The organism is Marinobacter sp. V032 (genome assembly GCF_052645435.1).
This window is the reverse complement of the sequence record NZ_JBQXYE010000001.1, coordinates 1-56,903: the sequence shown is the minus strand read 5'-3', so window position 1 is coordinate 56,903 and position 56,903 is coordinate 1. Positions and strand designations below refer to the sequence as shown.

Annotated in this window: 51 protein-coding genes, 1 tRNA gene and 1 rRNA gene (1 of these 53 running past the window's edge); 22 read left to right on the top strand and 31 right to left on the bottom strand. The window is 55.9% G+C overall.

The features are described from left to right. A protein-coding gene (gene rph, locus ACUN9X_RS00265) for a ribonuclease PH (RefSeq protein ID WP_260036706.1) crosses the window boundary here: on the bottom strand, positions 1–12 show its 5' portion. It extends 705 nt beyond the left edge of the window; only the first 12 of its 717 coding nucleotides appear in the window; the start codon lies at positions 10–12; the stop codon falls past the left edge of the window. A gap of 140 nt (positions 13–152) precedes the next feature. On the opposite strand from rph, the gene ACUN9X_RS00260 reads away from it, so the two are divergent. From ACUN9X_RS00260 to ACUN9X_RS00240, 5 genes are all read left to right on the top strand, one after another. Next, on the top strand, positions 153–1,019 hold the full coding sequence (locus ACUN9X_RS00260; RefSeq protein ID WP_445471830.1) for a YicC/YloC family endoribonuclease: 867 nt from the start codon (positions 153–155) through the stop codon (positions 1,017–1,019). A gap of 82 nt (positions 1,020–1,101) precedes the next feature. Next, positions 1,102–1,749, top strand: a complete 648-nt coding sequence (gene gmk, locus ACUN9X_RS00255) for a guanylate kinase (protein WP_445471829.1) — start codon at positions 1,102–1,104, stop codon at positions 1,747–1,749. A 90-nt stretch (positions 1,750–1,839) separates the two neighbouring features. Then, on the top strand, positions 1,840–2,052 hold the full coding sequence (rpoZ, locus tag ACUN9X_RS00250) for a DNA-directed RNA polymerase subunit omega (protein ID WP_260036701.1): 213 nt from the start codon (positions 1,840–1,842) through the stop codon (positions 2,050–2,052). A gap of 229 nt (positions 2,053–2,281) precedes the next feature. Continuing rightward, on the top strand, positions 2,282–4,432 hold the full coding sequence (locus ACUN9X_RS00245) for a RelA/SpoT family protein (protein ID WP_445473156.1): 2,151 nt from the start codon (positions 2,282–2,284) through the stop codon (positions 4,430–4,432). 108 nt (positions 4,433–4,540) lie between these two features. After that, positions 4,541–4,927 (top strand): RidA family protein, encoded by a 387-nt coding sequence (locus ACUN9X_RS00240; RefSeq protein WP_260036700.1) that lies wholly within the window; start codon positions 4,541–4,543, stop codon positions 4,925–4,927. Here ACUN9X_RS00240 and ACUN9X_RS00235 read toward each other — a convergent pair. Continuing rightward, positions 4,920–5,786, bottom strand: coding sequence for an NAD(P)H-binding protein (locus ACUN9X_RS00235; protein ID WP_445471828.1), 867 nt, complete (start codon positions 5,784–5,786; stop codon positions 4,920–4,922). The genes ACUN9X_RS00240 and ACUN9X_RS00235 overlap by 8 nt on opposite strands. Positions 5,787–5,859: 73 nt before the next feature. Between ACUN9X_RS00235 and ACUN9X_RS00230 the strand changes: the two genes are divergently transcribed. The 4 genes from ACUN9X_RS00230 (at position 5,860) to ACUN9X_RS00215 (ending at position 10,863) form a co-directional block, all read left to right on the top strand. Continuing rightward, positions 5,860–6,825, top strand: coding sequence for a hydrogen peroxide-inducible genes activator (locus ACUN9X_RS00230; RefSeq protein WP_260036696.1), 966 nt, complete (start codon positions 5,860–5,862; stop codon positions 6,823–6,825). A 7-nt stretch (positions 6,826–6,832) separates the two neighbouring features. After that, positions 6,833–8,908, top strand: coding sequence for an ATP-dependent DNA helicase RecG (gene recG / locus ACUN9X_RS00225; RefSeq protein ID WP_445471827.1), 2,076 nt, complete (start codon positions 6,833–6,835; stop codon positions 8,906–8,908). A 41-nt stretch (positions 8,909–8,949) separates the two neighbouring features. Then, on the top strand, positions 8,950–10,329 hold the full coding sequence (locus tag ACUN9X_RS00220; RefSeq protein WP_260036692.1) for an HDOD domain-containing protein: 1,380 nt from the start codon (positions 8,950–8,952) through the stop codon (positions 10,327–10,329). 258 nt (positions 10,330–10,587) lie between these two features. After that, positions 10,588–10,863: a hypothetical protein gene (locus tag ACUN9X_RS00215; protein ID WP_260036691.1), complete on the top strand. Its 276-nt coding sequence runs from the start codon at positions 10,588–10,590 to the stop codon at positions 10,861–10,863. Positions 10,864–11,074: 211 nt separating this feature from the next. On the opposite strand, the gene ACUN9X_RS00210 is transcribed toward ACUN9X_RS00215, so the two are convergent. The 7 genes from ACUN9X_RS00210 to rpsU all read right to left on the bottom strand — a co-directional run bounded on the left by ACUN9X_RS00210 (position 11,075) and on the right by rpsU (position 21,236). Beyond that, positions 11,075–11,536: a DUF2489 domain-containing protein gene (locus ACUN9X_RS00210; protein ID WP_260036689.1), complete on the bottom strand. Its 462-nt coding sequence runs from the start codon at positions 11,534–11,536 to the stop codon at positions 11,075–11,077. A 178-nt stretch (positions 11,537–11,714) separates the two neighbouring features. Continuing rightward, positions 11,715–14,990 carry an Ig-like domain-containing protein gene (locus ACUN9X_RS00205; protein ID WP_445471826.1) on the bottom strand — a complete coding sequence of 1,092 codons (3,276 nt, stop codon included), beginning with the start codon at positions 14,988–14,990 and terminating at the stop codon, positions 11,715–11,717. A gap of 16 nt (positions 14,991–15,006) precedes the next feature. Continuing rightward, positions 15,007–16,338: an outer membrane protein transport protein gene (locus ACUN9X_RS00200; protein ID WP_260036685.1), complete on the bottom strand. Its 1,332-nt coding sequence runs from the start codon at positions 16,336–16,338 to the stop codon at positions 15,007–15,009. A 507-nt stretch (positions 16,339–16,845) separates the two neighbouring features. Continuing rightward, a tRNA-Ile gene (locus tag ACUN9X_RS00195) sits at positions 16,846–16,922 on the bottom strand. A 70-nt stretch (positions 16,923–16,992) separates the two neighbouring features. Continuing rightward, positions 16,993–18,828, bottom strand: a complete 1,836-nt coding sequence (gene rpoD, locus ACUN9X_RS00190; RefSeq protein WP_260036683.1) for an RNA polymerase sigma factor RpoD — start codon at positions 18,826–18,828, stop codon at positions 16,993–16,995. A gap of 204 nt (positions 18,829–19,032) precedes the next feature. Further along, positions 19,033–20,763, bottom strand: coding sequence for a DNA primase (gene dnaG, locus ACUN9X_RS00185; RefSeq protein WP_260036681.1), 1,731 nt, complete (start codon positions 20,761–20,763; stop codon positions 19,033–19,035). Positions 20,764–21,020: 257 nt separating this feature from the next. After that, the gene (rpsU, locus tag ACUN9X_RS00180) at positions 21,021–21,236 is read right to left on the bottom strand and encodes a 30S ribosomal protein S21 (protein ID WP_007153483.1); all 216 of its coding nucleotides are present in this window, start codon (positions 21,234–21,236) and stop codon (positions 21,021–21,023) included. Positions 21,237–21,605: 369 nt separating this feature from the next. Between rpsU and tsaD the strand changes: the two genes are divergently transcribed. After that, entirely contained in the window at positions 21,606–22,661 is a 1,056-nt protein-coding gene (tsaD, locus tag ACUN9X_RS00175) for a tRNA (adenosine(37)-N6)-threonylcarbamoyltransferase complex transferase subunit TsaD (protein WP_445471825.1), read from the top strand. A gap of 21 nt (positions 22,662–22,682) precedes the next feature. Here the strand turns inward: tsaD and plsY are convergent, their stop codons facing one another. Further along, entirely contained in the window at positions 22,683–23,267 is a 585-nt protein-coding gene (plsY, locus tag ACUN9X_RS00170; protein WP_445471824.1) for a glycerol-3-phosphate 1-O-acyltransferase PlsY, read from the bottom strand. Between plsY and ACUN9X_RS00165 the strand changes: the two genes are divergently transcribed. Genes ACUN9X_RS00165 through folK (ACUN9X_RS00155) form a run of 3 tightly spaced genes read left to right on the top strand, consistent with a single transcriptional unit; the run spans position 23,266 to position 24,364 of the window. After that, positions 23,266–23,433: a hypothetical protein gene (locus ACUN9X_RS00165; protein WP_260036654.1), complete on the top strand. Its 168-nt coding sequence runs from the start codon at positions 23,266–23,268 to the stop codon at positions 23,431–23,433. The two genes, plsY and ACUN9X_RS00165, sit on opposite strands and share 2 nt — an antisense overlap. Further along, a complete protein-coding gene (gene folB / locus ACUN9X_RS00160) occupies positions 23,430–23,786 on the top strand; it encodes a dihydroneopterin aldolase (RefSeq protein ID WP_260036652.1) in 357 nt (118 codons plus the stop codon). The genes ACUN9X_RS00165 and folB overlap by 4 nt, the downstream gene beginning before the upstream one ends. Then, entirely contained in the window at positions 23,786–24,364 is a 579-nt protein-coding gene (gene folK / locus ACUN9X_RS00155; protein ID WP_445471823.1) for a 2-amino-4-hydroxy-6-hydroxymethyldihydropteridine diphosphokinase, read from the top strand. Before folB ends, folK (ACUN9X_RS00155) begins: the two co-directional genes overlap by 1 nt. 18 nt (positions 24,365–24,382) lie before the next feature. Here folK (ACUN9X_RS00155) and pgi read toward each other — a convergent pair whose 3' ends face one another. The 10 genes from pgi to dksA form a co-directional block, all read right to left on the bottom strand. Then, positions 24,383–26,041, bottom strand: coding sequence for a glucose-6-phosphate isomerase (gene pgi / locus ACUN9X_RS00150; protein ID WP_445471822.1), 1,659 nt, complete (start codon positions 26,039–26,041; stop codon positions 24,383–24,385). A 37-nt stretch (positions 26,042–26,078) separates the two neighbouring features. Continuing rightward, on the bottom strand, positions 26,079–26,927 hold the full coding sequence (gene panC / locus ACUN9X_RS00145; RefSeq protein ID WP_260036649.1) for a pantoate--beta-alanine ligase: 849 nt from the start codon (positions 26,925–26,927) through the stop codon (positions 26,079–26,081). Next, positions 26,924–27,718, bottom strand: a complete 795-nt coding sequence (gene panB / locus ACUN9X_RS00140) for a 3-methyl-2-oxobutanoate hydroxymethyltransferase (RefSeq protein WP_445471821.1) — start codon at positions 27,716–27,718, stop codon at positions 26,924–26,926. Before panB ends, panC begins: the two co-directional genes overlap by 4 nt. A 126-nt stretch (positions 27,719–27,844) precedes the next feature. After that, positions 27,845–28,369: a 2-amino-4-hydroxy-6-hydroxymethyldihydropteridine diphosphokinase gene (gene folK / locus ACUN9X_RS00135; RefSeq protein ID WP_445471820.1), complete on the bottom strand. Its 525-nt coding sequence runs from the start codon at positions 28,367–28,369 to the stop codon at positions 27,845–27,847. 6 nt (positions 28,370–28,375) lie between these two features. Then, the gene (gene pcnB / locus ACUN9X_RS00130) at positions 28,376–29,728 is read right to left on the bottom strand and encodes a polynucleotide adenylyltransferase PcnB (RefSeq protein WP_445471819.1); all 1,353 of its coding nucleotides are present in this window, start codon (positions 29,726–29,728) and stop codon (positions 28,376–28,378) included. Positions 29,729–30,669: 941 nt separating this feature from the next. Beyond that, positions 30,670–32,073: a sigma-54-dependent transcriptional regulator gene (locus tag ACUN9X_RS00125; RefSeq protein ID WP_445471818.1), complete on the bottom strand. Its 1,404-nt coding sequence runs from the start codon at positions 32,071–32,073 to the stop codon at positions 30,670–30,672. A gap of 20 nt (positions 32,074–32,093) precedes the next feature. Next, positions 32,094–35,051 carry an ATP-binding protein gene (locus ACUN9X_RS00120; RefSeq protein ID WP_445471817.1) on the bottom strand — a complete coding sequence of 986 codons (2,958 nt, stop codon included), beginning with the start codon at positions 35,049–35,051 and terminating at the stop codon, positions 32,094–32,096. Then, on the bottom strand, positions 35,041–35,217 hold the full coding sequence (locus ACUN9X_RS00115; protein WP_260036644.1) for a hypothetical protein: 177 nt from the start codon (positions 35,215–35,217) through the stop codon (positions 35,041–35,043). The genes ACUN9X_RS00120 and ACUN9X_RS00115 overlap by 11 nt, the downstream gene beginning before the upstream one ends. Positions 35,218–35,251: 34 nt before the next feature. After that, a complete protein-coding gene (gluQRS, locus tag ACUN9X_RS00110; RefSeq protein WP_445471816.1) occupies positions 35,252–36,172 on the bottom strand; it encodes a tRNA glutamyl-Q(34) synthetase GluQRS in 921 nt (306 codons plus the stop codon). 50 nt (positions 36,173–36,222) lie between these two features. Next, complete coding sequence (gene dksA / locus ACUN9X_RS00105) at positions 36,223–36,663, bottom strand: RNA polymerase-binding protein DksA (RefSeq protein WP_260036642.1); 441 nt, start codon at positions 36,661–36,663, stop codon at positions 36,223–36,225. A gap of 390 nt (positions 36,664–37,053) precedes the next feature. Here dksA and sfsA point away from each other — a divergent pair, with 390 nt between their 5' ends. After that, positions 37,054–37,770 carry a DNA/RNA nuclease SfsA gene (sfsA, locus tag ACUN9X_RS00100; protein ID WP_445471815.1) on the top strand — a complete coding sequence of 239 codons (717 nt, stop codon included), beginning with the start codon at positions 37,054–37,056 and terminating at the stop codon, positions 37,768–37,770. On the opposite strand, the gene ACUN9X_RS00095 is transcribed toward sfsA, so the two are convergent. The 3 genes from ACUN9X_RS00095 to ACUN9X_RS00085 all read right to left on the bottom strand — a co-directional run bounded on the left by ACUN9X_RS00095 (position 37,760) and on the right by ACUN9X_RS00085 (position 40,176). Continuing rightward, positions 37,760–38,095 carry a Rieske (2Fe-2S) protein gene (locus tag ACUN9X_RS00095; protein ID WP_260036638.1) on the bottom strand — a complete coding sequence of 112 codons (336 nt, stop codon included), beginning with the start codon at positions 38,093–38,095 and terminating at the stop codon, positions 37,760–37,762. The two genes, sfsA and ACUN9X_RS00095, sit on opposite strands and share 11 nt — an antisense overlap. An 82-nt stretch (positions 38,096–38,177) precedes the next feature. Beyond that, a complete protein-coding gene (locus tag ACUN9X_RS00090; RefSeq protein ID WP_260036636.1) occupies positions 38,178–38,531 on the bottom strand; it encodes a pentapeptide repeat-containing protein in 354 nt (117 codons plus the stop codon). Positions 38,532–38,616: 85 nt separating this feature from the next. Continuing rightward, positions 38,617–40,176 (bottom strand): bifunctional aminoglycoside phosphotransferase/ATP-binding protein, encoded by a 1,560-nt coding sequence (locus tag ACUN9X_RS00085; RefSeq protein ID WP_445471814.1) that lies wholly within the window; start codon positions 40,174–40,176, stop codon positions 38,617–38,619. Between the two features lie 182 nt (positions 40,177–40,358). Between ACUN9X_RS00085 and mrcB the strand changes: the two genes are divergently transcribed. Beyond that, positions 40,359–42,701, top strand: a complete 2,343-nt coding sequence (gene mrcB, locus ACUN9X_RS00080) for a penicillin-binding protein 1B (RefSeq protein WP_445471813.1) — start codon at positions 40,359–40,361, stop codon at positions 42,699–42,701. Beyond that, complete coding sequence (locus tag ACUN9X_RS00075; protein WP_445471812.1) at positions 42,701–43,252, top strand: tetratricopeptide repeat protein; 552 nt, start codon at positions 42,701–42,703, stop codon at positions 43,250–43,252. The genes mrcB and ACUN9X_RS00075 overlap by 1 nt, the downstream gene beginning before the upstream one ends. 76 nt (positions 43,253–43,328) lie before the next feature. Here ACUN9X_RS00075 and ACUN9X_RS00070 read toward each other — a convergent pair whose 3' ends face one another. The 6 genes from ACUN9X_RS00070 to ACUN9X_RS00045 all read right to left on the bottom strand — a co-directional run bounded on the left by ACUN9X_RS00070 (position 43,329) and on the right by ACUN9X_RS00045 (position 49,324). After that, entirely contained in the window at positions 43,329–44,228 is a 900-nt protein-coding gene (locus ACUN9X_RS00070) for a DUF4382 domain-containing protein (protein ID WP_445471811.1), read from the bottom strand. Between the two features lie 129 nt (positions 44,229–44,357). Then, the gene (gene hemL / locus ACUN9X_RS00065; RefSeq protein WP_445471810.1) at positions 44,358–45,638 is read right to left on the bottom strand and encodes a glutamate-1-semialdehyde 2,1-aminomutase; all 1,281 of its coding nucleotides are present in this window, start codon (positions 45,636–45,638) and stop codon (positions 44,358–44,360) included. Between the two features lie 25 nt (positions 45,639–45,663). Continuing rightward, positions 45,664–46,305, bottom strand: a complete 642-nt coding sequence (gene thiE, locus ACUN9X_RS00060; protein WP_445471809.1) for a thiamine phosphate synthase — start codon at positions 46,303–46,305, stop codon at positions 45,664–45,666. Then, on the bottom strand, positions 46,302–47,099 hold the full coding sequence (gene thiD, locus ACUN9X_RS00055) for a bifunctional hydroxymethylpyrimidine kinase/phosphomethylpyrimidine kinase (protein ID WP_445471808.1): 798 nt from the start codon (positions 47,097–47,099) through the stop codon (positions 46,302–46,304). The genes thiE and thiD overlap by 4 nt, the downstream gene beginning before the upstream one ends. A gap of 15 nt (positions 47,100–47,114) precedes the next feature. After that, entirely contained in the window at positions 47,115–47,537 is a 423-nt protein-coding gene (hemJ, locus tag ACUN9X_RS00050) for a protoporphyrinogen oxidase HemJ (RefSeq protein ID WP_260036624.1), read from the bottom strand. A 5-nt stretch (positions 47,538–47,542) separates the two neighbouring features. Beyond that, a complete protein-coding gene (locus tag ACUN9X_RS00045) occupies positions 47,543–49,324 on the bottom strand; it encodes a chloride channel protein (protein WP_260036623.1) in 1,782 nt (593 codons plus the stop codon). A gap of 147 nt (positions 49,325–49,471) precedes the next feature. Between ACUN9X_RS00045 and argC the strand changes: the two genes are divergently transcribed. The 4 genes from argC (at position 49,472) to erpA (ending at position 52,160) form a co-directional block, all read left to right on the top strand. After that, the gene (gene argC, locus ACUN9X_RS00040) at positions 49,472–50,509 is read left to right on the top strand and encodes an N-acetyl-gamma-glutamyl-phosphate reductase (RefSeq protein ID WP_260036622.1); all 1,038 of its coding nucleotides are present in this window, start codon (positions 49,472–49,474) and stop codon (positions 50,507–50,509) included. Between the two features lie 14 nt (positions 50,510–50,523). Further along, a complete protein-coding gene (locus tag ACUN9X_RS00035) occupies positions 50,524–51,264 on the top strand; it encodes a DUF6776 family protein (protein ID WP_260036620.1) in 741 nt (246 codons plus the stop codon). Between the two features lie 3 nt (positions 51,265–51,267). Further along, entirely contained in the window at positions 51,268–51,738 is a 471-nt protein-coding gene (locus tag ACUN9X_RS00030; RefSeq protein ID WP_445471807.1) for a bactofilin family protein, read from the top strand. Between the two features lie 68 nt (positions 51,739–51,806). After that, complete coding sequence (gene erpA / locus ACUN9X_RS00025) at positions 51,807–52,160, top strand: iron-sulfur cluster insertion protein ErpA (protein ID WP_260036617.1); 354 nt, start codon at positions 51,807–51,809, stop codon at positions 52,158–52,160. Positions 52,161–52,245: 85 nt separating this feature from the next. Here erpA and ACUN9X_RS00020 read toward each other — a convergent pair whose 3' ends face one another. Together ACUN9X_RS00020 and ACUN9X_RS00015 are read right to left on the bottom strand one after the other, a co-directional pair. Further along, positions 52,246–53,346, bottom strand: a complete 1,101-nt coding sequence (locus ACUN9X_RS00020) for an anhydro-N-acetylmuramic acid kinase (RefSeq protein ID WP_445471806.1) — start codon at positions 53,344–53,346, stop codon at positions 52,246–52,248. Further along, positions 53,343–54,800 carry an OapA family protein gene (locus ACUN9X_RS00015; RefSeq protein ID WP_445471805.1) on the bottom strand — a complete coding sequence of 486 codons (1,458 nt, stop codon included), beginning with the start codon at positions 54,798–54,800 and terminating at the stop codon, positions 53,343–53,345. Before ACUN9X_RS00015 ends, ACUN9X_RS00020 begins: the two co-directional genes overlap by 4 nt. A 309-nt stretch (positions 54,801–55,109) precedes the next feature. On the opposite strand from ACUN9X_RS00015, the gene tyrS reads away from it, so the two are divergent. Together tyrS and ACUN9X_RS00005 are read left to right on the top strand one after the other, a co-directional pair. After that, complete coding sequence (gene tyrS / locus ACUN9X_RS00010) at positions 55,110–56,312, top strand: tyrosine--tRNA ligase (RefSeq protein WP_445471804.1); 1,203 nt, start codon at positions 55,110–55,112, stop codon at positions 56,310–56,312. Between the two features lie 476 nt (positions 56,313–56,788). After that, positions 56,789–56,903: ribosomal RNA gene (locus ACUN9X_RS00005) — 16S ribosomal RNA — on the top strand; the annotation flags it as partial.

The window sequence follows — 56,903 nt, the reverse complement described above, 5'->3', positions numbered from 1 at the left end:
ACTGGGTCGCATACGGTTTCCTATCTCGAATGAATGTTTAAAATAGCGCGCCAGTATAGCACGGACGCACAGGATCGGAGCACGCCAGTCGCCCTGCAGGGCTGTCGCCTGTTAAACTATTGCCCACCTTATGATGCCGATGCGGAGTTCCCATGATCAGAAGCATGACTGCCTTTGCCCGAAAAGACCTTGAAGCGGACTGGGGAACGCTGACCTGTGAAATCCGCACGGTGAACCACCGCTACCTTGAAACATCGTTTCGGCTGCCCGAGACATTGCGCGAGCTGGAGAATGATTTTCGTGAGCGGCTGCGTGGGCAGCTGCGCCGGGGGAAAGTCGAAATCGGGATGCGTCTGCAATTGGCTGAGCGCGTGACCGGAGGGCTGAACGTCAATGAGGCCCTGGCTGAAGAGCTCAACAATGCGGCCAATCAGGTCAATCGGATTCTGGATAATCCCGCGCACATCAATGCACTGGATATCCTGCGTTGGCCCGGTGTACTGGAAACCGCTGAGCGGGATCTTGCGCCCGTAAAGGCAGCAGCTCAGTCGCTTTTTGATGAGGCAGTGGCAGAACTGGTCAGTGTGCGGGAACGGGAAGGCGAGCGATTGCGCCCTCTGTTTAATGATCGCCTGACAGAAATTTCCGAATCGGTCGCTGTGGTCAGGAAGCGCATGCCTGAGCTGCTTGAGAAGCAGGCGCAGACGCTGCGTGACCGGTTTGATGCTGCCAAAATTGAGCTGGATTCAGACCGGCTGGCTCAAGAGATGGTGATGGCGGCCCAGAAGGCTGATGTCGCGGAAGAGCTTGATCGACTGGATGCCCATGTGGGCGAAGTGACCGATACCCTCAAGGGCGATGACGCCATCGGTCGCAGGCTTGATTTTCTGATGCAGGAACTCAATCGCGAAGCCAACACCCTGAGCAGCAAATCCATTGATGCTGAAGTCACCCGTGTGGCTGTTAATCTGAAAGTGTTGATCGAACAGATGCGAGAGCAGGTCCAGAACCTGGAGTAATAGTCTGTGAGCACCATGCCGGTGAGCTGGTGTTCGGAGACATTGAGTTAACAGTATTCTAATCGTTGAGGAGACCGGGTTGATGACTCAGCCGGCCGGGAAAGGCACGCTTTATATTGTTTCAGCGCCATCGGGTGCGGGTAAAACCAGTCTTGTGGCAGCGATGCTGGCGCGAGACCCGGCGCTGTGTGTGTCGGTATCCCATACGACCAGGCCGATGCGCCCTGGTGAGCAGGACGGCATTAACTACCATTTCACCGAACGTGACGTGTTTGCGTCGATGATTAACGATAATGCCTTCCTCGAGCATGCGGAGGTTTTCGGGAATTTTTACGGTACCTCTCAACGCTGGGTCGAAGAGACGCTGGAGCAGGGGCGTGATGTTATTCTCGAGATAGACTGGCAGGGCGCTGTCCAGGTGCGTCGTTTGCTGCCGGAGTGTGTGAGCATTTTCATAGTGCCACCATCGCCTGAATCGTTGCGCGAGCGCCTGACCGGAAGAGGGCAGGATGCGCCGGAGGTAATTGAACGACGTTTACGTGAGGCAGCGGATGAATGCAGTCACGCGCTGGAATTTGATTATCTGGTGGTTAACGACCGGTTCGACCAGGCATTGGGAGATCTGTTGTCGATTGTGGTCGCCCAGCGATTGCGAGTAGAGCCTCAGGAAGTGCGCCATGCTGATTTGCTCTCGGCGCTGGTTTCCGGTGGTTTTGCGTATACAAATTGATCATTAGCTTTTATACTTCGCGGTCTGCTCCGGACCGGGTCGGTCCAATCCGAGCTCTCAGTTTACTTATCGATTATAGTCGGGGAAGTTATGGCACGAGTCACCGTTGAAGATTGTCTGGATCACGTAGATAACCGTTTTGAACTGGTTATGTTGGCGACCAAGCGCGCGCGCCAGATTGCGACCAAGGGTCACGAGCCAATGGTTGCTGAAGAAAACGACAAGCCAACGGTTATTGCGCTGCGTGAAATCGCGGAAGGCCTGGTTGATCGCAAGCTGGCCTATGAGCGTGACGAAGAATAAGCGGTATTCTGCTAATCGCTGATTGAAATCTGTGCCTGTGCTCTTATAGTAAGAGGAGCAGGGCAGATAAAAGTCCTGTAAGGGCTACGGAAGACCCGAGTGCGCAAACATTCGGGTTTTTTTGTCGGTGTTTCATTTAACTGTCTCTGGAGGCGTGGTGTCAGCAGAGGCTACGGCACTCTCTAAAACCGGTACATCCCCGTCCGATCCGGCTGATGCCGTTTCGTCGATGACGATCGACCAATTGGCGGACCAGCTCAGTACCTACCTTGATACGCCACGGATTAATCAGGTGCGCAGGGCATACTATTATGCCGAACAGGCCCATGCAGGCCAGATGCGCCGTTCCGGTGAGCATTACATTACGCACCCGCTGGCGGTCGCGCACATTCTTGCAGACATGAAGCTTGACCATCAAAGCCTGATGGCGGCGATGTTGCACGATGTGATCGAAGACACCGGTATTCCAAAAGATGCCCTGGCAGAACAGTTTGGTGAGCCGGTGGCGGATCTGGTCGACGGTGTGAGCAAGCTGACCCAGATTGAGTTCCGCACTCGTGCCGAGGCGCAGGCGGAAAACTTCCAGAAAATGACACTGGCAATGGCCCGTGATATTCGGGTGATTCTGGTCAAGCTGGCTGATCGGCTGCACAACATGCGCACGCTGGGGCACATGTCGTATGAGAAGCGCCAGCGTATAGCGACCGAAACGCTGGACATTTACGCCCCCATTGCTAACCGCCTGGGGATGCACAGTTTGTGTACGGAGCTCGAGGATCTCGGCTTCTCATTTCTTCACCCGATGCGCTCACGTTATATCTCCAAAGCGGTAGAAAAACTGCGGGGCAGTCACCGGGAAATTATCGAAGAGATCCAGGCGCGCGTTGAGGAAAAACTGACAGAGCGAGGCATGCCCGGACGCATTCTGGGCCGAGAGAAGCACCTGAACAGCATCTACAACAAGATGAAGTTCAAGCATAAGTCCTTCCATGAAATCATGGACGTCTACGCCTTCCGCATCATCACTGATTCAACTGACGATTGTTATCGCATTCTGGGCGCTGTGCACAGCCTCTATAAGCCCCTGCCTGGCCGCTTCAAAGATTACATTGCGATGCCCAAGGCGAACGGCTATCAGTCGCTGCATACCACCTTATTCGGCATGCACGTGAATATCGAGATTCAGATCCGCACCGAGGAAATGGAGCAGATCGCCAACAACGGGATTGCAGCACACTGGCTTTATAAGAACGATAACTCCACCGCGATTGAGGTCAGCCAGCGTCGGGTCGATCGCTGGGTTCAGGGGCTCATCGAGATGCGCGAGCGCACAGACGACTCGCTGGAGTTTATCGAACATGTAAAAGTCGATCTGTTCCCGGACGAAATTTATGTTTTCACTCCCAAGGGCAAGATCCTTGAGCTTCCGGGCGGTGCCACGCCGATTGACTTTGCTTACGCCATCCACACTGATATCGGCAACGCCTGCGTGGCCTGCCGGATTAACCGCAATCTGGGTTCACTGAGCCAGCCCTTGCAGAGCGGGCAGACCGTTGAAATCATCACTGCGCCGGGGGCGCGCCCCAATCCTGCATGGCTGAGCTTTGTCGTAACCGGCAAGGCCCGCAGCTCCATTCGTCATGTGTTGAAATACCAGAAGCGAACGGAATCTGTTGAGCTGGGTAAGGCGCTGCTGAAGAAGTCGCTGGTCGGATTTGGCGCCAAGTTGTCCGAAATCAGCGATCAGCAGCGTGAACGTGTGGTCAAGCATAATCAACAGACTGACTTCGATGATCTGCTGGGCGAAATCGGGCTGGGCAACCGGATGGCCTACATTATTGCCCGCCAGCTGACGTCAGACCTCAACGATGATGGCCGTGAGTCGGACAGCGCGTCCGAGACGCCGAATGTGGTCAGCTTGCAGGACAACGGGCGCGGCTCAGTTACCATTCGCGGTACCGAGGGATTACTGGTCCGTTTTGCCAGCTGCTGTAAACCGATCCCCGGCGATCCGGTGGTTGGCGTTATGGAGTCGGGCAACGGCATGGTGATCCATACCGATACCTGCCGTCGACTGCGTGATAAGCACGGTGATCGTTCTGCCCTGACACATCTGAAATGGGCGAAAGATATTACCGACGAATTCTCGGTTGAACTGCGTGTCGAGCTTGAGCGCCAACGCGGTGTGATTGCCGAGATGGCCAGTGCGGTAGCCAAAGCGGACGGGAACATCGAGCGCATTAACGTTGAAGAGCAGAACGCGCGCCTCAGCGTTGTCAGTCTCGTTGTGCACGTCAATGGTCGGCGTCATCTGGCGAGAGTCATGCGACGGGTCCGGAATATTCGGGCCGTTACCCATATCAGTCGCATCCGCTACTGATTCTGACATGCTTTAGTTGACAGGTGGTGCAGGTCGCGGCGACGATCACCGCCTTCATTTTTTGTCCATGCTCCGGCTTGCGTCGGAGCCATCAGGGGTTACGACAATATGACCAACAAATCAGTGATTCAGACTGACAACGCGCCAGCAGCCATTGGAACCTATTCCCAGGCTGTAAAAGCGGGCGATACCGTCTATCTTTCTGGCCAGATTCCGCTTGATCCTGAAACCATGGAAGTGGTTGGCGGCGATATCGCCACCAGCATCCGCCGGGTCTTCGATAACCTGACGGCTGTCTGTGAAGCATCGGGCGGTAAGTTGCAGGACATCGTCAAGCTGAACATTTATCTGACGGATCTGGGCAACTTTGCCACCGTTAATGAAATCATGGCGACCTATTTCCACGAACCCTATCCTGCCCGCGCAGCGATTGGTGTCGCCGCGCTCCCCAAAGGCGTGGGTGTTGAGATGGACGCCGTTATGGTGCTCAGCTGAGGCGCGACTGAATCATTTCGCCATAGCCTTCCCTGTAGCTCGGGTAGCGGAAACGGAATCCGCTCTCGAGCAAGCGCTGGTTACTGATTCGCTTGCTGCCAGCGCGCCTTCCTGAGCGTGCATTTGCCGTCGGTGGCTGACAGCTGATCTGTGACTGGATCCACTGCACAATATCGCCAAGTGTTACCGGCTCACTGTCGCTGGCCAGATAACAGGTCTCCAGTGGCTCCCCTCGTAACGACCTGTTTATCAGGTGCACCGCAGCTGCGGCCGCATCGTCTTCATGCACACGGTTGGTGTAGGGGGAGGGAGCGGCAGGTTTCAGTTCCCCGTTGATTACCGATTCCAGAAAGCGTGTGCGGCCCGGGCCGTATATGCCGCTGAACCGGATAGTCGTCGAAGGCCAGGGTGCCATTGCTGCGCATTGCTCACCTTCCAGAAGACGTTTTCCGCCAAAACGGAGGGGGGCAGTCGGGCTGCTTTCGTCAATCCAGTTGTCGTCATCCTGTTGGTAGACACCTGTGCTTGAAACGAATAACAGTCGGTTCAGTTCCTGTCCCTGCGCCTTCATCGTGTTGATCAGGTTCTCCAGGCCGCTCACGAAAGCTGTTCGGTAACCCTCGTCGTCGTAGCTGTTAGGCGTCAGGCAATAGATCACGGCATCAAGATTGTCAGGCACTACCTGAGCGAGTTGTTCCGGCATTTGCAGGTCGGCAGCCAGTGGCAGCACGCTCTCAGGGAGCCTGTCGGGGTGGCGCTTCAAGCCGTAGACCCTGGCGGTCGTGGCGAGCCCTTTGGCGATTTTGCTGCCCAGTGCGCCGCAACCGGCGACAAGAATGCGTGGTTCACTGATTGCCATAGTCAATATCAATCCTTATTCTGTACATGATTGAGTATCTATCTGCTGTTCCTGTGATTGGCCGGAGTATTTCATGACCCTGACAGAATTGCGTTATATCGTCACGCTGGCTCGCGAGAAACACTTCGGCCGGGCGGCCGAACGGTGCCACGTGAGCCAGCCTACCCTGAGTGTTGCGGTTAAGAAACTGGAAGATGAGCTCGGTATTCCTCTGTTCGAGCGCAGCAAAAGCAGCATTCGAGTGACGGAAACAGGAACCCGTATTATCGAGCAGGCGCAGCGCGTACTTGATCAGGTGGGCGTGATCCGTGATATGGCGCAGAACGGCAAGAACCAGTTGAGTTCGCCGCTCAAAGTCGGGGCCATCTACACCATCGGACCCTACTTGTTCCCCCATTTTCTGCCGGAGTTGCGCCGCGCTGCGCCGGATATGCCGCTGTTCATCGAAGAGAATTATACCGCCGATCTGCGTAAGAAGCTGCGCCAGTCTGAGCTGGACGCCATTATTATTGCCTTGCCGTTTGAAGAGCCTGAGGTAGTAACTCTGCCCCTGTACGACGAACCTTTCGTTGTGCTGTTGCCTGCGGACCATCCGCTTACCAAAGAAGAATCACTGACGGCGGAGCAGCTGGCGAAAGAGCAGTTGCTGCTATTGGGCCCCGGTCATTGTTTCCGCGATCAGGTGCTTGAATCCTGTCCTCCGCTTGAGAATGCCATTGCCACGCGGTCGTCGAAATCGGGGGAGCAACCCTCGCTGGTGACGGAGGGGAGTTCACTGGAAACTATCCGGCACATGGTGGCGTCAGGTCTTGGGGTTACGGTACTGCCGCTATCAGCTGCGACGGCGATGGAATACAAGGATGATGTGCTGGCAGTGCGGCCGTTCAAGGCCCCGGTGCCTTTCCGAACGGTTGCCCTGGCCTGGCGGGTAACCTTCCCAAGGCCGAAAGCGATCGATGTACTGGCCCTTGCCGCCAGTCAGTGTAGGGTGATCGAGAAGACTGACCAGGCATTGCATGCTGTCCCGGCCAGCGCCTGAATAATTCATGGCAGCACTGGCAGACATTAACGTCACAGCCCTCAAGGGCGTGGGGGCTGCGCTGGCAGCCACCATGGGCAAGCTCGGCATTCATTCGCTGCAGGACTTATTGTTCCACCTGCCTCACCGTTACGAAGACCGCACGCGCGTTATCCCGATTGGTAGCCTGCATGTTGGCGACACTGCGGTGGTTGAAGGTGAGGTTGTTAAATCCAGCCTTGTGATGGGGCGCCGCCGGAGCCTGCAGGTGACGCTTCGCGACGATTCCGGCTTTCTTGCTCTACGCTTTTTCCATTTTAATGCCGCCCAGAAAAACCAGTTATCAGAAGGCGCGCGAGTGCGCTGTTTTGGTGAAGTCCGGCCGGGCCGGGCCGGGCCGGAGTTCTATCACCCTGAATATCAGGTGAATCCTGCACCCATGCCGCCGGCCGAGCGTGCCACGCTGACTCCGGTCTACCCTCTTACCGAAGGCATTCAGCAGCCACGAATCCGCAGCCTGTGCCAACAGGCCCTGGGTTATCTTGCGCGTTATCCGGTCAAGGAGTGGTTGCCTGAAGGGTTGCTTGCCGACTTCCAGCTTCCCGGTATCAATGAGGCCTTGCAGATGGTGCACGCCCCGCATGCGGGAGCGCCGGTGCCAGCGCTGCTGGAGGGGCGTCATCCAGCACAACAGCGTCTGGTAATGGAGGAGTTGTTGGCCCACCAGCTCAGCTTGTTGCGGGTAAGGGCCCAGATTCAGTCGCGCCAGGCCATCCCTTTGTTGCCGCAAGGTACTTTGATTGAGCGGTTCCTGGAAGCCCTGCCATTCAGTCTGACGCCTGCCCAGCAGCGAGTGTTAAGTGACGTCCGACAGGATCTCAGTCAGCCGTTGCCCATGCTGCGTCTTGTCCAGGGGGATGTCGGTTCGGGCAAAACCGTGGTGGCGGCGATCGCCGCGTTGCAGGCCATTGCTGCCGGAGCACAGGTGGCCTTGATGGCACCTACTGAAATTCTGGCAGAGCAGCATTTCCTCAACTTTCAGCGCTGGTTCGAGCCTCTGGGTATCGAGCTGGGGTGGCTGTCGGGCAAGGTGAAAGGTAAATCGCGAGAGGCGGTGCTGCACCAGCTTGCGACCGGGACTGCCCGAATGGTGATCGGTACCCATGCGCTATTTCAGGATGATGTTGCCTTTGAGCGGCTGGGCCTTGCAATTATTGATGAGCAGCACCGGTTTGGGGTTCACCAGCGACTGGCGCTACGCGAGAAGGGCGCAGCCGGGGCTCTTGCGCCGCACCAGTTAATCATGACAGCGACACCGATTCCCCGCACCTTGGCCATGAGCGCCTATGCCGACCTTGATACCTCGGTGATTGACGAGTTGCCGCCAGGGCGTAAACCAATTGAGACGATCGCGATACCGGACGCACGTCGGGAAGATGTGATTAATCGGGTTGAAGAGGCATGCCGTTCCGGCCGTCAGGCTTACTGGGTATGTACACTGATAGAAGAATCCGAGGCTTTGCAGTGCCAGGCGGCGGAAGTGACCGCCGAAGAGCTGCAGCAGCGCTTGCCGGGCCTGGCTATTGGTCTGGTACATGGTCGTTTGAAAGCTGCGGAAAAGGCGGAGGTTATGGCGCGGTTCACCCTTGGTGAGCTGGATCTCCTGGTTGCAACCACTGTTATTGAAGTAGGGGTGGATGTGCCCAATGCTTCATTGATCATTATTGAGAACCCGGAACGGTTGGGGCTCGCGCAGTTGCATCAGTTGCGTGGCCGGGTCGGTCGGGGCCATGAGGCCAGTTTTTGTGTGTTGATGTATCATCCGCCGTTGTCGCTCAATGGCAAGGCGCGGCTCCAGGTGCTGCGCGACAGCCAGGACGGATTTGTCATTGCCGAGAAAGACCTTGAAATTCGTGGCCCGGGGGAAGTGCTCGGAACCCGCCAGACAGGTATGATGCAGTTCAGGTTGGCAGATTTCGAGCGAGACAAAGGCTGGATCGGCACTGTCCGCGATGCAGCACCTGCATTGATGTCGGATCAGACCCGCGTTGACGCTCTTATTCGTCGTTGGCTGGGCGAGCGTATTCGCTACGGTGAAGTCTGACCGGTCGCACTTACATGTTTTCAGGAAGGGATTTCAGGGGAATGACCACACAGCTACCGCTTGCACTCATCGATGCGTTGAAGACAGTTTCAGATAGTGAGGGCGTGCCTGCCTATCAAATGCAATCTGAAAGCTCGCCCGAAAATGCGGTACGGATGGTGCCTCTGGAAGATGTCGACGGCAAGCTGCAGGTGATTTGCCGCCAGGTCGACTTGCTTGATGTCACACTTCTGAACAAGCAGCTTGGCCGTGATTTTCGGGCGATCAATCGCCGGGAGCTGCGTCGCCTGACCAGTCGGCTTGAAGTGCAGACGCTACCGGCCCTGCCATCGCTTACGGGGTGGCCTTCACTGGTAGACCCTGCGGTCGACGGACTGAACAGGATCAACCTGTCCTTTCAGTCACAGGGGCCCGTCATTGATATGACGGCTGCCGCCTATCGCGAGTTGACGGGCGATATCCGCCGGTTCACAACGACCACGCCCCAGTCCTCTATTGACGTTAACCTGTCAGAGCCTGAGCTGGATCGTGAGCAGGTCCATGATGCTATCAAACGATTAACCAATCTGCGCATTCGTCAGCGTCTGGAAGATACACTTGAGTTGCCGCCGCTACCCGAAACCGCCCAGCGGATTATCCATCTCCGGGTTAATCCCAATGCTGTCATGAACGACCTTGTGGATGTGGTTGAAAGCGACCCCAGCCTTGCAGCTCAGGTTGTCAGCTGGGCTTCGTCTTCTTTCTATGCCGCTGCAGGGCAGGTCCGCTCTGTGCATGATGCGGTGTCGCGTGTACTTGGCTTTGAAATGGTCATGAACCTGGCAATGGGGCTGTCGCTCGGGCGAGCACTCAAAGCACCTGAAGACGAGCCAGACGGGTATATTGGCTACTGGCAGCAAGCCATTTGGCAAGCTCAGTCTGCGGGTATTCTATCGGCCATGATGCGTCGTGGTGAGCGCCCATCGTTTGGTTTGGCTTATCTCAGCGGGTTGCTGCACAATTTTGGTTATCTGGTGTTAAATCAGGTGTTTCCGCCGCATTTTCGTCTTGTCTGCCGCAACCTTGAAGCCAATAGCGAGCTGGATTCATCGTTAGTCGAGCATCATTTGTTGGGGGTTACCCGTGAACAGTTGGGTGCCCAGTTGATGGAAAACTGGGGTATGCCAGACGAGGTGGTGACTGCCATTCGGCAGCAGAAGAACCCCGATTATTCCGGCACCAATGCGGTTTATGCGCGGCTGCTTTGGCTTGGACGCCAGTTGCTTATCGAGCGCGGGGTAGAGCTGGGCTCAGCTGTGCCTGTGCCTGACGACATGTATCAGTCGCTGGGGCTGGATCCGGCTGCTGTGGCTGAACAGTTTGACGATATGATGGAGAACCGGGATAGCATTTTGGCTATGGCAGGTATGATGCAGTCCTGAGTCTGGAAACTATCCGTTGTTTGATGTGTAAATTATTGTAACTTTTTGGTTGTCCTGATTTATTAAATCTTTACTATTCAAATGGTTACCGGCTATCAATAATTTGACGTGACCGTCATTTTTATCATCGGCCGGCGTTCCCTTCCTTTTCTCCTGTCTTGGACTAAGTTAAATACAGCAATGCCCGAAACTGACCCGTCATAGCAAGGGGTAGCAGTGTCGTATCGGGCTACCACGTTTGATAGCGGGGTAGGTCCAATGGAAAGGTTCATATTCACTTCGGGCAGTATCTTCCACTTGCAGCAACTCGAGTGCCATTTCAGGCGCCGGGGCGGTCGGCACTTTCACCTCGCTGATGACGATGAGCGTCTTGCATTGTTACGCGAAACTTCGCGCTCCCGCGATCAGGTCATCCAGAAGCATTTTCGGCATTTATGGGCCAATCTCGATGCGGACGTCATTGACGCGCTTATGGATGAAGGTGGCGTTGAGCAGCCTGCAAACAGCGAGCAGGTTTTTTTAAGTCGCCATTGAATCCGAATGCAGCAGGGTGCCGTAAACAGATATATAGCATGTGAATAGCGAATGTTTTTCGGTAGTTGGATTTATCGAACTGATTCTGCAATCGCGTGGATGTGCATTATTCCGGGCCAAGTGAGGCGACAAAGGCGCTTGTCCGGGAATGGGAGTACTCAGGTTGTATCTGCAAAAGCGGGTGAACTTGCCGGCCTCAGGGCCGGCTTTTTTATGGCTGGAAATTATAGTGGCGTATGGCGGTAGCCGCGCGCCTTATCGCATCAGAATGCTCTTTTTCCAACGCGAATCGTTGCTCGTCCATCTTCTTCAGAAATTGAGGATCGGTGTCCTGCCTGCTCTGGTGGGTCGGCATGTGGTCGAGGGCGTCGTGCATGTCCTGAAAAACCCGGTAGGGCGTTTGCTGCAGCAACTCCGGTGAGACGTGATCCAGCAATCCCTTGATCCGCAAACAGGCTTCAGAATATTCAACTTGATCCTGCTCAATCGCCATTGCCAAAACTCTGATGCTGTCGATCATGCTGGCGGTACGTTCCTGCTGTAACGCCTGAGTTTTGGCCTGAGCCCTTTGGTGGCGGCGCAACAGTGACACACGATGGCGGATAAACAGCCCTAGCAGCACGATCGTCAGCAGTCCTGCGCTGATCAGTGTCCATTGCAACCATGGGGGCATCGGTCTCTCCTGTCAGGAATTGGCGGCCATTCGACCCGGCTGCACAGGATAAAGCATCTGACGAACTAACCCCAGACGGATGTCTGCCGCGCGTGGCCTGAAAGGCTAGATTTGGTTTGGAACATAAAAAAGGCCAGCGCGAGGCTGGCCTGGAGTACTCTTTGTCCTTCTTATGAAGTTACTCGGTGATCTCCTTGATTGGGTTGGAGATGAAGTTGAGATACGCACCACCGCTTGGTATTTGTAAAGGCAGTTCAATTGTTACAAGACCAATGTCTTCGATGCCCGCAGTGTTTGCCGTGACCATTAGTTCATCACTGTTACCGACCACGTTGGTGTTGCGCTGCTCGATTTGCATTCTGCCATCATCGAAAAAGGTGATGTCTCCTTTTAGTTCAAGAGTGAAGGGGCGGCCATAAAGATCATGCGTCCCTCCGAGCGGAATAACCATCTCCGGCGCATCTAATAGCAGTTCGGCGCGAGTGATGAAGACAGGCTGGCCATCTTCGCCTTCAGTGATAACTCCGGGGATTAAGGAGTTTCTGGCACAACTCTCACCAATGCATGTCGGATCGTCCTTGGCATACCTCATCCTCAGAACCTGTGTGTTGGTCACGGTTTCTTGTTGCAAGGGGATCAGTGATATCAGTTTAATCCTCGTGAATACGCTGATTGAAGAGGTTGTAAGCAGGGTTGGATAGAGATCTATCAAAACACCTTCTACCTCGTCTCCAGGCTGGCCGGGTGTGGGGTCGTAAGTCCCCGGGCCTTTAACTTCAGTGTTGAGACCATAGGTTTGATAGATGAATTTTGCTCTGGGGCATGTGGTGCCTTCGCCAGCCTCGCATCCAACCTGAGCAGGGATTTCTCCGCCGGCAAGCGGGCTTGCTTGTGCTGTACCGCCGATAACACCTAGTTTTGTGGAATTAGCTGAAGGGGCCCAGCCTTCGCTGTCACTGCCGGCATGGGAAAATGGCTCCAGGCAATTTGGGTCCATATTATCAACAACATAACCGCCGTGAGAGTTTATCGTTGTATTGCAGTCAACAATAAAGTTTGAGTTGGTATCGCGGATAGGAAGGTTGCGCAAGGGAGTAAAAACGGTGTTTTTAGCCTCTTCACCCGCAAAATAGATAACGAGATCGTCGGAACCATTATCACCACCGCCGTCATCCAAGCCTTCCAGCAGGTCGGTCTTTAAAGCGAGCCCATTCACACCACATACTGAGTCAGGGGAACCCTGTTTACAGGTGTTTGGATTGGGATCCTGCCGAGATTTCATTGTGTATCGGTAAAAGTCGCCGGTCGACCACGGCTTATCCGGGTAGAAGCGGATGCGTTGGTTGTTTTTCTCCAGGCGCCCCGATACGACTTCGGCTGTCCCGGCAGGCTTGCCGTTTGAATCAGCTGATACCTTTTCGACGATAAAGGTTTCTCCCAAGCGGATAGAGTCAGGATCCATTGACTGGGAAAATACGACGGTGATGGGCCTGTCAGCTGGCATTTTGCTGACCGGCAAGGTGTCTATTGTTGCATCTCTGCCGCCGGAGTATGCATCACCGCTAGCATCAAAACATTGACCAAGAATGCCGGCGTTTAGATCGAGATCGTCAAAATTGGTTTCGCACGGATAGCCAGGATAAGTGGTCAATGCCAGGGGTGGGCGTTGGGTCACAGAACCGTTGTCGATTGGAGGCAGCGCAAACTTCAGGTCCTGTGAAGTCGCCCCGTTACCCGCTATATCCGTCAGTGAATTGGCAATATTAAGCGTGTAATCAACACCGTGCTTCAGGCCGCCTTTGGGGTTGATGGCTACTGTGGTGCCGTCAACTTTGGTGCGCAGGTCTGGCACTTCTGAACCGTCACCAATCAGGGTTAGGCCGCTGGCGACGGTTTCAGGATCAAGCGGTTCGTCAAAATTCAGAACGAGTGGGTCGCCCGGGCGCTGCATGTCCTGGCGCGTGGCGGGAATGGCATCCACGGGGCCGGGCATCCAGCTGACCAGCTTGGGAGCCGTGCGGTCGATTGGGCGCTCGGGAGCGGTGTCCTGCGCACCGGTATCCGCTGACAGTCTGAACGCGATGGTCGAATCGGTATATTCCTGACCCAACAGGTTCGGTTCAACCATGCCAATGGCATCGATAACCAGCTTGCCGTCGCGGACAAGTGCAATACCGCTTAGCTCAACCCTTAGCAGGTCCTGTGACAGAGATGCGTTGGGCTGAGCCTCTTCTGTATTCATCGATACATCCATCCACAAACGCACGTGGCGTGGTGCATCGTCTGCATCGCTGTAGGGGTTCGGATAGAGGTAGCCCGACGCATCGGAGATCATTGTGACCTTGATGGTGCCGGTTTTTTGCTGCTCGCCGGTAGCGGCGTCCAGCACAGGCACACTGCCGTTGACCAGTACATCCAGGCTGGTGCTTTCCAGAACGGTGCCTTTGGGGACCCGCAGCGGCACCGGTGTGTCGCCGGGGAAGTTCGGCGCATACGCCAGCTCGGCATAGAGTGCGCCGGTTTGCTGAGAGGGCCCTGCTTTCCCCTGAAGGACGGAGTTCAGCGTCACGACATTCACGAACTGACCGTTCAGGATCGACTGCTCGGAGAAACCGGAATCCACAGCTTTCTGGTAGAGAACTTCGTTGGGCCCGGTGTTCTGGGGCTGGAATGATTTCTCATACTCGAGGACATCACCTTCCTGATTCATCAGTCCGGCGATGCTCAGGGTGTAGGTCTCATCCGGGTTGAGCTTGTCCTCTCCGCTACCGCAAAGGGCGCGATCGTCCAGCGTGCATGGATCAACTGTCAGGTTGTTGCCTTTGACCAGCAAATCGGCAGGGACCAGTTCACCCTCACCGTCCAGCAGTGACACGGTTTGACCATAAATGGCCGATTCCGGATGAATCGGTTGGCTGGTCTGCAAGCGAATCGTGGAGAAATCCATGAACCGGAAGAAATCCCCGTCCGGTAGCGTGTTGATCACTTCGAATGTGTCGCTCAGATTGGCCAGTTTGGCAACCTGACTGAAGCTACCACGGGTGGTGAACTGGATACCGTCGGGCCCCGTCGCATTGGGAGTTGCAATCGAGCGGTTGCCTGCAGCGCCAAGGTTGTTGGCGAAGCTGACAGTGTACTCAGTACCGGGTTTGAGCTCGTCAGACGGTGTGAGAACCAGGCTGAGGCCATTGTCGACCGGGGTGACGCTGAAGCTGACCGGGTCTCCGCCACCACTCGGCGCAACCTGAACCTTGCTTGCAATGGCGTCGTCCGTGATGGCATCAGAGAAACGCAGGACCAGATCAGCTTTCGGCGATACGTTTGCCTGACCATCCGCCGGGAAGGTGTACACGACTGAGCCCGGTGATGTGGGCTGAGTAACCGTTTGTTCTTCGCCTCCGCAGGCTGCGAGCAGCACAGCAGGGGCCAGAGCCAATAACTTGTAATGTTTCATCGCTGACACCTCTCGATCAGAATTTCAGCGTGACTGAGCCGCTGAATACGTCAACATCGCCGCTGGTAGAGACGGTGGTACCGGTAGTGCTGCCTGGCTGAGTGTTGTCCAGGGTGAAATCCCGATCCTGCAGCATCTGGCGCTGGTAGCCGAAGTCGAAGCGTATGGGGTAGGTCAGATAACGGGTTTTCGTATACTCGGCGGAAAGGCCCAGGCCAATGATGTACTTGTCATTGTCGAAGTAGTTCACGTCCTGAGTACTGTCGCTTTTCAGGGCGGATTCCTGGTAAGCGAAGCCCATAGTCACACCGAAATGCTCGGCGAAACGGTACTCGGCACCAATGCGCGGAATCACAATATCGTCAAACTGGGCATTGCCCTGATCTTTGATGGTGTCCGTCTCAAACCGGTCTTCGAGCTCGGACCAGTTCTGTTGCTCGAGCGTCACACCCACGCGCCAGTCATCGGTCGCGTACTGCATCGCCAGACTGTAGATGGATGGCTGATAGGAGTCGTAAGTGAGAACCGAGAAAACCAGCGGGTTGCTGGAGGGAATCAGGCCGGGGATAACGGTATTGGCGTCAACCTGGGTGCTGGTGCTGGAACTGCTGCGATAAGCGAAGGCTGTTTCAAAACCGTCGAGCCAGCAGGAAGAGTCGGGGCAGAAAGTTTCACCCATATCAACGCTGGTGCTCAGAATGGAGCGGAGCGACGGTTCAGCATTGACGGTCAGGGTTTCGTATTGCGTGTTACCGGCGAGATCGGTGGTAGTGGTCAGTGAGGCTTCCGATTGCAGGGTGATACGGAACGACAAGCCAACATCGATACCGCGCCAGACGGTGGTAGCGCCACCCAGGTTCAGGAACAGCGGTTGGCGGCCGTATTCCATGAATTGACCTTCAGTTGAGGTTTCTGATTCAAAGGCCAGCATTTCCTTGCCGTACTTTTCGACGCCCGCCATAAAGCCCAGGTAGAACGGGTGATCAAAGCGGGTGAGTGATGACAGGTCTGTCTTCATGCCGATCAGCACGTGTTGACTAGGTTGGTTCGACAGGATATCGCCATTGCGGTTCGCTGATGAGGCGCGAAGCTCGGGTTCGGCGTGCAAGATACCGGTTGTAAGCTCGCCGCGGTCATCTTTCGCCAGATAGGCCGGATTATAGTAAGTGGCCGATACCTGCGAGTTGAACATCGACAGGGCCTGTGCGGACGCAATGTCCGATGGAAGAATGCCGTAGGTGGTGCCGATGTTACCCATACTGGCTGAAGCTGTGGAGGCCATACCTGCCAATGCAAGGCTGACTGCGGAGGTGAGAATACGCCGATACGTTGGTGCCGAAGTGGTCATCTGGATACTCCTTTTTATGCTTATTTTTCTGCCCGCGGTCTGGACTGGAACAGGTGAGGGCGACTGCGATTTAAAGCGGAACATTTGTACATTGTTATACGGCTATCTTAAATCGGAGATGCAGCAGAAGTTTTGGCCGGAGTGACAGGTTGGCGGGTCGAACTAGTCATTAAAGGCCGGGAAGTGGGTTCCGAAAGCGGTATGTCAATTAAATAGATGAGAATGGGATCTAAATAAATCTATAAAAAACAATTAGATAATAATTATTCTTTCGTTTTTTGATTGAGCCTCTCTAACGGATTACCGTTCCATTGCCAAATATTTATCTTGATTTTGCTGTGACGAACGTCTCAAAACGGGTGGTTTTATCTATGTGGCGTGTTGCGTTTTGAATGTGTTTTTGACGGATTCTGTGGGCAGCAGGAGGCGTAAATTGGATTCATTGCTGCAGTTTGGGAGGTGGTGTGCGGAAATAGTCTTTTATGGGAGGAGAGAAGCTGAAAAGAATGGTGGGCCCACCTGGACTTGAACCAGGGACCAATCGATTATGAGTCGACTGCTCTAACCAACTGAGCTATGGGCCCGAAAAGGAAGTAAAAACGGGCGCCATTATACCCATAGGGTAAGGCGCCCGCTATACCTGATGAGGTGTTATCAGGAGTTATGATCGTCGATAAAGCCACGCAGGTGATCGGAGCGCGAAGGATGACGCAGTTTGCGCAATGCCTTGGCTTCGATCTGACGAATTCGCTCACGGGTAACATCGAACTGCTTGCCGACTTCCTCAAGGGTGTGGTCGGTGTTCATTTCGATGCCGAAGCGCATCCGCAGTACCTTGGACTCGCGTGCTGTCAGTCCGGCCAGTACGGAGCGTGTTGCTTCGCGAAGGCCTTCCGCTGTAGCGGAATCAACCGGTGAAAGGGCCTGAATGTCCTCAATGAAATCGCCCAGGTGTGAATCTTCGTCATCACCGATTGGGGTTTCCATGGAGATCGGCTCTTTTGCGATCTTCAGTACCTTGCGGATCTTGTCCTCAGGCATTTCCATGCGCTCGCCCAGCTCTTCCGGTGTCGGTTCACGGCCCATTTCCTGCAGCATCTGGCGGGAAATCCGATTGAGCTTGTTGATCGTTTCGATCATGTGAACCGGGATACGGATAGTCCGTGCCTGGTCTGCAATCGAGCGGGTAATCGCCTGACGAATCCACCAGGTGGCGTAGGTCGAGAACTTGTAACCACGGCGGTACTCGAATTTGTCGACCGCCTTCATCAGTCCGATGTTGCCTTCCTGGATCAGGTCGAGGAATTGCAGACCGCGGTTGGTGTACTTTTTAGCGATGGAGATAACCAGGCGCAGGTTGGCTTCCACCATTTCCTTCTTGGCACGACGGGCCTTGGCTTCGCCGATAGAGACGCGGCGGTTGATTTCCTTGATATCGGAAACCACAAGGTCGACGTCAGTCTGGATGTTCAGTATGCGCTTTTGCATACGGAGGATTTCATCCAGTCGTTCAGCGACTTTGTCGGCGTATGGCTTCTTGCTCTTGGCGATTTTGGTCGCCCATTCGATATTGGTCTCGTTACCGGGGAAAGACTTGATGAAGTCCTTGCGCGGCATACGGCTTTCGCGAATGCAGAGGTTCATTATAGTGCGCTCGTTTGCGCGAACCGCTTCATTGGTTGAGCGAATAACCCGAACCAACTCGTCAAATGCTTTATTGGCCAGTTTGAACGGGGCAAATACTTCGCCCAGTTCGTTCAGGGCATCCTGTGTGACCTTGCTGTCGCGGCCATGCTCTTCCAGGGCGGCGTCGGCAATGGCTAGCTTCTCTCTCAGAAGTTCGAAGCGCAGGCGGGTCTCTTCAGGATCCGGGCCGCTCTCGGTTTCTTCCTCTTCGTCGTCGTCATCGTCGTCGTTGCTATCTGACGTGTCTTCTTCCGGAGCAGGCGTTTCGCCCATGAACGGCTCGGCGCCGTCAGGATCAAGGAACCCGGTTACGATATCGCTGATACGGCCTTCATTTTCGATAATGCGGTCGTATGCCCCGATAACCGTGCTGGCGGTGCCCGGGAAATGGGCAATCGCGGCCATAACGTCGCGAATCCCTTCCTCAATGCGCTTTGCAATGACAATCTCGCCTTCGCGGGTCAGCAGTTCAACGGTACCCATCTCGCGCATGTACATACGCACAGGATCCGTCGTCCGGCCAGCATCGCTTTCGACCGCGGCCAGGGCTGCAGCTGCTTCTGCTGCAGCGGCTTCATCGGCCGAGGTATCGCCATCGGTCATCAGCAGGGTATCAGCGTCAGGGGCAACTTCGGACACCTGAATGCCCATGTCGTTGATCATCCGGATGATGTCTTCCACCTGATCCGGATCCGCTATATCCTCAGGGAGGTGGTCGTTGACTTCGGCGTAGGTCAGGTACCCTTGTTCTTTGCCTCGTGCGATGAGGTCTTTCAAACGTGACTTCTGCGAATTGCCTGACATAGACACCCTATGGACTCGCTGTAGAAAAGATGAAAAGATAAACAGCCATTATAGCTGTCGCAAAAAACTCTGCCAGTTCCCACTAACTGGTGGCGATTTGCCCGTATTTCAAGGGCAGTGTCATTGTTTGCCCCGAAAACCTGTCGGGTTTCGGGCAGTGGCACATCGCAACGCTGCACTGGCAGCTAGTTCCCGTTTTCCTGCCTATCCCTGATCCTGAATGGTTCCGCTACTCAGGCGCTTGAGTTCACGATGATCGTCCTCGGTAAACTCGCCTGACGTCTTCCGTCTGATCAGGGCCGCAATCTTCTGCTTGCGGACGGCTTCCTGGTTAGGTGTTAGCATTTCCCGCGCTGTTGCGAGAAGGTTTTCTCTTGTCGGAACATGTTCAATGCCATCAAATAGATGGTAGAAGCGTTCCCGGGCCTTGTGGTTAAAGGCCAAAGCGGCGATCACGTCGCCGTGTTTGTTTAGCTGCTCGTCCCGTATCCACTGGGCGAGTGCTGTTGATTGTCGAAGCCGGCGGTCGCGCATGCCGGCTTCCAGTATTTCGTTGGCCAGTTCAGGCGCTTCGATCAATGCCAGGCTTAGGCTGCTATCGGGATTCAGTCTTACTTCGACCGGTTCTTCGTTGATTCGCTCCCGTCTGCCGTCGCCTTTTTTCCAGTCCTGCCGTCCCTGCCACTCACGGCGCCCGCACAGCCGCAGCATTTCGTGCCACATGGCGTCCCGCAATGTGCAGCGGGGCATGCGGTTCAGCAAAGGCTCTACCCGGGCCCGAAGCTCGCCCCGGTGCTCCGGAAGATTCAGGTCAAGGCCGGCACTTTGTCGATCGAAAAGAAATCTCGACAGAGGGGCTGCGCCGTCAATTCGCTTGCGAAAGGCCTCAGCTCCTTCTTTGCGGATCAGGGTGTCTGGATCTTCCCCGTCCGGCAGCATCAGAAACTGGAGATGCATGCCGTCAGCCAGTAATTCAAGGGCGTTTTCCATCGCCTTGTCAGCTGCCCTGAAACCGGCATTGTCGCCGTCAAAACAGAAAATAATATGGCGGACGTGACGCAGTAGCGCTTGCAGGCTGTCCTGGTTTGTCGCGGTGCCAAGAGTTGCGACGGCCTCATGAATGCCGTTTTGCGCCAGTGCAATAACGTCCATGTAGCCTTCGACCACCAGTAGGCGATCCAGCCGTCGAAGCGATTGTTGCGCTTCATAGAGACCGTAGACTTCGCGACTTTTATGAAAAACGTCTGACTCGGGCGAATTAATGTACTTCGCCTTGTCATCACCCAGCGTGCGGCCGCCAAAGCCAACGGTTCTGCCGCGGGTGTTGCGGATCGGAAACATGATCCGGTTTCGAAACAAGTCTCTTGGCCGGCCAAACCGGTCGGAGACGGTGCCTGTTTCGTTTAGCGGGCCTTGCAGTGCAGGCTCTGCCGCAAGGTGAAGCGCGTTGCCGTCAGCGGGTGCAAAACCGATCTGGTAAAGCTCGATAATCGCCTTATCCAGACCCCGCTTCTGAAGGTAGTCACGGGCGAAGCCCGATCCGGGCTCGGCAAGCGCATTGCGATAGAACTGGTTGGCAAAGTCCAGTGCGTCGGTCAGGGTGCGCGCCTGCTGGATTTCCTGGCGGGCTGCCTGATCGTAAGGGACTTCGAGGCCGGCGCGTCGGGCCAGGTCCTCTACCGCTTCGGTAAATCCGAGATGGTCAAACTCCCGGATAAAGCTGATGGCATCACCATGGGCGCCACAGCCGAAACAATGATAGAAGCCTTTGTCCGGACGTACGTTAAACGACGGCGTTTTTTCATCGTGAAACGGGCAGCGGGCCTTGTAGCTACCGCCTGCTTTTTTGAGCGTGACCCTGTTGCCTATCAACTCGGCCAGATCAATGCGATCGAGCAGGTCGTCAATAAAGCGTTGAGGGATCATTCCGCTCATGGCATCTCCGGAGTTGCGGTGTTGTCAGCACCTAGAGATTAGCTCAGGCACCGGCATTCGCCTGTTTAAAAGGTCGACCGGTATCAGGCTGCGGAGTCAGTATCGTGAGGCTGGCTACAAGCCAAAAATGCCGCCGAGGCGAGGCCACGACGGCATTGTATGCGATTACCCCGGACTGCGCCTTGATACGGTGATGCTGCTAGTATCAATCGGCTTTGCAGTCAGGCAGTCAGCCGCAGTTCAGCTCTGACTAAAACTCAGTACAGGCGCTCGAACTTGCGCTGCTCACGCTGAAGCTTCTTGAGATGACGCTTCACGGCAGCGGCAGCTTTACGCTTACGAACTGCAGTCGGCTTCTCGTAGTGCTCACGACGACGCACTTCAGACAGGACACCGGCTTTTTCGCAAGACCGCTTGAAGCGACGCAGAGCTACGTCGAATGGCTCGTTCTCTTTCACTTTAACAGCTGGCATTCGGGAATCACCTACCTTTATCAAATCGGATTAAGTGTCAGAGCCCCGCGCGGATAATACGTTTGCGCGTGACCTGATGATTCGTTAGTTCTGAGACTGATCCGGTAACATCCGCCAAAAGTGACATTGGCCAAAACTCGATCAGCACAGATTTAAGGGCGGCAATGATAGCGCCTAATCTATCTGGTTGTAAAGCGTGCAATCAGATAAGTCAGAGGGGCCTGTCTTTCCAGGTACACCCTGGGAGGATTTGCGGGTGATTCGTAGCGTCGAGGTGCGCGCTTCTCTGATAAAATAGCGGGAGTTTGTTCGATTGCTCGCGCAGTAGGTGCGCTGGGCGCCATGTTTTTGATGGTTGAGGCGACCTGAATGCTGGTTCTTGGAATTGAAACGTCGTGTGATGAGACAGGAGTCGCGCTGTTTGATAGTGAGCGAGGGCTTTTGTCCGACGCGTTATACAGCCAGATTGAGGTGCATGCGGATTACGGCGGCGTAGTGCCAGAGCTGGCATCAAGAGATCATGTGCGAAAGCTGCTGCCTTTATGCGATCAGGTATTGGCTGAGGCGGGTTGTGGTCGGCGTGATCTGGACGCTATTGCCTATACCGCCGGGCCGGGCCTGATTGGTGCGCTGATGGTGGGCGGTTCAGTGGCGCACGCGCTGGCGTTAGCGCTGGATATCCCAGTGCTGGGCGTTCATCACATGGAAGGGCACTTGCTGGCGCCAATGCTGGAAGATAATCCGCCGGCGTTTCCGTTTGTTGCGTTGCTGGTGTCGGGCGGTCACACCCAATTGGTTAGAGTTGATGGCATTGGTCAGTACGAGTTGTTGGGTGAGTCAGTCGATGACGCCGCCGGGGAGGCGTTCGATAAGGCCGCCAAAATGCTGGGGCTTGATTATCCCGGCGGTCCGCGCATTGCGAGGCTGGCAGGTCAGGGTACGCCGGGGCGCTATCGATTCCCTCGGCCAATGACGGATCGTCCCGGGCTGGATTTCAGCTTCAGTGGTCTGAAAACCTTCACCTTGAACACCGTCAATGCGGCCAGGGCGGAAGGTGATCTGAATGATCAGACCCGTGCAGATATTGCATTGGCGTTTGAAGTGGCTGTTGTCGAGACGCTGACTATCAAATGTCGCCGAGCCCTGGAAGCGAGTGGTTGCTCGCGTCTGGTGGTCGCAGGTGGTGTGAGTGCCAACCAGCGGTTGCGTGGCGCGCTCGAAAAAATGGTGCGTAAGCTGAACGCCGGGGTCTTCTACGCCCGCCCGGAATTCTGCACTGACAATGGCGCGATGATCGCCTATGCCGGTTGCCAACGGTTGAAAGCAGGGCAGCGTGACGGCGACCGGATTATCGCGGTGCCGCGCTGGCCAATGGATACGCTGCCATCACTGGAAGAGCGTTGTGAGGACGGGTTGAAGCGCTAACCGGGTTGTTTGGCCGGCTCGTTATACAGGTGGTTCGCGATGCTGTGCCAGCCGGATCAGATTGTCCCTGTGTCGCACCAGAATCAGCAAGGCGAGCAGGCCGAACAGGGGCAAGGCATCCGGCTCCAAAAGTGCGCTGATGACAGGCCCGGCCAATACTGCGCACACAGATGCCAGAGATGAGATGCGCCAACGCCAGACGATCAGTCCCCAGATAGCGGCAAGTATCAGTGTTGTGGCGGGTGCCAGCGCAACACCTGCCCCAAGTGCGGTAGCGACACCTTTGCCCCCCTGAAAGCGCGCGAAAACAGGTAGCATGTGGCCGGTGATGGCGCAGAGCCCGATAAACGCCTGCGGAATAATCCCCAAACCGTACGCCGCCGCTGCGTATACGGGCAGAGCGCCTTTTGCGGCGTCCAGCAACAGCGTAAGACCTGCCGGGAGCCAGCCACCAATGCGGTAGACGTTGGTCGCGCCCGGATTACCGGAGCCTTGCGCACGGGGATTGGGAAGTGACCATAGCCGGCAAACAATCGGCGCAAACATAACGGAGCCTGACAAATAGGCACCGAGGCTAAACAAAACAGATACAAGTGAATCGGTCATGGGCAGAGACGCGCATCGTCTGATTATGCGAGAATCGCTTCCCCAAAAGCTGTCAGGAGACTGGCGGGATAAGCGGGTCAGTTACGACCAGCGGGAGGTCGGTTCCAGTTACGTTAAAGTGAATGGGTTGCCGGCTGCAAGTTTTAAAGAACCGGAGTTGGTGTGACTGATACTGTTTTTATTGAAGGTCTGGCAGTGGAAACCGTAATCGGCGTTTATGGCTGGGAGCGGGAGATATTGCAGCGACTTGAGATTGATCTGGAGATGGCCTGGGATATCGGCATTCCCGGTCAGTCTGACGCAGTGGAAGATGCGTTAGACTATGCTGCCGTCAGTGCAGCTGTCACCGGTTGGTTTGAGCAGAACCAGCCCCAGTTACTGGAGTGCGCGGCGGAGGCCATTGCCGGCTTGATCCGGACGCAGTTCGGTACGTCCTGGGTACGGCTTGTCATACGCAAACCCGGCGCTGTTCCAACGGCGCGTGCAGTGGGTGTTCGAATAGAGAGAGGGACACGATAGTGTCAAACGCGGCAAGGGTTTATATCAGCATTGGCAGTAACATCGAGCGTGAGCGCCATATCCATGCTGCGTTGAATGCGTTGGCAGAACATTATGGCAGGCTGACCGTATCGTCAGTCTACGAAAGTGAAGCGGTCGGATTTGACGGAGAGCACTTTCTGAACCTGGTAGTTGGACTGCAGACGGAAGAGTCGGTGTCCACGCTATCACGGTTCCTCAAAGCTTTGGAGGCGGAGAACGGTCGTCACCATGATGCGCCCAAGTTCAGTGCCCGAACGCTGGATCTCGATATTCTGACCTACGATGATCGGGTGGGCGTCTTTGATGGTGTTGAGTTGCCGCGCTCGGAAATTCTGACCAATGCTTTTGTGCTCTGTCCGCTGGCCGAGATTGCGCCGGTGGATCAGCATCCGGTCAATGGTCAGAATTATACTGAACTCTGGAGCCAGTACACTCGCGATCAGAAGTTGTGGGTGGTGCCCTTCAGTTGGCGGGGCGAGGTGATCTCACCCCGCGCCATCAATAGTTCAGGCGATAGTTCCGATGATAGTTCAGAGGTCAGCGCTGCTGACGCCTGAATGTCGCGACTGCAGGCATCAGGCGTCGTCCTGGTGCTTGTGCCGGAACAGGGCGATCAGACCGTCAGTTGAGCTGTCGGTTTTGACGCCATTTTCCGGTTTCATCAATCGGTCAAGAATATCCTGTCCCAATTGCTTACCCAGCTCGACTCCCCACTGATCGAACGAATCCACATCCCAGATTGCACCCTGTACGAAGGTTTTATGTTCGTATAGCGCCACCAGAGCTCCCACAATACGCGGCGTGCACCGCTCAAAAAGGATGGTATTGGACGGCTTGTTGCCGGGAATAACCTTGTGCGGCGCCAGTTTCTCGATAGCGGCGGCGTCTAGCCCCTGATCCCGGAGTTCGGCTTTCGCTTCTTCCAGGTTCTTGCCCTGCATCAGTGCCTGAGTCTGGCTCAGGCAGTTGGCGAACAGGATCGGATGATGGGTCGCTACTGGGTTATGAGTGCGCATCGGAATAATGAAGTCCGCCGGTGACAGGCGCGTTCCCTGATGCAATAACTGGTGATAGGCGTGCTGGCCGTTCGCGCCTGCGCCGCCCCAGATAATGGGGCCAGTGTCGTAATCAACGGCGACGCCGTCGCGGGTCACACACTTGCCATTACTTTCCATGTCCAGTTGCTGCAAATGGGCAGGCAAGCCACGGAGGTAGTGATCGTAAGGCAGAATGGCGTGAGCATCGGCACCCCAGAAATTGCCATACCAAACGCCGAGCATGGCCATTGTCACTGGCAGGTTCTGCTCCAGAGGCGCGGTGCGGAAATGCTGGTCCATCGCGTGGGCACCGGACAGTAGTGCTCTGAAATTCTCCATGCCAATGGTGAGTGCGGTCGGCAGTCCTATGGCGGACCACAATGAATAGCGACCGCCGACCCAATCCCACATCGGGAAGATGTTTTCAGGCGCTATGCCAAACTCCACCGCATCTGCTTCATTGGCTGTCACGGCAACAAAGTGCTTGGAAATCAGGTTCTCATCGCCACCGTTGTGAAGGAACCATTCCCGGGCCACCTTGGTGTTTTCCAGCGTTTCCTGAGTGCGGAAAGATTTCGACTGGATCAGGAACAGAGTGGTTTCGGGGTTGATGTGTCGCAGTACTTCGGTGATATGACTGCCATCGATGTTGGCAACGTAATGACAGTTCAGGTGACCGTGCCAATAGGGTTTCAGGGCTGCCGATACCAGTTTGGGGCCGAGGAAGGAGCCGCCTATCCCGATGCTGACAACGTCTGTAAACGGTTTGTTGGTGAAGCCGCGCCACTGGGTGCTGCGGATACGCCAGACAAATTCTTCCATGCGAGCCAGGGTGCTGCGGACTTCCGGCATGATGTCCTGGCCGTCCACTTCTATTGGCGTGTCCGACAGGTTGCGGAGTGCCGTATGGAGCGCCGGGCGGTTTTCGGTGTTGTTGACCTTGTCGCCCCGGAACATGGCTTCGATTTTATCGGGCAGGTCACAAGCACGTGCCAGCGCAGTCAGGCGCGGCATGGTGTCATCGGCAATCAGATTCTTGGAATAATCCAGTGAAATACCGGCAGCCTTGAGAAAGTAGCGGTCAAAACGCTGAGGGTCCTGTTCGAACAGGTCCCGCATATGCGTATTTTTGAGCTCTTGCTGGTGGGCTGTCAGGTTTTTCCATTCCGGTTTACTGGTAAGAGAACTGTGGCTCATGTTTTGGGGCCTCTCCCTGGCTGTAATGGCAGATGATTTAACGGTCAATTGTGACGTTATCTATCAGACGGGTGGTGCCCAGAAATGCGGCAGCAAGAATCGTCAGTGCTTTGTCGTCCGGGGCAGCGGGTTTAAGGGTCAGGCTGCTGCTGATATTGAAGTAATCGGGTCGAAAACCTGCCCGGGATAGTGACTCCATAGCGTCCCGCTCAATACCGGCGTAATCGGTGCTTCCGGTTGCCAGCGCTTTGGCCGCTGTTTGCAGGGCTTGATGGAGGGCTGGTGCAACCTGCCGTTCTGACGCCGAGAGGTAGCCGTTGCGAGAGCTTTTTGCGAGACCATCCTCTTCGCGGATGGTTGGGCCACCGACAATTTCAACCGGCATGAACAGGTCGCTCGTCATTTTTCGGATCACGGCTAACTGCTGGGCATCTTTCTCGCCAAAGATGGCATAGTCAGGCTGCACGATATTGAACAGCATGGTGACCACTGTGGAGACACCGTTAAAATGTCCGGGGCGACTGGCACCACAGTGTCCTTCGCTGACCACAGGCACCGAGACTTGCGACTGTTGTGCCAAGCCGTTCGGGTAGAGTTCTTCGGCGGTTGGCGCAAAGACAATGTGATTGCCGGCATCTTCCAGTTTTTGCTGGTCTTCGCGGAGCGTGCGGGGATAGGTGTTCAGGTCTTCGTTAGCCCCGAACTGCATCGGGTTCACGAAAATGCTGGTCACCACGATATCGCCGTGTTGCCTGGCTTTCTCGACCAGTGATATGTGCCCTTCATGCAAATTACCCATGGTGGGTACCAATGCAATCTTGAGGCCGTTTTGGCGGTGGCTATTAAGAAGCGAGCGAAGCTCCCGTATTGAGTGGACGGTTCTCATGCTTTAAACGTGTGCTCCTGGGCAGGGAAACTGCGTTCCCTGACAGCTTTTGCGTAGGCGGCGAAGGCGGCTTGTACCGAATCTGATTCTGCGAGGAAGTTCTTTACAAAACGTGCTGTTTTACCAGTGGTGACACCCAGCATGTCGTGCATGACCAGCACCTGGCCGTCAGTATCCGCGCCGGCACCAATGCCAATTACCGGAGCCTTGACCGCTTCCGTGATGCGCTTGGCGAGTGCGGAAGGTACGCACTCCAGCAGCAGGACGTCGGCGCCCGCTTCTTCAAGCAATTGGGCATGCCTGACCATCTCATCCGCCTGTTCTTCACCGCGGCCCTGTACTTTGTAACCACCAAACTTGTTCACAAACTGGGGCGTGAGCCCCAAATGTGCGCAAACCGGCACGCCGCGGTCACTCAGGGCCCGTATCGTTTCGGCCATCCAGTCGGTGCCTTCGAGTTTGACCATCTGGGCACCGGCGCGCATCAGTTCGGCCGCATTGTCCAGCGCTGCTGTGACTGTGCCATAACTCATGAATGGCATGTCCGCCATGATCAGTGCCCCGCGATTGCCCTTGGCGACGGAGCGGACGTGATAGCTGATTTGTTCCAGTGTAACGGGAAGCGTACTGTCATGGCCCTGCAGGACCATGCCAAGGGAGTCGCCAATTAGAATGACATCCACACCCGCTTCGCTGACCAGTTGGGCGAAGGTTGCGTCGTACGCAGTCAATGCAGAAAAGGCTTCACCTTTTGCTTTGCGTTCCCGAAGGGTATTGATAGTGACGGCCATAAGATCCTCGCCTTTTTCGTGGGTTCTGTTTGAGAGGCTGCCTGATGCCCGTTTACTGAGGTATGACCCGGGCAGCGGCTTTCTAAAGGGTCAGAAACGACCGGCTATAAAAGTCAGTCCCTAAGGTTAATCTTCAGGCCTGGGGGTGGCAAGACTCGAGGGGGCAGGATTAAGCAGGCGTAACTGATTGTCAGGGCATCGCTGGCGCAATTCGGCAACAGTGTCGCCGTTCGGGAGTGTCAGCTCAGGTGCCAGGTCGAGCAGTGGTTGCAAGACAAAATCCCGATTAGCCAGTTCGCGATGGGGGACGGTCAGCCGGGGCTCGTTTATCGTTTGCATGCCGAATAGCAGTAAATCCAGATCCAGCGTGCGCGGACCCCAATGCTGAATGCGCTCGCGCTGGTGGTGTTGTTCTATGTTCTGGAGTTGATCCAGCAGTTCAAGCGGCAGCAATGATGTTCTGAGGTGAGTTGCGCCGTTGATGAAATCCGGTTGATCCTGAGGGCCAACCGGTTTGCTGGCGTAAAAGGGTGACTGGGCAATCAGGCAGGTTTCCGGAAGCGCAGCCAGTGCCGCAATGGCGCCGGCAAGCTGGCGTAGCGGGTCGGCCAGGTTGCTGCCAAGGCCGATGTAGACATCAACGACCGGCATGCGCTGTCAGTCCTTTGGCGTTGCCGGCTTTTTGCGCTTGCGCCGCCGGTTTTTTGGGCCACTTGGCGCGAGCTCTGACAGCATGCGCTCACGGCCTTTTTCATCTTTTTTCTGGAAGTCGGTCCACCACTCACCCAGTCCTTCGTTGGTTTCGCCGGCAGCTTCTCTGACCAGCAGGAAGTCGTACGCCGCGCGGAAGCGGGGATGTTCGAGCGTGACAAGTGCCCGTTTGCCATTCCGGCGAGGCAGTCGCATCTGCAGTTCCCAGATTTCCTTCATCGGGCCTGAGAAACGACGGGGGATTGCGGTAGCCTGAACCTGCTGGCCGATTACCTTGCCGATGGCCTGGTGCAGCGCCGGTTGTGCGGGCTCACCATTATCCTGACGTCGCTGCCACTCGGCCTGCAAGGCGGGCCAAAGAAGCGCTGCATAGAGGAAATAAGGTGTGACTGACTTGCCCTGATGGATGCGATTGTCCGTATTCTCCAGCGCGCGGCGGATCAGGTCATCGGGTTCGCCGTTTGCGATGGCCGCAGCGGTGGCAGGGAACAGCGGCGCCAGTAGTCCGTATTGGGTCAGCAGCCCGTAAGTCTTCGCGCCATAACCGGCAGAAAACAGTTTCAGGACTTCTTCAAACAGGCGCGCTGAGGGCACGTGCGTCAGCAATGGCGCCAACGTCTGGATAGGGGCTTCTGTGTCAGGGGCAATGCTGAAATCGAGTTTGGCCGCAAATCTCACCGCTCGAAGCATTCGCACAGGGTCTTCCCGGTAGCGTGTTTCGGGATCCCCGATCAGTGTCAGGCGGCGATTGTTAAGATCGTCTACGCCACCGGTAAAATCGATAACGCTGAAATCTTCAAGCGAGTAGTAGAGCGCGTTGACGGTAAAGTCTCGGCGCAGGGCGTCTTCTTCCATGCTGCCATATACATTATCGCGCAGCAGCAGGCCGTGCTCGCTGGCGCGACGCTGGTCATCGCTGCTGTCTTCGGCTTCTGTTGCATTGCCGCGAAAGGTGGTGACTTCGATAATTTCGCGGCCAAACAGAACATGGACGATGCGGAACCGCCGCCCGATCATGCGAGAATTTCGGAACAGGTCCCGGACTTCTTCCGGCGTGGCGTTGGTGGCCACGTCGAAGTCTTTCGGGCGGCCGTTGAGCAGTATGTCCCTGACACCGCCGCCCACCAGGTAAGCTTCAAAGCCGGCGTTGTTGAGTCGGCTCAGCACTTTTTTGGCAGGTTCACTGATCAGCGAGCGGGATACCGTATGTTGGTCCCGGGGGATGACCTGTCGCTGATAAGTCGGCTGTTGTTTTTTTCTGCCCTTCCCGGGCATATAGGACATGATTTTTTTTAGCATCTAGACCAGTTCTGATGAATGCGTCGGGTGGCCAGTGAGTCTGTGCGGCATTGAGCCGTCTTTGCTCACAGTCAGGACGGGAGTTTAACGTTTTGTGGCGGGGAAGGCGAACCGCAGAACTCAAACCGCGCGGGCGATACCTGTACCAGGGGCAGGTGGAAAATGAACAGGGGTGATGTGCTATCCGCTGAAGGCCCGTTCTTCGCCTGACAGAAAACGTCTGGCCCAGAAAATCAAAAGGCGGGATCGTGAATCACGAACCCGCCGAGAAGAGTAGACGATCTGCATTTTTGTTGTTGTGGCACATCCCGAAAGTGGGGACGTAAGCTCTCAAATTTTTAGAGCATGGCTCCAGGTTGAGAGCGAATGATGCGAGCGGAACGCTTTGACCACATAGAGTGACAATGACTTTTCACGAGATTGGAGCAAATATAGCGGCGTCTGGAAGACGATTCTTATCTACATGTGCAACTCGCAACAGTCAGGTACCACTAAAAAGCCCAGCACCCAAAACACTCAGTTCGCTCGCGCTCAATTCTTGTTTTTGTTGCTGAGCGCATTGCAGCTTTTTGTTTTTGTTTTTGACGCTGCGTCATTCAATTCTTGTTGTTGTTCACCCCAATAAGATTGCATTGCGTGTGCCAGTTTTTATTAGTTCTTTATTAACAGTGATTTACGAAATATACGGGTTTACCGAGAGACTGTTTTTATACGAAAGTGTTACTTGGATCTCACTTTTCAGACCAAGGCTGTTCCCTGAGGTAACGTGCGGTAACAGTTGAAAGTTGATTCATTTGTTTATGGCCAGGATTCGAATAGCTGAGGGGGCTGCGATATTCCGACCGACAATTGCACACGGTGATGGCGGGCGAGAGAAGCGGTACTGCGGAGTTGTTCGGAATGGGGGTCGGCGGAGGCCAGCATTGCGCCGGCCGCGGCTATCAGGTGCCTGCTTTTTTGCGCGGAATGCCAAGACGTTGCCGGCGCTCCCACAGCGACTTGCGGCTAATGCCCAGCTTCTGGGCCAGCTCGGTCTCGCTCATCTTGTCCTGGTTTTCGAGAACGAAGTGCTGGAAGTAGTCTTCCAGTGAGAGGTCGTTCGTGGCCTGAGGATCCTGACTCGGGGACGGGTTGTCCTCTTCAAGTAGTGTTTCCGGGATAGGGTAATCGTCGCTTTCCGAGTCCAGATCCAGCAAGGATGCGGTGATCAGGTCGTCGTCGCAGAGGATGACGGCCCGTTCGATGGCGTTCTCAAGCTCCCGCACGTTGCCAGGCCAGCGATGCCGCTCGATCAGGCGCATGGCGTCTGGCGCCAGGCTGAGGCCGGGTTTTTCCATACGTTTGGCTTGCCGCTGCAGGAAGCGTCTGGCCAGCCCGAGGATATCGGCATCCCGCTCGCGCAGCGGAGGAATGCGCACCTGCATGACGTTGAGGCGGTAATAAAGGTCTTCCCGGAATTCGCCCGTGCGCGTCATTGCTTTGAGGTTGCGGTGAGTGGCCGCGATCATCCGCACGTTGACCTGGCGGCTCTGGGTTGAGCCGACTTTGCGAATTTCGCCTTCCTGTAATACCCGCAGTAAACGGGCCTGAGCCTCGGCTGGCAGTTCGCCTATTTCATCAAGAAACAGGCTGCCACCGTCCGCGGCTTCAATCAGCCCTGTGCGGGCAGATACTGCGCCGGTGAAGGCGCCTTTTTCATGACCAAACAGTTCCGATTCAATCAGACTTTCCGGGATGGCTGCACAGTTAACGCAGATCAGTGGCTGTCGAGCCCGTGGGCTCAGTTGGTGCAGTGCCCGGGCTGCCAGCTCCTTGCCCGTGCCTGACTCGCCCTGAATCAGTACGGTTGTATCAGTCGGGGCGACTTTTCGGATCAAGGTGAAGACGCGCTGCATGGCGCTGCACTCGCCGAACATGATGCGGGAAGGATCGGCGTCATGCTGGTCGATGTCTTCGCCGGGCAGGCCGGAGGCGGGTTCATCGGATGTTGTGCCGTCACTGCGTCGGATGATCTCTTCTACGGAGGCGAGCATTTCATCGTGATCGAACGGCTTGGCAATGTATTCGACGGCACCCAGTTTCATTGAGTCGACGGCCGATCGAAGGCTGGCGTAACTGGTCATGATGAGGACTGGCGTATTGGGAGCCAGTCGGATCAATTCGGTGCCGGCAGCGCCCGGAAGACGAAGGTCTGAAATGATCAGGTCGAAATTGTCGAGATTGAATCGGGTGCGGGCTTCGTCAACCGAGCCTGCATCTGACACATCATAGTCCGCGTGCATCAGCAGCTTGCGTAGCGCGGAGCGGATAATTTCTTCATCTTCTACGATCAGGATACGGCGCATGCTTCGGTTTAATGCCTCTTTCAGTCGACGATTCCGGAACGCTCTTGGGCGTCGTCTTCAATTTCATAGGCAGGTAGCTTCAGGCGGATGCACGTGCCGCCTTGTCCGGCGTCGGAAACCGGGCTTTCCACCTGAATGTTGCCGTAGTGCTCTTCCACGATACTGTACACCAGAGCCAGCCCAAGGCCGGTGCCCTGGTTAGGTCCTTTGGTCGTATAGAAGGGCTCAAAAATATGGTCGAGTTGGTCTGCGGGTATGCCATCACCCTCATCGATCACTTCGATGATAGCGGAGTAAGCTTCCCGCTTTCCACTCACGCGGATGGTACTGCCTTCCGGTGATGCGTCGCGTGAATTTGCAAGCAGGTTAACAAAAACCTGAACCAGGCGCTGCTCGTCGCCCAGCACCATCAAGTCCTCCGGGCAGTCGTTCTGATAATTGAGGCTGCGCCCCTTCCCGCTGAGTGATACCAGGTTAATGGATTCATCCACGCAGCGCCTGATCACCGCCGGCTCGTATCGGTTGGCCTGGGCATGATTGCCGGAGCGCGCGAAATTCATCAATGACTGGAGGATACGGGAAATTCGCCGGGTCTGTTGCTGAATCTGATCGGCTGTCTGGAGGATGTCCGGATTATCGGTTTCAAGCTTGAGATTCTGTGCCAGTGACGAAATGCCGGTGACCGGGTTGCCGACTTCATGGGCTACGCCGGCGGCAAGGCGGCCAACAGATGCCAGCCGCTCACTGTGCATCAGCTCATCTTCGAGTAGCCGGGTTTCGGTTTGGTCCTCCACCAGCACGACGTTGCCGCCTTCCGGATGATCCGGGCCACTGAGGGTGGACTTGTGCAGGTTGAACCAGCGCGGCCGGCCTTTCATGTCCAGCCGGTGCTTGTGTCGGTGAAGCTCTTCGCCGCTGACGAAGTCGTCCAGCATCTCGTTCCACTGATCGGGAAGCGCATTCAGGCGCGCGCCCACAACATCATCGGCAGCGATGCCGGTGATCCTTTCCATTGCGTGGTTCCACATCAGTATTTCGCCATCGTCGCCGACGGAGCAGGCTGCGATAGGCAGGTTTTGCAAGGTCTGACGATAATGCCGACGCAGATTGTCCAGCTCACCGGCAAGACCTGTCAGCTGGCTCTGGTAATCTCCCAGCGCCTTTTCGATGTAATGGATATCCTGGCCAGAGCCTCGTCCGGCCTGGGGTTTGAATCCCAGATGATGTTTGACGATGTCCTGGGCTACAGAAGGCCCCATCAGGCCTGACAGGTTGACTTCGATTTGGTCCCTTAGCCGCCGCAACTGGTAGGGGCGGTATTCGACGGGCGGTAACCGAAGCTGGGTCAGGGCACGGTCAATTTCCCGCTGAGCCACGGCAATGCCCAGCGGTTTGGCGAGCTGTTGCTTGAACTCCTCTGATGACCCGGATAGGAGTTCGCGCCGGCGCGGCCTGGACAGCGCGCCGAGCGAACAGGCCTGCGCCGCACTGCTTTCTTCATTTGATGTGCGCGACAGGAGCGACACCAGCGCAAACACCACGACATTGAGCGTAAGGCTCGCAAACACGTAGATGTGCGAGTTGCTTGGATCGACGACCGGCAATCCCAGTCGGTGCAGCAGGTCGGGGGCATATGAAAAAGGCAGAACCAGCCCGAGAATCCAGACGCCGGCGCCTGCCAGCAACCCTGCGATCAGGCCTTTCCGGTTGCCTTCCGGCCAGTAAATAACGGCGAGTGCGCCGGGCAGGAGTTGGAGTGCGCCTGACAGTGCGAGAATACCCAACGTGGAGAAGTCCAGGCGTGATCCCACCCAGTCATAAAACAGCAGTGACGCAAAAATGATGATGGCGACCAGCAGCCGTTTGACCCAGCGTAGCCAGCTATAGATGTTTGACTGCTCTCTCGGGGGGCGCAACGGCAGCACCACATGGTTCAGCACCATGCCCGCAAGCGCCAGGGTGCTGACAATCATCAGGCCGCTGGCGGCGGACAGGCCTGCGATGTACATGACCAGAGTCAGTGCCGGGCTATTGAGGGAGAACGTAGTGCCGAGGGCATAGAAACTTGCGGTTGTGGGTGCTTCCAGTGCAATGCCGCCCCACAGGATGATCGGCACAGGCAGGCTCAGCAGAAACAGGTAGAGCGGCAAACCCCAGCTTGCTTTGGCGAGCGCCTTGGGGCTCGGGTTTTCGCTGAAAACCATGTGGTACATGTGGGGTAAAACCAGCACGGCTGAAAACGACATCAGCATAAGGGCACGCCAACCGCCGTCGTTCAGCTGTTGGGAAAACGGGCTGGGTGAATAGGTGGTTGATGCAAGCCACTGATCCAGGCCGGAGAATCCACCGAAAACCGAATACAGCAGCACCGCGCCCAGTAGCAACAGCGCCGACAGTTTGACGAGCGAATCGAAAGCAATGGCGATCACCAGCCCCTGATGGCTGTCGCCGCCTTGTTCGTGCCGCGCGCCGAACAAAACGGTAAACAGGATCATGGCCACGCTAAAGAGGATGCCGACCATACGAGGCGAGGTGTGGGGCGAAAGCAGGGCGGCAGAATCCGCAACGGCTTTGATCTGCATGCTGAGCAGCGAGAGGATGGCAGCGGCCGATAGCAGGGTAACCAGCGTGCCTGCCCACTGACTGCGGTAGCGGAAAGCAAAAAGATCAGCCAGCGACGTCAACTGGTAGGCGCGTCCGATGCGCAGAACCGGATTAAGCAATACCGGCGCGAGCAGGAAGGCGCCACTGATGCCGATGTAATAGGCAATAAAGCCGAAGCCGAACTCGCCCGCCATACCGACCGCGCCGTATACGGCCCAGGTGCCGGCGTAGACGCCGAGGCTCAGCACATAAACAACAGGGTGGCGTACCCAGCGCTTGGGGATGATGCCGCGCTCGGTAATGTGAGCGATACCAAACAGCAGCAACAGATACCCGAAGCTGACCAGAATCAGCGTCGTAAGGCTAAAACTCATTTGGATCCCGTCGCCATTCGAGCCAGAAGCCGACCGCAATCAGACACGCCCAGGCAACAAAAGGGCTGTACCAGGCTGTTCCCGGCTGAATCAGCCAGTCGAGAATGTTGGGCGAGAAAATATAAACGGCCAGAACGAGCAGAAAAACCAGGCGGTAGATGTACATCGGACTATCGTTCCCTGCTGTCGTGAATGGCCGTTTATACCACGGGACTGCCCGGGCTGTCAGGCGTTGAATCCTGTTGTTGTGCCGGTGCGAGCGGGAGCTGTGAAGGTGTCCAGTGGGTTTCTGCCCATGCCAGTGTCTCGGCTGGTGGCGCTGTAAAAAGCGCAGATGGTGGTTGCTGGCCCAGAGCGAAGAGCGCTTGCCACAGGTTCTGTCCCGGCTTCCGGTCATCGAGCGCAGCGGCGTGGGTCTGTTTGCTTAGTTTCTGGCCATCGGTATTAAGGATCACCGGGATATGCAGATAATCCGGCGGTACGGCGGCGATAGCGCGGTACAGGCAGATCTGGGATGCGGTCGTTTCGAGCAGGTCCGAGCCGCGGACGATATCGGTAATTTGCTGATCAATGTCATCCACAACAACCGCCAGCTGATAGGCGTAAAATCCTTCCTTGCGCTGGATAACGGGATCGTCGATTTCGCCTCGCAGGGTCTGTGATTGCGGTCCCAGCAGGCGGTCGTGCCATTTGATTGTTTGATCGTCGAGGCGAAACCGGGCGGCGGCGGGCAAGCCGTCAGCTGCGCTGTTGGGTCTTCGGTCGCGGCAGTGATGAGGATGTCGGCCCTGATGGGCATTCAGTTCCTTGCGGGAACAGATGCAAGAGTAGGCGTTTTGGGTGGCGACTAGCCGGTCGATAGTCTCGGCGTAAGCATCATGACGCGCTGACTGGTAGCGGACCGTCTCGTCCCAGTTCAGGAGGTGGGCTTCCAGGCTACGCAGGATAGCCGATGTGGCTTCCTGTGATTCGCGCAGAGGGTCAAGGTCTTCAATGCGTACCAGCCAGGCACCGTTGCGGGTGCGAGCTTCCAGGTACGAAGCCACGGCTGTAACCAGCGAGCCAAAGTGAAGCGGGCCTGTGGGAGACGGAGCAAAGCGGCCCCGGTAGTCTGAATGCATGAGATGAGGTGACCGGAAAGGCAGTGCCTTCCCGGTTCCGTCTGCCGGTATCAGATGCCGGTCTGGCGTTCGCGGATCTCGGCCAGTGTTTTGCAGTCGATGCAAAGCGTCGCTGTCGGGCGGGCTTCAAGACGGCGGGTGCCGATCTCAACGCCGCACTGATCGCAGAAGCCATAGTCATCTTTGTCGATGCGATCCATGGTCTGGTCAATTTTCTTGATCAGCTTGCGCTCACGATCACGGGTACGCAATTCCAGACTGAACTCTTCTTCCTGGGTTGCACGGTCGCTCGGATCAGCATAGTTCGCCGCGTCTTCCTGCATGTGATGCATGGTGCGATCCACTTCTTCCATCAGCTCCTGCTTCCACTTGAGCAGAAGGCTGCGGAAGTGATCGTGCATCTCATCACTCATGTACTCCTCGCCTTTCTTCATTTCGTAAGGCGTGAAGTTTGTAAAGCCGTCTTGGGCTTTCTCTTTAGTCTTCGGCATATAAACCAGCCTCTTTCCTTTACTGCGGGAGATGTTCGTCACCGGTGGTGCGAATGTCCTGCCCGTAGGGCCTGGCGAACGTAGGAAGTACGCTCGCTTCGAATTCCTGTCGCTCGCCCCGAATGTATCAGGTGTTTAACACTATATCTGCCTTGCACAGTATTGGCATCAACAGACTCAAGGCGTGGAGCGGCGGGCCAAAATTAATCTGCGGAAAATAGCAGATTAGTCTGGGTCGCGCTAGTGTCTTGGCGGGTCGCGCGGGATTGAATTGCCGACCGTGTCGCAAGCTCCGGCTCAGGGTACTATAGGCTAATGATTTCTATGGAAATGCGATCCGTTCGAGGTTATGTGGTTCGGTGATGGCGCTGGTAACAGGTGGAGTTTTTTATGACGTTTGAGGAGCCGCTGGTCGAAGGCCGGCTGATAAAACGCTATAAGCGCTTTCTGGCAGACGTTGAATTGCCGGATGGGAAGGTTGTTGTGGCACATTGCCCCAACACCGGCTCCATGTCCGGCTGCAAGGCGGAAGGTAGCCGGGTCTGGCTCAGTGAAAGCCGTGATCCCAAACGCAAGCTGGCGTACACCTGGGAGTTGGTTGAAACCGGCCCGGATGAACTGGCGATGATCAATACTGCCAGACCAAACCGGCAAGTACGCCAGGCTATAGAAGAGGGCATTATCGAGCCGCTGAAAGGCTATGCGACCATACGCAGCGAGGTCAGGTACGGTGCGGAGAAAAGCCGGATCGACCTGCATTTGTCAGGCCACGATACGGCACCGGATGCCTGGGTTGAGGTCAAGAATGTCACCCTGGCAGGAGATGACGGGCAAGGCTATTTTCCGGATGCCGTCACGCTCAGAGGGCAGAAGCATTTGCGAGAACTCATGGCGCAAGTTGATGCCGGTGACAGGGCCGTACTGGTGTTCTGCGTTAACCACACGGGGATTGACCGGGTCGCGCCTGCAGATCATATCGATCCTGACTATGGTGCGTTGCTGAGGCAAGCGATTGCGCACGGCGTGGAGGTGTTAGCCTGGCGGGCGGCATTGTCGCCGACACGATTGACGCTGACGGACGCGTTACCCGTTACCGCTAGATTGTAGCCGTGATCAGCAGGCTGTCGTTTTCTTGCTGAACCTGCCAGGGCGTCAGTTGGTCGCCGGCGCAGGGGCCTGCAATGCAATGGCCGTCATCTGGCGTAAACAGCGCGCCGTGGGTCGAACATTGAATGAAGCACTTGTCGGCATCCAGAAACTGATTGGGCATCCAGTTGAGTTCGATGCCCAGATGCGGGCACCGATTGCGGTAGGCGTAGAACTGGTTGTCGATCCGGATGACAAAACCGGTCACCCCTTCGGCCAGTTCAATCTCACGGCATTCCAGTTCAGCCAGATCATTGGCCATGCGGTGGGTAAGGGGTTCTGGCATCCGGACGGGCTGATCCTTGAATAACGTGAATGATGATCGGTTGTTTGGCGCGATACCCATGGCAGGGCAGCCTGGTCGGGCGTCACTTGCCTACATTGTATCGCATGCGAGTGCCGTGATTCAGTGACATCACAATTTCGTCGGCATGCAGCTCGGTAGGAAAAAGGCAGCCGGAAATTTTTGCGCCCGCGATGCTCGCACCTTCCATATTGGTTTTGCTGAAATCCACGCCGCGAATATCGGCGCCCCTGAAATAGGCATGACTGAGATCCATGCCCTCGACATTGATACCGCGCAGATCCAGCCCTCTGAAATCGCCGTGAGAAAAACTGGGGCAGGCGCTGATTTTCGCTTTGGCCTCGTTAAAGGCGTCGATGTTCTCATTCCGCAGAGTCTGATACAGCGGATCATCAATAATGCGTACGTTCTCTTCCACAGCAAAAACTCCCCGAAAGTGTTGGTGCAAGTGTAGCTGAAACTGTCGGGGGCGCCGCATTTTGCGATCACCCCCGAGAAGCTCCTCAGCCGTGGCCGAAGTGCGCGCGGATACGATCTGCCAGGCTTTCAGCTACCCGATCGGTGTCAGTATGCACGTGTACCGTGTGAGCGTTTTCTTCCGCGGTTAGCGGTTCTACCCATTTTTTCTGTTCTTCAAGCAGTTGCTCGGTTGCTTCCGAGGCATCCCCCTGGCGCTCCCGCACCCACTTTTTACGGGTTTCCTCCGGCGCTTTGCAGTCGATCAGCGCAAACGGCAGGCCCAGATTGGTGGCGACATCATCAAAGGCGGCCCGCTCGGACTGGCGCAGTGCAGCAGAATCGATAATCACCGGATTGCCACCCAGTAGCAATTGGGTGGCCAGGGATGCCAGCCGTTCATAGGTTCGGCGATTGGCATCTTCGCTGTACATGTCTTTGCCGATGTCTGAGCGGCTGGAGGCCAGCGGGTCGAGGCCGTGTAGCCGCTTGCGCTCGACATCTGAGCGCAGCCGGATAAGGCCGAGCTTGCGGGATAACATGGCGCTGATGACGGATTTGCCGCTACCAGACAGCCCCGCCGTCGCCAGCAGGTAGGGAATAGGTGTTTCGCTGTAACTTTCCGCCAGAGCAGCGTAGCTGCGGTAACGGTCACGCAATGTCTGCTTTTCGTCTTCGCTCAGTGACGGGTTGCCAAGTGTGAACAGGGCGATCTTGGCACGCACCAGTGCGCGGTAGGTCTTGTACATTGGCAGCAGTTGAACGCCGTCAAAATCGCCGCTGTATTCGAGATAGACATTCAGGACATCGGCCGACAGGGCATATTCATCGCGGGACTCGAGATCCATCAGCAGGAAGGCGAGATCGTTGATGGTGTCGATCCAGCGAAACGGTTCGTTGAACTCAATGCAGTCAAACACCGTGATCTGATCTTCAAACCGGGTGATGTTGGCCAAATGAAGATCACCATGACACTCCCGCACAAATCCGCTTTCACGGCGGGCGGCAATGGTGTTCTGATGGCGCTCGAAGTTGCATTCCGTCCAGCTCTGCAGCGCATCCAGTTGTGGCAGCAGGCTGTCGTCATCGAGTAGCGGGCGAATCTGTTCGAAGTTTTCCTGCATCGCGGCAAAGACCGCATCGGGCGTGCCCAGCGGCTTGTCGTCAGCGACTTTGGGCAGGTCCTGATGGAAGGCAGCAACCTGTCGTGCCAGATCACGCATCATGTCGGGATCCAGTTGATCGTTCTCCTGCATCACATCAAGCAGGTTGCCCTGGTCAAACTGGCGCATCCGGATCGCGTACTCGAACGGCTCGCCGGCGTCGCCGATACGCGGTTGCTCTGCCGTGCCGGTGATGGCGACCACATCCAGATAAAGCGCTGGTGCCAGCCGGCTGTTCAGGCGCAACTCTTCCTCGCAGAAATGTTTGCGGCGATCAAGGCTGGAGAAATCGAGGAAACCAAAATTTACCGGCTTCTTGATTTTGTAGGCGTAAGGTCCCGTGAGGATTACCCAGGAAATGTGCGTTTCCAGAACCTTGAAAGACTCTATCGGGTGGTCATAAAGATCGGGATTCTGCAGCGCGCTGATTAACTCGGTGCTCACGAAACTCTCCTTTTCGCTCGTCGTCATTGTTGCGTTCCATGATAGCGTCCACCTTTGCTAAATGACACTCGACGGTTTCGCAGTGCCGCGCGGCGGAAGGCTGAATTGTCGATAAAAAATAGTCCATTACGGTTTTAACAGGTGTGCACTTCGATGACCTTCCTCTGGTTATAATGCGCCGCATGAAAAAATCTGCGCCAAAACGCCGTTCAAACGGCAAGTCGAACAAGAAACGCCCGGCTTCGGGTAAATCGGGATTCCGCTCCGCGCTCTGGCGAATATGCTGGCGCCTGGGGCTTGTGGGCATCGTGCTGCTCGCAGGCTGGACGGTCTACCTGGACGCTGTGGTGACCTCCCGCTTTGAAGGTCGCCGCTGGGAAGTGCCGTCACGCGTCTATGCCCGTCCACTGGAGCTCTATGATGGCGCGGCAGTAACCGCAGCCGGGCTGAGCAATGAGCTGAGCCAGCTGGGCTATGGCAAGGTCCGCTCGGCCACTGATCGCGGTTCCTACAGTCGTGCTGGTCGCCGATTCGAAATTCATACCAGAGGGTTCCGCTTTCCTGATGGGCAAGAGCCGGATCGACGTATCCGCTTTGAAATCGCCGACGATCGTGTAACGGGTTTTCGAGTGACGTCAGGGCCGCAGGCGTCGGTGGTGCGCCTCGATCCGGAACAGATCGGAGGCATTTACCCCGCTCACAAGGAAGACCGGGTACTGATCCAGCTGGATGACATGCCGGAACATTTCGAAGCGGCGTTGCTGGCGACGGAAGATCGGGATTTTTACGATCACTGGGGCGTGGCGCCTTTGTCGATCATGCGGGCGCTGTGGGTCAACCTACAGGCCGGTCGCGTGGTCCAGGGCGGCAGCACCCTGACCCAACAACTGGTCAAGAACCTGTATCTGACACGCGACCAGACCCTGCTGCGCAAGGGTAACGAGGCGTTGATGTCATTGTTGCTCGAGTTGCACTACGACAAGCCCGAAATTCTCGAAACCTACCTTAATGAGGTCTATCTCGGTCAGGCGGGCACCCGTTCGATCCATGGCTTTGGTCTGGCCAGCCAGTTTTACTTCGGCGAGCCGTTCAACGACCTTGATCTGCATGAAGTGGCGTTGTTGGTGGCGATTATAAAAGGCCCCAGTTATTACGATCCCCGCCGTCATCCGGAGCGCGTACTCAAGCGCCGCAATCTGATCATCAATATGCTGGCGGACAACGGGCAGGTTTCGTTGAAAGAAGCGAACAAGGCGCGTCAGAAACCACTCGACGTGGTATCGAAGCCGTCGTACAGCAATGCCCGCTATCCAGCCTACCTTGATCTGGTACGTCGGCATCTGGCTCGCGAATACAGGGATGAGGATTTGCAAAGCGAAGGTCTGCGCATTTTCACCACGCTGGACCCGGGTATTCAGTACACCACCGAAACAGCGGTTGAGCGCACGCTGACGCAATTGGAGCGTGGCAGCAAAGCGGATTTCAAACTCGAGGCGGCCACCGTGGTGACGTCTCGTGACAGCGGCGAAGTGCTGGCGTTGGTGGGCGGCAGGGATCCCAAATTCGCCGGCTTTAACCGCGCGGTAGATGCGCGGCGGCCCATAGGGTCGCTAATTAAGCCGTTTATTTACCTGACTGCGCTGAGCCATCCGGATCGTTACACGTTGATCACGCCGATAAAGGACGAGCCTTTCTCACTCGTGTTTGACGACGGCCGGCGCTGGGAGCCACAAAACTACGACCGGGAGTCTCACGGTCTGGTACCGTTACATCAGGCGCTGGCCAAATCCTACAACCTGGCCACCGTGCGGGTGGGCCTGGATGTTGGCGTCGATGCGGTGATCGACAATTTGCAGAAGCTTGGGGTGGGGGAGCCGGTACAAAGCTATCCTTCGATGCTGTTGGGCTCGGTTAATTTGTCACCGGTGGATGTGGCCTCGATTTATCAGGGGCTGGCAACGTCCGGCTTCAACACGCCACTGCGCACGATCCGGGAAGTTACCGATGCGGATGGCGAGAGTCTGACGCGATACGGCCTGGCGGTGGATCAGGTGGTTGACCCGGCAGCCGTACATCTCGTCCAATACGCCATGCAGGAAGTGATGCGCGAAGGCACCGGCCGTTCAGCATACCGCTACCTGCCGGAAGAGCTGGGCCTTGCAGGCAAAACCGGCACCACCAATGATGGACGCGATAGCTGGTTTGCCGGCTTCAGCGGTGATCTGGTCACCGTTGCCTGGGTCGGGCGTGATGATAATGGACCGACGGCCCTGACCGGCGCCACGGGTGCTCTGCCGGTATGGTCGAATGTGATGTCGCAGATTCCGCAGTATGGTTTTTCACCGATCGTGCCGGCGGATGTTCAATACCACTGGGTGAACAGCGAAGAGCAGGCGCTGACCAATGAAAACTGCAGCGAAGCGCGCTTTGTGCCGTTTATTACCGGCAGTGAGCCTACTGATACCGTTAATTGCTCCGGGGATTTCACTCAACGCCTCCGGGGCTGGTTTGAAGGAATCTTTTGATGATGATTAAACGTTACCTGCCCGTGCTTGTACTGGGTGTGTCGCTACTGGCCGGTTGTGCTACAGGCCCGGGCGGCCCGGTTTATGTACCGTCTGGCCAGGCGCCGGCAGATGCGCCGCCACCGCCGGAAACGGATACCAATCGCGAACCGGAAAGGGCGTCAGAGCAATCTGCGCCGGAGCAGGAGGCGACGCGTCCGAAACCCCACCACCAGGCAGAAAGCGAGGCTCTGTCTCCTGCGGCAGCAAGCCTGGTGAACAAAGCCGATGCGCTGCTGGCGAACGGTGATACCCGCGCGGCGATAAGCCAGCTTGAGCGTGCCCAGCGGATTTCGCCCCGGGCAGGCAAGGTCTACTTCAAGCTGGCCGAAGCCTATTATGCGGATAATCGACTCGGTGCAGCCGAGCAGTTTACGCTGAAAGGGTTATCTCTGGCTGGCTCGAGCACGGATCTGCAGCGCACGGGCTGGTCGCTGCTGGCGGATATCCGTCGGGCTGGCGGTAATGTGGCGGGCGCCCAGAAAGCGGAGGCCCGGGCTCAGGCACTCTGATCACAACGCCCTGAACGTCACGGAGAATAGCAATGCCCGGCGATCACGTTGTTGATCGGTCGGGCATTTTTTTTACTCACTGAATATCAGTGGTGGTTGAGCTGCCAGCGGTGACCTGAACATTGCGTTCCCTGACAAAGTTCAGACTGTCGTTCGCTTCAATGTCGTCTTCGTCGCAGGTGTAGCTCACTGTGTAGTCGCCGGCGCTCAGGAACGAGGCCTTGAACGAGTAATCGCCGGAAGCGCCTTGAAGCGGTGCGACCACGACAGGAGGATTGGCACTGCCTATGTCATCCATGCTGGCATCTTCACCTTCAAAGACATACACCAGTCCGGCATAGGTCTGGGCGTCGTCGCATTCAGAGGCGACGACTGTCGAGGCATCGACTGTGCCGGAGATCGAACCCACATCATCGTTATTGACCAGCCGCAAACTTGGCTTGAGCAAGTAATCTGTGGTGTTGCTCTCTGGCTCGACCAGTGACTTTCGAACGTCGAAATCAATGGTATATCGGCCCTCGCCATTTTTCGGCACCGAAAACCCGGTATTGATCTTCAACCCGCTTTCAGAACCGGAGGGCACCACCAACGGGTATTGGCCACCGATGCGGTCAACGACGTAATGAGCGCCGCTCGCATCGCTCAGAACAAGGCGCATCCAGTTGTAGTCGCCCGCGCGCACCTTGTCCTCGGTCAGTAACAAGGCGCTGTTGCCGTTCTGCAGGTCAAGCAAATCGAAACGCTTCGGGTTATCAAAGGTGTAGGTGCTGGCGCTCTCATCCTTTGGTTTCAGTTCTATAGCGGTAACCGTGATACTCACCTCGGTCAGGTTGTCGACCGGAGCGTCTGCCAGACTGATTGAAATCTGGCCGTTCTTCCCGCTCTCATTGTCCAGAATGTCGTCCAGTTCATCACAGCCTGTCAGCGCAGAGGCCGCAGCAGCGACAAGCAGACAACTCAATAGGGGGCTTTTCATAGGGACGCTCTGTTAGTCAGGTAGATAACGGTAATTGTGGCGGATAACGGATGCTGGCGGGGAATTACGATCCTTTAATGTGCGTTTGAGACGCTGCGCCGACCCGATGCACGGGCCGGCGCGATAGGATCAAAGCGTTTTCATTACCTTTTCAGCCGCGCGAAGCGTGTGCTCGATATCGTCATCGGACAAGGCTGCACTGACGAAAGAAGCCTCGAAGGCTGAGGGCGCAAGGTAGACCCCCTCGTTCAGCATGCCCAGGAAAAAGGCTTTAAAGTGGTCCGCGTTGCAGGCCATAACGGCATCAAAACTGTTCACTTCAGTCTGGTCGGTGAAGAAGAAGCCGAACATGGCGCCGGCACTCTGGACCGCCAGTGGAACCCCTGCCGCGTCTGCAGCCGCTTTTATGCCGTCACGGACCCGATTGGTTTTCTCGATCAGGCGTGAATGGAAGCCCGGCTCTGAAATTGCTTCCAGAGTGGTGAGTCCGGCGCGCATGGCCAGCGGATTGCCGGACAGTGTGCCAGCCTGATAGACCGGTCCGAGCGGCGAAATATGGGACATGATTTCGCGCTTGCCGCCAAAGGCGCCGACCGGAAGCCCACCGCCAATCACTTTGCCCAGTGCTGTCAGATCTGGCGTTACATCGTAGCGCTCCTGCGCCCCGCCTCGGGAAACGCGGAAGCCCGTCATAACCTCATCGAAAATCAGCACGCTGCCATGCTGATCACATATTTCACGCAGCCCTTCCAGAAATCCCGGGACTGGCGGAATGCAGTTCATATTGCCGGCGACGGGCTCGACGATAATGGCGGCGATTTCATCGCCCATTTTCTCGAAGACCTCTTTCACGCTATTGATGTCATTGAAATCAACCGTGAGCGTCAGTTCGGCGAGTGCTGCCGGGATCCCTGGGGAGTTGGGTTCACCCAGGGTCAGAGCGCCCGAGCCGGCCTTCACCAGCAATGAATCCACATGGCCGTGGTAGCAGCCTTCGAACTTGACGATTTTGTCGCGGCCAGTGAAGCCCCGAGCCAGGCGGATAGCGCTCATGGTGGCTTCGGTGCCGGAATTGACCATTCGAACCAGGTCGATTGAAGGCACCATTTCGCAGATCTTTTTAGCCATCGCGGTTTCGATGGCGGTCGGCGCGCCGTACCCAACGCCTACATCGATCTGGGCGTGGAGTGCATCAATCACGCGAGGATCGCGATGACCCAGAATCATCGGTCCCCATGAACCGATAAAGTCGATATAGCGCTTGCCGTCTTCATCAAACAGATAGGCGCCTTCTGCATTTTTGATAAAAACGGGCGTGCCGCCAACGCTTTTAAATGCGCGAACCGGGGAATTGACGCCGCCGGGAATATAGCGCTGAGCGTCTTCAAATAGAGTGTCGGATTGTGTCATCAGGGAGGCTCCCGGTTGATGGGTTTTAAACTGAGTGTTGGGCTTGAAAGAGTCGGCTGTAAGCGCGAGCGCGCGCTTCGATGTCATCCGTCGCGAACAGGCCGCCGATCACAGCGAGCAAGTCAGCGCCGTGAGCCAGCACAAGCGGTGCGTTCTCAAGCGTAATGCCGCCAATTGCACTGATCGGGTGTTTGAGCTTGCGGGCCTGGGTAAGAATATCCACCGTTGCATTCGACGCTCCGGGCTTGGTCATTGACGAAAAGAACCGGCCAAAAGCGACGTAATCCGCGGAGCCGGCGATAGCCTGATGAGCCAGCTCGAGATCTGCGTGGCAGGTGACACCGATAATGGCATTCTCCCCGAGCAGCGTGCGAGCTTCAACCAGGTCGTCATCGCTCTGGCCAAGATGGACGCCGTCGGCGCCGGCTCGCCGGGCAAGCTGTGCGTCGTCGTTGATCAGCAGCGGCACTTGGGCGTCGCGGCAAAGGCTCGCTAGATTTTTAGCGCGCCTGAGCTTGTCGGTGTCCGTTGCGGTTTTATCGCGGTACTGAATCAATACGGCGCCGCCCCTGATTGCTGCTGCCACTGAAGGGATAAGGCGACTTTCCGGCAGTAGCTCCGGGTCAGTGATGGCGTAGAGGCCGCGCGGAACAAATGGCGTGTTCATTGTGCCGGGGTCGCGCCGGGTAGCGAAGCGGCACGATCCGGGACCGGCTGACCTCGCCCCACCTTCATTGGGCTGTCGATTGCTGTGGCGACAAAGCGCTGGGCCTCATCAATTGCTGTATCCAGATCAAGACCTTTGGCTCGACCAGCCGCGATAGACGCCGCTAATGTGCAGCCGGAACCGTGATACTCACCGCCTCGGCGGATGATAGCCCAGCGGCTCGCGTTCTGCGCGGGACGGAAGAGTTGATTGATAATCTTCGGCCCGGTGCCATGGCCGCCCGTGGCCAGCACTGCTGGGCAGCCTTGCGATATCAGCGTTTCCGCAGCCTGTCCGATATCGTCCAGCCCTGCCAATTGCGCAAGCTCAATACCGTTGGGTGTGATCACATCGGCCAGTGGGAACAGATACTGCTTCATGGCCTCTACCAGCGCATCGTCTGCCAGATCACCGCCGCCTGCGGCTTTGATGACGGGGTCCACCACCAACGGAATCTCCCTGCGATCAGCCAGGAACCGCGCCAGTGCCTCCACAATCGCAGCGCTGCCCATGGCTCCGGTTTTGATGGCGTGTATCTGCACATCCGCAGCCAGACATTCGAGCTGGCGAACGATGAGCTCCGGAGCAATAGCGTCGGCGCCGTAGACATTGCAGGTGTCCTGAACCGTCAGGCAGCTGACAACGGGGAGGGGATGGCAACCGAGGGCGGTCACGGCCTGAATGTCAGCCTGAATACCGGCACCGCCGGACGGGTCGAGACCTGCAACAATCAGCACATGAGGGCGTTGATACATGAAAAACCTTAGTGATCAGAAGGGTTTGACGACAACGAGAATTACCACAGAAACCAGAATCAATACCGGGAACTCGTTGAACCAGCGATAAAATACGTGGCTATGGCGATTGGCGTCATCTCGGAAAATTTTCACAAGTCGCCCGCAGTAAACGTGATAGCCCACCAGTATAACGACCAGCAGCAGTTTCGCATGGAACCAACCCTGACTGGCATAAACCGCCGGGGCGAAGCTGACGAGCCAAATTCCGAGGGCTATGGTGATCACCATCGAGGGCGTGGTAATGCCCCGATAGAGCTTGCGCTCCATAACCTTGAAGCGTTCACGGCCAGCCTGATCTTCGCAGGCCGCATGGTAGACAAACAGTCGCGGCAGATAAAACAACCCGGCAAACCAGCAGACCATCGCAATAATGTGAAAGGCTTTCACCCACAGCATACGGTTTATACCTTCTTGTACTGGTAGTAGCTCTCGATATCGGACTTGAGTACCACACCTATAATACGTTTGATCATGGGGGCAACGTGCCGTTGAACGTAGAGTGCCTCGGCATGAGATTCTTCAAATGCGGCCATCGCTTCTTCCAGCGTGGCCTGATATTGCACCGGGCCCACGTCCCGGCGATTGGCAGGGATTTCCATCAAATCAATCTCCGGAATGACATCGGGCGTGTCGTCATTCGGCACGAGTGCGTCCGCATGATCCTCCAGATAGCGTGCAAGATCCACAGAGGGGAGCAAGGCGGTAGGGCCGTTCTGGCCATCAATCACGAGCCATCGGGGCTCCGCTTTGAGAATGTCGCGAGCGGCTTCAGCGGTGATGCGACGATCGATGCGACGGATGCTGCGCTCCATGATCGCGCCCACTGAAACCCGTCTCAGCGCCTGAATAACCGGTGAGTTCTGATAGCTGAGACCCTGGCTCTTGAGCAGACTCAGGAATATCGACCGTTGGCCAAATACTTCGCTCGCCACCAGACTGGATATGGTGATGACCAGCATGCCCGGCAGAATAATATTCGGATTGCGCGTCAACTCGATCAGCGCCATCAGTGCAGCGAGTGGTGCCTGTAATACGGACCCCATCATCGCGCCCATTCCCAACATGGCATAGAAGCCGGTGCTGGAGGCATAGTCCGGTGCGATGGTTGCGCCCAGCATCCCCATTGCGCCACCGAGCGTGGCGCCAATGAATATCGTGGGGCCGATCACACCGCTGGGCATGCCCAGGCCAATGGTGACGGAAGTGATCGTGAGCTTAGCGACGGCAATTCCCAGCAGTAGCAACATCGGCAACTGGCCATGGATAGTCTCGCTGACGGTGTCGTAGCCGATCCCCATGACTTCAGGCACCAGGATAGCGAACGGCACCATCAGTAAACCGGCGACGCCCATCCGCAGTAAAATAGGCTGGTTGTTGAAACGGGTTGAAAGTACCAGTAACCGCACAAAAGTGGCGGATGCAACGCCGATGACAAGCGCTATGGCGAGAATCCAGGGAATTTCCATCAGCGACGTCATGGTAAGTGGCGGCACACTGAACGCGGGCTCGGCGCCGTAAACCACCTGATTGACAACCGCTGCGCTGACGGAGGCCAGAATGATCGGGGTGAAGCCGGCGATGGTATATTCCATCATCACCACTTCCATCGCGAAGATAACGCCGGCGATAGGGGTGTTGAACGAGGCCGAAATAGCCGCCGCGCAGCCACAGGCGACCAGGGTGCGAATGCTGTTGTTGGGCAGTTTCAATACCTGCCCGAGGAGGCTTGAAAAGGCGGCGCCCAAATGCACCGCCGGTCCTTCCCGGCCCGCCGACTGGCCGGTGATGACGGTGCCGATGCCCAGTACAAACTGAACAATACCGCTGCGCAGGGAAATATAGCCCTGATGGTAATTTAGCCGCTCCATGACGTAAGTTACCCCCACTTTGCGATCGCTGATCGCCAGGCGGTGCATCAACAGGCCGAGTATCAGGGCGCCACCCAGGGGCAGGAGCCCCCGAGTGATAAGATCCAGGCTTTCAAAGGCTTCGTCGTGCCTCGCAGGCAGGAAGGTTTCCAGTGGCCACTCAATTGCAAAGCGGAAAAGCAGGATGACCACGCCGGTGATAATGCCGGAAATCAGACCCAGAAGTGCCAGTTGAGGAAGAGCATCAACACCTGATAGCCGCCGCCTGAAGAGAGGGATCAGATCTTCCGTAATCCGGTGTTTCAAACTGCGCATGAGTGATGAGGCCCGTTAAGTTCAGGAATGCAGTGGAGACAGCCGCTTAGTCTAGTGTAATCGGCATCAACATGGGTGCAAAAAGCATGATCATTATCATGCTAGACTTACCGCCTGATTTTTTCAGCTGAACATGAGGAGCGTAAGGTGATCAAGGTCGGAATTGTTGGTGGTACGGGTTATACAGGCGTTGAATTGCTTCGTATTCTTGCCTGTCATCCTCAGGCGCAGGTGGTGATGATTACCTCGCGATCCGAAGCAGGCCTTCAGGTTGCCGACCTTTACCCCAATCTGCGTGGGCATTTTGATCTGGAATTTTCCGAACCGGACGAAGCGAAACTGGCGCAGTGTGATCTGGTGTTTTTTGCTACCCCTCATGGCGTGGCCATGCGCATGGCGCCCACGCTGCTTGCAGCGGGCACTCGAATTGTCGATCTTTCTGCAGACTTCCGGATTCGTGATCTGGATGTCTGGGCCAAGTGGTACGGCATGCCCCACGAATCAGTTGAATGGGCGAATAAGGCGGTCTATGGCCTGCCTGAAGTGTTTCGGGATGACATCCGCGGCGCACAATTGGTCGCAAATCCCGGGTGTTACCCTACGGCCGTTCAGCTGGGCTTTTTGCCACTGCTGGAGCAAGGGCTGGTTGAAACGCGTCACCTGATTGCAGATGCAAAGTCAGGTGCCAGCGGTGCAGGCCGTCAGGCCAGTGTTGGCGTCTTGCATGGTGAAATTGGCGAGAGCTTCAAGACCTATGGTGCGTCCGGTCATCGCCACCTCCCCGAAATCAGGCAGGGTCTTGAAACTGCGGCTGGCGGTCAGGTGGGCGTGACGTTCGTGCCGCACCTGCTGCCGATGATTCGCGGTATTGAGGCCACCCTCTATGCTGAGTTGAAGGATCCGGCTGATTTCGACAGGCTTCAGGCGCTTTATGAAACGCGTTTTGCCAATGAACCCTTTGTAGATGTCATGCCGTTCGGCAGCCACCCGGAAACTCGCAGTGTAAGGGGGGCCAACCATTGCCGCATGGCGTTGCACCGTCAGGAAGACAGCCCGATCGTGATCGTGACGTCAGTAATCGACAACCTTGTAAAGGGTGCCGCAGGGCAGGCTGTTCAGAATATGAATGTCATGTTTGATCTGAATGAATCGGCCGGTCTGGATGCGCCTGCATTGTTGCCCTGAGGGAGAAGCGGACGTTGGCTGAAGACAGGAAGAACCAGGGCGAATTCGTCATTGTCCGGCATCGGCCGGGGCAGGGTATTCGCCGTTTTTTGATACTGCTTACTTTCTCTGTTGTCGCTGCGATGCTGGGCTATATGTTCGGGATGGCGCAGGGCGGCTTCCGTTTTTCGGACATGACGAAAACCCGTAACCTGCTCTCCGAAGAACTTGACGAATTAAGAACCAAGTCAACCACGCTGCAGCAGGAGCGGATTAATCTGGAACGGGGTCGCCGCATTGATCAGCAGGCGCTCAAGCAGGCCCGGGAAACCATTGCCGGCCTGGAAACCCGTATGGTCTCGCTCAATTCGGATCTGACGTTCTACAAGAACATCATGGCGCCCTCGCAGAGTGACACCGGATTGCAGGTCCAGCGGTTTGAAATTGATGCCCGCCGGAAAGCGAATGCTTTTGCGTACAAACTTGTACTGACACAAGTGGGCGATAATAAGAGCTACATTGAAGGTGTGGTCGCGGTAAATGTAATCGGCATGCAGGACGGAGAACGTCAGGTCATTCCACTGCGCGATCTGGCTGATGAGGTCGAAGATCTTGGGATTCATTTTCGCTACCGGTACTTTCAGGACATCAAAGGGGTGCTAGTGCTCCCGGAACAGTTCGAGCCGATCGAGATTCAGGTAGTCGCCAAATCTCAGGGCAGAAAAGCAGCGAAAAGCGAACGAACGTTTGATTGGAAAACGGTGATGGAGAAATAACGGATGTTGGGTAAGAAGAACCAGAAAGCGCGCAAGCCATCGACGGGCCATTTCGATACGTTGATCTCCAGCAAAACATCAATCTCGGGCGACGTGCAGTTTTCCGGCGGTCTTCATGTTGATGGCAAGGTGCACGGTAAAATCGTCGCAGAAGACGGTGCTGATGCCATTCTCAGAATTTCAGAAATTGGTGAGGTTGAGGGTGATATTGTCGCACCTCATGTTGTCATCAACGGCACGGTCCGCGGTGACGTTTATGCGTCGGCTCACCTGGAGTTGGCTCAGAAGGCATCTATTCACGGTAACGTGTATTACAACCTGATCCAGATGGCGATCGGCGCCGCCGTTAACGGCAACCTGGTCCATCAGAAAGAACCTGTTGGTTTGTTGCGTCAGGGGGAGGCGGCATCGTCAACTGCGATAGCAGAAGTTGAAAACAGTAGTGAGGCGCACGACGACAGTCGTGCTGAATAATTGACTAAATTAGTCGGGAATTGGATAATCCTAGTGCCCAGCCGCTTAGATATCTTCAGGAGGCGACCTTGAGTGCCGTTCAGGAACAAATAGCGACCCCCCTTTTCTTCAGCGAGAATGCCGTGGCGAAAGTTCGGGATCTGGTAGAAGAAGAAGGCAACCCCGATCTGAAACTCCGTGTTTTTGTGACCGGAGGAGGCTGTTCTGGCTTTCAGTACGGGTTTTCTTTTGAGGAAGATCACGAGGAAGACGACACCGCGATCGAGCGAGACGGTGTGACGTTACTGGTCGACCCCATGAGTTATCAGTATTTGATTGGCGCGACAATCGACTATCAGGAAGGGCTGCAAGGCTCGCAGTTTATTGTCCAGAACCCCAATGCCACCACCACCTGCGGGTGTGGGTCCTCGTTTACCATCTGATGCCTGAAGCCGGCGGATTTGCCCGCCGGCCTGTTATTGCAATCACGCCTATCGCTTTATATTGCGCTTACCGGACTTCCAGCATTTACGCCTGATATATCGCGCCCAGTATTCTGGGGCCTTCGGCTCCTGTGACTTCAGGAAGATTTCCCGGTAATCCGTCCAGGCAACGCTTGGCCAGCCAGGCAAAGGCAACGCCCTCCACCCATTCAGGATCAAGCCCAAGTGCGGACGTTGTTTCCACTGTGCACCCGGGCAATGCCTCGGCGAGTTGCGTCATCAATAGCGTGTTTAAAGCACCGCCGCCGCATACAAAGAGTCGGGCAGGGGCTTGAGGCAGCTGGCTCACTAATGATCGTACGGTCAGTTCCAGCAGGGTGCGCTGAATGTCTTCCGGCGAAATATCCGGATGGCGTGCGATCACTGTCTTGAGCCAGTTCAGGTTGAAGCGTTCACGCCCCGTGCTTTTGGGGGTGGGTTGGGCAAAGTAGGCATCGCTTAACATGTCGCTTAGCAAGGCCTCATTGCAGGAGCCTGACTTTGCCCAGTGGCCGTCTTCATCATAATGTCGGCCGGTCTGGTCGTAACACCAGTCATCCATTAACGCATTGCCCGGGCCAGTGTCAAAACCGGTAGCGGCTTTCGATTTATCGCCGGGAAGCCAGCTGATATTGGTGATACCGCCGATGTTCACAATGCAGCGATCCTCACTGTCACTGCCAAAGTAAGCAGCATGAAATGCCGGAACCAGCGGAGCGCCCTGGCCCCCGGCTGCCAGGTCACGGCGCCGAAAATCGGCTACTGTGGTGATGCCGGTGTTTTCTGCAATGAGTGAGGGGTCGCCGATCTGCATCGAAAAACGTGCAGTCCCATAGGGCTGATGGCGTACGGTCTGGCCGTGACTGCCAATTGCGCGAATGCTGTTCGCCGGCACATTGGCTTCTGCCAGCAATGCGTTTGCAGCTTCGCTGAACAGGGCGCCCATTTCGTGGTCAAGTTCGCCGATCTCGTCCGGTGTACCCTGATTTTGCGCTGCACGGGCAAGACGCATTCTCAGTGTATCGGGGTATGGGTGTAAGTGGGTTGCGCGAATCTGAATGGTGTCGTGTGGGAAGGAGACCAGCACCGCATCAATAGCGTCCATGCTGGTCCCTGACATTAGCCCAATATAGGCGTCGTCACTCATCCCTCATCTTCCTCGGAATCTGCGAGGGCCAGCTGCCGCTCGCCTTTGGCTTCATTAAGGCTGGCTAACAACGATTGAGTGGCTGCCTTGAAGGAGGCCATCTCGGATTTTGGGATAGGTGATGCATCCGGCAATTTCACCGTACGGGAGTTGCGCGGTGAGCCGTTCACACGAAATTCGTAATGTAAATGTGGACCGGTAACCATGCCGGATGAGCCGACGTAGCCAATCGTCTGGCCCTGCTTGATTCGGGCTCCGCTTTTCATGCCCTTTGCGATAGCGCGCATGTGGGCATAGAGCGTGGAAATATTGTCCCCATGCTGGATAACAACGGTGCGGCCGTAGCCACCTTTCCATCCGGCGGACCGGATGCGGCCATCACCTGCTGCCTTGATTGGTGTGCCCGGAGGGGCGGCGTAGTCGGTGCCTTCATGTGGGCGGACGACATCAAGCACCGGGTGGCGACGCTGCAGATTGAATGCAGACGATACGCGCGCATTAATTGGGGTGCGGAGAAAGGCTTTGCGCAGGCTGCTGCCTTCCGGCGTGTAGTAATCCGAGTGGCCATCTTTATCGGTGTACAGCAGTGCGGTAACAGGCTTGCCCCGATTCACAAAGGTTGCCGCAAGGATTCGCCCGGTATCAAACTTTTCATTGTCCAGATAAAGGTCTTCGTAAAGGATTTCGAAGTGATCGCCTTTGCGGATGTCGTAAACGAAATCGATATCCCAACCAAAAATCCCGACCAGCTCCATCGTAAGGCGATCGCTTAGTCCGGCGCCACGGCTGGCAAGATAAAGCGACCCATCGACTTTCCCTGATGCATAGGCCGTGCGTTGTTCGGGCGTTCGGGAAACGGTCTCTCCTTTGAATCCATCTTCTGTCCGTGTAATGAGGAGAGAGTAGAGGCGATTCCGGCTCAGCTTAATGCGCTCAAGCTCACCGTCGGCATTTGTTGCGAACGATATGGTCTCTCCTTCATATAGGCGTTCGATTTTCTTTGCTTCGCCTTCGCCATGAATCACCGAAAGCATCAGACCATAATCAAAGCCGGCTTTGCTAAACAGGGCCGACAAATTGTCGCCGCTGTTGATGGTAAAATCCTGCCACTTTAATGCGGCGCCTTTTGTGGACGATGTTGGTGGTGTTGCCGCCACAGGTGGCGCGCTGTCAGCTATATCGGCCGGCGATGCGGTGGTTTCAGCAGCGGCTTTCTGGGCGTCGGATACAGGGCTGATGTTTGCCGGTACCGATGCTGTCTCGGTTTCTACCGCTTCAGTCAGTTCTTTATTAAGTGGGACGATGCGGGATGTTTCACCGCTATCGAGATCCAGTGATAATGATGTGCGCTTGGCCTCAACGGGTGCGCTGGGGCTAAAGATAAGTCCAAGGCCAACCACTGCGCTTAAGGCGCCCGCAGCTAACAGGTGGGTTTTGGGGAATGAGTTGAGCACATTGATAACCTGTTTTTCCTGACACTTCGATATGTTGTGTCAATTAATTAAATACAGTCTTAAGTATAATTCAAGCCCGTGGTGGTAAAAAGCGTGCGCGTCAGCGTCACAGGGGATTACTTTTGCGTGCCGCTCAAATGGCCCGGCGCTTGTTATACTGCGCGCCTGACATGCTAATGGGCTGAAAACCCCAGCGATAGAGGTTGTCTAAAATTTAATCAGATTAGACTGTATCAGGTAAGCCGGTAACGCTCTGAGCTGTTCTGTTGATCTTTGTAAAACTGTTTTGCATATATAAAGGGAAAAAGAATGACCGCAATTGATGATGCCCTCGCGATTATTAAACGTGGCGTTGACGAACTGCTGCCGGAAGATGAACTTGTCGAAAAACTGAAGTCGGGGCGTCGTCTGCGCATCAAGGCGGGGTTTGATCCCACGGCACCGGATCTTCATCTGGGGCATACGGTGTTGATCAACAAGTTGCGGCAGTTCCAGGATCTCGGCCACGAAGTTATTTTCCTGATCGGCGATTTCACGGGCATGATCGGAGACCCAACCGGCAAGAGTGCAACCCGGCCACCGCTCACTACGGAGCAGATCGCTGAAAATGCGCGCACCTATAAAGAGCAGGTGTTCAAGATCCTGGATCCTGAGAAAACGACGGTTGCATTCAATTCCGACTGGATGAGCAAGATGTCAGCTGCAGACATGATTCGTCTGGCGGGTCAGTACACGGTTGCGCGCATGCTCGAGCGGGATGACTTTGCCAAGCGCTACGCCGCTGAAAAGTCGATCGCCATCCATGAGTTTCTCTATCCGTTGGTCCAGGGGTATGACTCGGTGGCTTTGGAGGCGGATGTTGAGTTGGGCGGCACGGATCAGAAGTTCAACCTCCTGATGGGGCGGATTCTACAAAAGCATTATGGTCAGGCGCCGCAGGCCATTCTTACCATGCCGATCCTTGAAGGGTTGGATGGCGTGCAGAAGATGTCGAAGTCGTTGCACAACTATATTGGCGTCAATGACTCCCCAGGCGAAATGTACACCAAGTTGCTATCAATACCTGACGAGCTGCTATGGCGTTACTTCGAACTGCTGAGTTTCCGTCCAATGGCGGAAGTGAACGAGTTCAGGGTCGCAGTTGATGGCGGTGCGAACCCTCAGGAGTTCAAGCGCGTGCTTGCAGAGGAAATTATTACCCGCTTCCATAATGAGGAAGCGGCAAAGGGGGCGCATAAGTCTGCGGGCAACCAGGTCGCGCTTGGTGAAATTCCTGACAACGTGCCTGAAGTAGAGGTCGCACTTGCTGGTAGGGAGGATGTGCATATCGTGTCCTTGTTGCGCGAAGCCGGGCTGGCCCAGAACGGAAAGGCAGCAAAAGACGTGTTTGCTCGTGGTGCCGTCTATATAGATGGAGTACAGCTTTCAGGTGATCGGATGTTTATTGAAGGTGATGTCGCGGTTATTCAGGCAGGGAAGAAGAAAATCGCGAAGATTTCGATCACAAAATAAACGATCAGCATTTAATTTAACTAATTTCGAAAGCAGCGTTGACACCGGTCAGTCAGTCTGTAGAATGCGCATCTCTTTCGGGGGTAATGGCTTTCACAGCAACGCCGAAAGAGAGTGCAACCGATTGATTTTTAGGCATATTTAAGTTTATAAATTAACGGTTGACAAGATTTTGAAGCGCTGTAGAATGCGCGCCTCGATTCGGGGTAACGGCTTAAAGCCAAACCGAAACGAGTGTTAACTGACTGATTTGAAAAGAATTAAAGAGTTTCAAATTAGTGGTTGACAAGGTTGAGGATCGCTGTAGAATACGCGCTCTCAACAGGGCTACACGCCCCGCTCTTTAAAAAGTTGACCAAGTAATTTGTGTGGGCGCTGACTGGGATATTTCGGCAAGAAATATTCAAGACAGCGACTCGTCAAAATTGAGTTTTGTCTTGAGCAAGATTTGCGATTCTATAATCGCTATATGATTTAAACTGAAGAGTTTGATCATGGCTCAGATTGAACGCTGGCGGCAGGCTTAACACATGCAAGTCGAGCGGTAACAGGGGTAGCTTGCTACCCGCTGACGAGCGGCGGACGGGTGAG

What these genes read in the sequence shown, in the direction of transcription:
- ACUN9X_RS00260 (WP_445471830.1), top strand. Translation starts at nt 153, where the DNA reads ATGATCAGAAGCATGACTGCCTTTGCCCGAAAAGACCTTGAAGCGGAC.
- gmk (WP_445471829.1), top strand. Translation starts at nt 1,102, where the DNA reads ATGACTCAGCCGGCCGGGAAAGGCACGCTTTATATTGTTTCAGCGCCA.
- rpoZ (WP_260036701.1), top strand. Translation starts at nt 1,840, where the DNA reads ATGGCACGAGTCACCGTTGAAGATTGTCTGGATCACGTAGATAACCGT.
- ACUN9X_RS00245 (WP_445473156.1), top strand. Translation starts at nt 2,282, where the DNA reads ATGACGATCGACCAATTGGCGGACCAGCTCAGTACCTACCTTGATACG.
- ACUN9X_RS00240 (WP_260036700.1), top strand. Translation starts at nt 4,541, where the DNA reads ATGACCAACAAATCAGTGATTCAGACTGACAACGCGCCAGCAGCCATT.
- ACUN9X_RS00235 (WP_445471828.1), bottom strand. Translation starts at nt 5,786, where the DNA reads ATGGCAATCAGTGAACCACGCATTCTTGTCGCCGGTTGCGGCGCACTG.
- ACUN9X_RS00230 (WP_260036696.1), top strand. Translation starts at nt 5,860, where the DNA reads ATGACCCTGACAGAATTGCGTTATATCGTCACGCTGGCTCGCGAGAAA.
- recG (WP_445471827.1), top strand. Translation starts at nt 6,833, where the DNA reads ATGGCAGCACTGGCAGACATTAACGTCACAGCCCTCAAGGGCGTGGGG.
- ACUN9X_RS00220 (WP_260036692.1), top strand. Translation starts at nt 8,950, where the DNA reads ATGACCACACAGCTACCGCTTGCACTCATCGATGCGTTGAAGACAGTT.
- ACUN9X_RS00215 (WP_260036691.1), top strand. Translation starts at nt 10,588, where the DNA reads ATGGAAAGGTTCATATTCACTTCGGGCAGTATCTTCCACTTGCAGCAA.
- ACUN9X_RS00210 (WP_260036689.1), bottom strand. Translation starts at nt 11,536, where the DNA reads ATGCCCCCATGGTTGCAATGGACACTGATCAGCGCAGGACTGCTGACG.
- ACUN9X_RS00205 (WP_445471826.1), bottom strand. Translation starts at nt 14,990, where the DNA reads ATGAAACATTACAAGTTATTGGCTCTGGCCCCTGCTGTGCTGCTCGCA.
- ACUN9X_RS00200 (WP_260036685.1), bottom strand. Translation starts at nt 16,338, where the DNA reads ATGACCACTTCGGCACCAACGTATCGGCGTATTCTCACCTCCGCAGTC.
- rpoD (WP_260036683.1), bottom strand. Translation starts at nt 18,828, where the DNA reads ATGTCAGGCAATTCGCAGAAGTCACGTTTGAAAGACCTCATCGCACGA.
- dnaG (WP_260036681.1), bottom strand. Translation starts at nt 20,763, where the DNA reads ATGAGCGGAATGATCCCTCAACGCTTTATTGACGACCTGCTCGATCGC.
- rpsU (WP_007153483.1), bottom strand. Translation starts at nt 21,236, where the DNA reads ATGCCAGCTGTTAAAGTGAAAGAGAACGAGCCATTCGACGTAGCTCTG.
- tsaD (WP_445471825.1), top strand. Translation starts at nt 21,606, where the DNA reads ATGCTGGTTCTTGGAATTGAAACGTCGTGTGATGAGACAGGAGTCGCG.
- ACUN9X_RS00165 (WP_260036654.1), top strand. Translation starts at nt 23,266, where the DNA reads ATGGGCAGAGACGCGCATCGTCTGATTATGCGAGAATCGCTTCCCCAA.
- plsY (WP_445471824.1), bottom strand. Translation starts at nt 23,267, where the DNA reads ATGACCGATTCACTTGTATCTGTTTTGTTTAGCCTCGGTGCCTATTTG.
- pgi (WP_445471822.1), bottom strand. Translation starts at nt 26,041, where the DNA reads ATGAGCCACAGTTCTCTTACCAGTAAACCGGAATGGAAAAACCTGACA.
- panC (WP_260036649.1), bottom strand. Translation starts at nt 26,927, where the DNA reads ATGAGAACCGTCCACTCAATACGGGAGCTTCGCTCGCTTCTTAATAGC.
- panB (WP_445471821.1), bottom strand. Translation starts at nt 27,718, where the DNA reads ATGGCCGTCACTATCAATACCCTTCGGGAACGCAAAGCAAAAGGTGAA.
- folK (WP_445471820.1), bottom strand. Translation starts at nt 28,369, where the DNA reads ATGCCGGTCGTTGATGTCTACATCGGCCTTGGCAGCAACCTGGCCGAC.
- pcnB (WP_445471819.1), bottom strand. Translation starts at nt 29,728, where the DNA reads ATGCTAAAAAAAATCATGTCCTATATGCCCGGGAAGGGCAGAAAAAAA.
- ACUN9X_RS00125 (WP_445471818.1), bottom strand. Translation starts at nt 32,073, where the DNA reads ATGCGCCGTATCCTGATCGTAGAAGATGAAGAAATTATCCGCTCCGCG.
- ACUN9X_RS00120 (WP_445471817.1), bottom strand. Translation starts at nt 35,051, where the DNA reads ATGAGTTTTAGCCTTACGACGCTGATTCTGGTCAGCTTCGGGTATCTG.
- ACUN9X_RS00115 (WP_260036644.1), bottom strand. Translation starts at nt 35,217, where the DNA reads ATGTACATCTACCGCCTGGTTTTTCTGCTCGTTCTGGCCGTTTATATT.
- gluQRS (WP_445471816.1), bottom strand. Translation starts at nt 36,172, where the DNA reads ATGCATTCAGACTACCGGGGCCGCTTTGCTCCGTCTCCCACAGGCCCG.
- dksA (WP_260036642.1), bottom strand. Translation starts at nt 36,663, where the DNA reads ATGCCGAAGACTAAAGAGAAAGCCCAAGACGGCTTTACAAACTTCACG.
- sfsA (WP_445471815.1), top strand. Translation starts at nt 37,054, where the DNA reads ATGACGTTTGAGGAGCCGCTGGTCGAAGGCCGGCTGATAAAACGCTAT.
- ACUN9X_RS00095 (WP_260036638.1), bottom strand. Translation starts at nt 38,095, where the DNA reads ATGCCAGAACCCCTTACCCACCGCATGGCCAATGATCTGGCTGAACTG.
- mrcB (WP_445471813.1), top strand. Translation starts at nt 40,359, where the DNA reads ATGAAAAAATCTGCGCCAAAACGCCGTTCAAACGGCAAGTCGAACAAG.
- ACUN9X_RS00075 (WP_445471812.1), top strand. Translation starts at nt 42,701, where the DNA reads ATGATGATTAAACGTTACCTGCCCGTGCTTGTACTGGGTGTGTCGCTA.
- ACUN9X_RS00070 (WP_445471811.1), bottom strand. Translation starts at nt 44,228, where the DNA reads ATGAAAAGCCCCCTATTGAGTTGTCTGCTTGTCGCTGCTGCGGCCTCT.
- hemL (WP_445471810.1), bottom strand. Translation starts at nt 45,638, where the DNA reads ATGACACAATCCGACACTCTATTTGAAGACGCTCAGCGCTATATTCCC.
- thiE (WP_445471809.1), bottom strand. Translation starts at nt 46,305, where the DNA reads ATGAACACGCCATTTGTTCCGCGCGGCCTCTACGCCATCACTGACCCG.
- thiD (WP_445471808.1), bottom strand. Translation starts at nt 47,099, where the DNA reads ATGTATCAACGCCCTCATGTGCTGATTGTTGCAGGTCTCGACCCGTCC.
- hemJ (WP_260036624.1), bottom strand. Translation starts at nt 47,537, where the DNA reads ATGCTGTGGGTGAAAGCCTTTCACATTATTGCGATGGTCTGCTGGTTT.
- ACUN9X_RS00045 (WP_260036623.1), bottom strand. Translation starts at nt 49,324, where the DNA reads ATGCGCAGTTTGAAACACCGGATTACGGAAGATCTGATCCCTCTCTTC.
- ACUN9X_RS00030 (WP_445471807.1), top strand. Translation starts at nt 51,268, where the DNA reads ATGTTGGGTAAGAAGAACCAGAAAGCGCGCAAGCCATCGACGGGCCAT.
- ACUN9X_RS00020 (WP_445471806.1), bottom strand. Translation starts at nt 53,346, where the DNA reads ATGAGTGACGACGCCTATATTGGGCTAATGTCAGGGACCAGCATGGAC.
- tyrS (WP_445471804.1), top strand. Translation starts at nt 55,110, where the DNA reads ATGACCGCAATTGATGATGCCCTCGCGATTATTAAACGTGGCGTTGAC.